This window comes from Pseudomonas caricapapayae, assembly GCF_001400735.1.
Lineage (GTDB): Bacteria > Pseudomonadota > Gammaproteobacteria > Pseudomonadales > Pseudomonadaceae > Aquipseudomonas > Aquipseudomonas caricapapayae.
The window spans coordinates 1-41,417 of the sequence record NZ_LJPW01000014.1; the positions used below are offsets into that span (position 1 = coordinate 1).

At 58.4% G+C, this 41,417-nt stretch carries 30 protein-coding genes, 1 tRNA gene and 3 pseudogenes; 17 read left to right on the top strand and 17 right to left on the bottom strand.

Annotated features, from left to right (window positions below; genetic code table 11):
• On the bottom strand, nucleotides 1-564 hold a 564-nt coding region (locus tag ALO80_RS02760; RefSeq protein ID WP_174518938.1), incomplete at its 3' end, for a Cache 3/Cache 2 fusion domain-containing protein.
• A 184-nt stretch (nucleotides 565-748) separates the two neighbouring features.
• The gene (locus tag ALO80_RS02765; RefSeq protein ID WP_055006053.1) at nucleotides 749-1,669 is read right to left on the bottom strand and encodes a LysR substrate-binding domain-containing protein; all 921 of its coding nucleotides are present in this window, start codon (nucleotides 1,667-1,669) and stop codon (nucleotides 749-751) included.
• 157 nt (nucleotides 1,670-1,826) lie between these two features.
• Here ALO80_RS02765 and ALO80_RS02770 point away from each other — a divergent pair, with 157 nt between their 5' ends.
• A complete protein-coding gene (locus ALO80_RS02770) occupies nucleotides 1,827-3,209 on the top strand; it encodes a NorM family multidrug efflux MATE transporter (RefSeq protein ID WP_055007845.1) in 1,383 nt (460 codons plus the stop codon).
• 12 nt (nucleotides 3,210-3,221) lie between these two features.
• On the opposite strand, the gene ALO80_RS02775 is transcribed toward ALO80_RS02770, so the two are convergent.
• Nucleotides 3,222-4,886, bottom strand: coding sequence for a putative bifunctional diguanylate cyclase/phosphodiesterase (locus ALO80_RS02775; RefSeq protein WP_055007846.1), 1,665 nt, complete (start codon nucleotides 4,884-4,886; stop codon nucleotides 3,222-3,224).
• Nucleotides 4,887-5,091: 205 nt separating this feature from the next.
• Here ALO80_RS02775 and rep point away from each other — a divergent pair, with 205 nt between their 5' ends.
• Together rep and ALO80_RS02785 are read left to right on the top strand one after the other, a co-directional pair.
• Nucleotides 5,092-7,101, top strand: a complete 2,010-nt coding sequence (gene rep, locus ALO80_RS02780; protein ID WP_054985015.1) for a DNA helicase Rep — start codon at nucleotides 5,092-5,094, stop codon at nucleotides 7,099-7,101.
• Between the two features lie 53 nt (nucleotides 7,102-7,154).
• Nucleotides 7,155-7,724, top strand: a complete 570-nt coding sequence (locus ALO80_RS02785; protein WP_054985014.1) for a xanthine phosphoribosyltransferase — start codon at nucleotides 7,155-7,157, stop codon at nucleotides 7,722-7,724.
• Nucleotides 7,725-7,907: 183 nt separating this feature from the next.
• On the opposite strand, the pseudogene ALO80_RS02790 reads toward ALO80_RS02785, so the two are convergent.
• Nucleotides 7,908-9,220 (bottom strand): annotated as a pseudogene (locus ALO80_RS02790) (sigma-54 interaction domain-containing protein).
• Nucleotides 9,221-9,485: 265 nt separating this feature from the next.
• On the opposite strand from ALO80_RS02790, the gene ALO80_RS02795 reads away from it, so the two are divergent.
• Genes ALO80_RS02795 through ALO80_RS02805 form a run of 3 tightly spaced genes read left to right on the top strand, consistent with a single transcriptional unit; the run spans nucleotide 9,486 to nucleotide 12,456 of the window.
• A complete protein-coding gene (locus ALO80_RS02795; RefSeq protein ID WP_055007847.1) occupies nucleotides 9,486-10,370 on the top strand; it encodes an MBL fold metallo-hydrolase in 885 nt (294 codons plus the stop codon).
• A 27-nt stretch (nucleotides 10,371-10,397) separates the two neighbouring features.
• Entirely contained in the window at nucleotides 10,398-11,651 is a 1,254-nt protein-coding gene (locus ALO80_RS02800; protein WP_055007848.1) for an NAD(P)/FAD-dependent oxidoreductase, read from the top strand.
• Complete coding sequence (locus ALO80_RS02805) at nucleotides 11,644-12,456, top strand: sulfite exporter TauE/SafE family protein (protein WP_055007849.1); 813 nt, start codon at nucleotides 11,644-11,646, stop codon at nucleotides 12,454-12,456. Before ALO80_RS02800 ends, ALO80_RS02805 begins: the two co-directional genes overlap by 8 nt.
• Before the next feature lie 194 nt (nucleotides 12,457-12,650).
• Here the strand turns inward: ALO80_RS02805 and ALO80_RS02810 are convergent, their stop codons facing one another.
• The 6 genes from ALO80_RS02810 to dibA all read right to left on the bottom strand — a co-directional run bounded on the left by ALO80_RS02810 (nucleotide 12,651) and on the right by dibA (nucleotide 18,915).
• Nucleotides 12,651-13,631 (bottom strand): sulfate/molybdate ABC transporter ATP-binding protein, encoded by a 981-nt coding sequence (locus ALO80_RS02810; RefSeq protein WP_054986889.1) that lies wholly within the window; start codon nucleotides 13,629-13,631, stop codon nucleotides 12,651-12,653.
• Nucleotides 13,632-13,633: 2 nt separating this feature from the next.
• Nucleotides 13,634-14,506: a sulfate ABC transporter permease subunit CysW gene (gene cysW / locus ALO80_RS02815; RefSeq protein WP_004662918.1), complete on the bottom strand. Its 873-nt coding sequence runs from the start codon at nucleotides 14,504-14,506 to the stop codon at nucleotides 13,634-13,636.
• Nucleotides 14,507-14,519: 13 nt separating this feature from the next.
• Complete coding sequence (cysT, locus tag ALO80_RS02820; RefSeq protein ID WP_054986890.1) at nucleotides 14,520-15,341, bottom strand: sulfate ABC transporter permease subunit CysT; 822 nt, start codon at nucleotides 15,339-15,341, stop codon at nucleotides 14,520-14,522.
• 94 nt (nucleotides 15,342-15,435) lie between these two features.
• The gene (locus ALO80_RS02825) at nucleotides 15,436-16,446 is read right to left on the bottom strand and encodes a sulfate ABC transporter substrate-binding protein (RefSeq protein WP_055007850.1); all 1,011 of its coding nucleotides are present in this window, start codon (nucleotides 16,444-16,446) and stop codon (nucleotides 15,436-15,438) included.
• 149 nt (nucleotides 16,447-16,595) lie between these two features.
• The gene (gene oscA, locus ALO80_RS02830; RefSeq protein WP_002551397.1) at nucleotides 16,596-16,778 is read right to left on the bottom strand and encodes a sulfur starvation response protein OscA; all 183 of its coding nucleotides are present in this window, start codon (nucleotides 16,776-16,778) and stop codon (nucleotides 16,596-16,598) included.
• Nucleotides 16,779-16,974: 196 nt separating this feature from the next.
• Nucleotides 16,975-18,915 carry a phosphodiesterase DibA gene (gene dibA / locus ALO80_RS02835; RefSeq protein WP_055007851.1) on the bottom strand — a complete coding sequence of 647 codons (1,941 nt, stop codon included), beginning with the start codon at nucleotides 18,913-18,915 and terminating at the stop codon, nucleotides 16,975-16,977.
• A gap of 156 nt (nucleotides 18,916-19,071) precedes the next feature.
• On the opposite strand from dibA, the gene desA reads away from it, so the two are divergent.
• Both desA and ALO80_RS02845 read left to right on the top strand, forming a co-directional pair.
• Nucleotides 19,072-20,256, top strand: a complete 1,185-nt coding sequence (gene desA / locus ALO80_RS02840) for a delta-9 fatty acid desaturase DesA (protein WP_055007852.1) — start codon at nucleotides 19,072-19,074, stop codon at nucleotides 20,254-20,256.
• A 130-nt stretch (nucleotides 20,257-20,386) separates the two neighbouring features.
• Entirely contained in the window at nucleotides 20,387-21,385 is a 999-nt protein-coding gene (locus tag ALO80_RS02845) for a GGDEF domain-containing protein (RefSeq protein ID WP_055007853.1), read from the top strand.
• A 28-nt stretch (nucleotides 21,386-21,413) separates the two neighbouring features.
• Here the strand turns inward: ALO80_RS02845 and ALO80_RS02850 are convergent, their stop codons facing one another.
• From ALO80_RS02850 to ALO80_RS02865, 4 genes and pseudogenes are all read right to left on the bottom strand, one after another.
• On the bottom strand, nucleotides 21,414-22,805 hold the full coding sequence (locus ALO80_RS02850; protein WP_055007854.1) for a response regulator: 1,392 nt from the start codon (nucleotides 22,803-22,805) through the stop codon (nucleotides 21,414-21,416).
• Between the two features lie 156 nt (nucleotides 22,806-22,961).
• Nucleotides 22,962-24,242 (bottom strand): 4-aminobutyrate--2-oxoglutarate transaminase, encoded by a 1,281-nt coding sequence (gabT, locus tag ALO80_RS02855; RefSeq protein WP_055007855.1) that lies wholly within the window; start codon nucleotides 24,240-24,242, stop codon nucleotides 22,962-22,964.
• A 181-nt stretch (nucleotides 24,243-24,423) separates the two neighbouring features.
• Nucleotides 24,424-25,866: an NADP-dependent succinate-semialdehyde dehydrogenase gene (gene gabD / locus ALO80_RS02860; RefSeq protein ID WP_054986897.1), complete on the bottom strand. Its 1,443-nt coding sequence runs from the start codon at nucleotides 25,864-25,866 to the stop codon at nucleotides 24,424-24,426.
• A gap of 271 nt (nucleotides 25,867-26,137) precedes the next feature.
• Nucleotides 26,138-27,405: pseudogene (locus ALO80_RS02865) on the bottom strand (FAD-dependent monooxygenase).
• A 156-nt stretch (nucleotides 27,406-27,561) separates the two neighbouring features.
• Here ALO80_RS02865 and ALO80_RS02870 point away from each other — a divergent pair.
• From ALO80_RS02870 to ALO80_RS02910, 9 genes are all read left to right on the top strand, one after another.
• Nucleotides 27,562-27,638 (top strand) — tRNA-Arg (locus ALO80_RS02870).
• Between the two features lie 167 nt (nucleotides 27,639-27,805).
• Nucleotides 27,806-29,041, top strand: a complete 1,236-nt coding sequence (locus ALO80_RS02875; protein ID WP_055007857.1) for a tyrosine-type recombinase/integrase — start codon at nucleotides 27,806-27,808, stop codon at nucleotides 29,039-29,041.
• 271 nt (nucleotides 29,042-29,312) lie between these two features.
• The gene (locus ALO80_RS02880) at nucleotides 29,313-30,158 is read left to right on the top strand and encodes a hypothetical protein (RefSeq protein ID WP_055007865.1); all 846 of its coding nucleotides are present in this window, start codon (nucleotides 29,313-29,315) and stop codon (nucleotides 30,156-30,158) included.
• Between the two features lie 90 nt (nucleotides 30,159-30,248).
• Nucleotides 30,249-30,530, top strand: a complete 282-nt coding sequence (locus ALO80_RS02885) for a helix-turn-helix transcriptional regulator (RefSeq protein ID WP_055007858.1) — start codon at nucleotides 30,249-30,251, stop codon at nucleotides 30,528-30,530.
• The gene (locus ALO80_RS02890; protein ID WP_055007859.1) at nucleotides 30,527-31,135 is read left to right on the top strand and encodes a hypothetical protein; all 609 of its coding nucleotides are present in this window, start codon (nucleotides 30,527-30,529) and stop codon (nucleotides 31,133-31,135) included. The genes ALO80_RS02885 and ALO80_RS02890 overlap by 4 nt, the downstream gene beginning before the upstream one ends.
• 607 nt (nucleotides 31,136-31,742) lie before the next feature.
• Nucleotides 31,743-32,024, top strand: a complete 282-nt coding sequence (locus tag ALO80_RS02895) for a hypothetical protein (protein WP_055007860.1) — start codon at nucleotides 31,743-31,745, stop codon at nucleotides 32,022-32,024.
• Nucleotides 32,021-32,302 carry a DUF3077 domain-containing protein gene (locus ALO80_RS02900; protein ID WP_055007861.1) on the top strand — a complete coding sequence of 94 codons (282 nt, stop codon included), beginning with the start codon at nucleotides 32,021-32,023 and terminating at the stop codon, nucleotides 32,300-32,302. Before ALO80_RS02895 ends, ALO80_RS02900 begins: the two co-directional genes overlap by 4 nt.
• Entirely contained in the window at nucleotides 32,299-35,199 is a 2,901-nt protein-coding gene (locus tag ALO80_RS02905) for a DUF927 domain-containing protein (RefSeq protein WP_055007862.1), read from the top strand. Before ALO80_RS02900 ends, ALO80_RS02905 begins: the two co-directional genes overlap by 4 nt.
• Before the next feature lie 93 nt (nucleotides 35,200-35,292).
• A complete protein-coding gene (locus ALO80_RS02910; RefSeq protein WP_055007863.1) occupies nucleotides 35,293-36,246 on the top strand; it encodes a coiled-coil domain-containing protein in 954 nt (317 codons plus the stop codon).
• Between the two features lie 260 nt (nucleotides 36,247-36,506).
• Here the strand turns inward: ALO80_RS02910 and ALO80_RS02915 are convergent, their stop codons facing one another.
• The 3 genes and pseudogenes from ALO80_RS02915 to ALO80_RS31230 all read right to left on the bottom strand — a co-directional run.
• The gene (locus ALO80_RS02915; RefSeq protein ID WP_055007864.1) at nucleotides 36,507-39,734 is read right to left on the bottom strand and encodes a hypothetical protein; all 3,228 of its coding nucleotides are present in this window, start codon (nucleotides 39,732-39,734) and stop codon (nucleotides 36,507-36,509) included.
• Nucleotides 39,735-39,921: 187 nt separating this feature from the next.
• Nucleotides 39,922-40,622 (bottom strand): annotated as a pseudogene (locus tag ALO80_RS02920) (hypothetical protein).
• Nucleotides 40,623-41,097: 475 nt separating this feature from the next.
• Nucleotides 41,098-41,417 (bottom strand): hypothetical protein (locus ALO80_RS31230; RefSeq protein ID WP_159420654.1); only part of this gene is annotated, 320 nt, incomplete at its 5' end.

The following is a 41,417-nucleotide window of genomic DNA, read 5'->3' on the forward strand; positions in this document are numbered from 1 at the left end:
GTATTGAGTCATGTAGTAGCGATCAAATAATACTGCTTTGCCAACGTAGCTTTGACCGGCTATCAAACGCTCATAGGCTGCGCCCTTGCGATCCAGCACGGTGCCGATGGCGCGCGTGCCATCCTGCTTGCTCAGGGAGGTGCTGATACGGATGAAGTCGTCGCCGCTGCGCACGAAAATCGTTGCCACGCCTGCGGTCAGCGAGCTGAATTCATCGACTTCGGTAAAATCGTTGTTCAGCGCAGTGTCACGCAGAAACAGGCCTGGCGTGGACGTACCCGCGACCGTGACCGGCTTGTCGGGTTGCAGGCTCAGGCCCGCAGCAAAGCGTTTTTCGAACAGCCCACTCAAGCGCTGAGTGCTGTCGCGCAAGGTGCTGTGAAACGTGTTGAGCTGGTCGGCGAGCAATCTGGCTTCGCTCGACATGTGTTCTTCGCGAATCACCAGGTTGGACGCATCCAGAGACCGCAGCGCGAACAGCGTGCTGCCACTGATGACCACGGCCAGGATCACAGCCAGAGCAATACCGAGTTGCGAAGCAATTCGGGTACGGGGCTTGGACATAGAGACTCCGTGCCGAATGATTGGAGTTGCCGGGTCCGTGGCTTACCATTCAGCTGATAAATTAGTGAGTATTTTGTGCCGCCTGAACAGGCGGTAGTTAAGCAATGCTTCGGCCACCAAGGTCGTTACTTGAGTGCGAAGCGGGACATTAACGAATGATGGCAGTTCAATACTAAACTAATTTTTAATGCAGTACTTCAACTAACGGCAACTCCATAGCGTTGACCTCCGCCTGCAGAAAATCGCTGAGACGCCGCAACCGCTCTACGCCGGGCCTTGTACGCGGCCAGACCAGATAGTAGTTCTCACCGCTGAATACTGCCGTTCGCCACGGCAGGCTCAGGCGGGACTGCGCCACGTCCTCGGCAACCATCAGCAGATCGCCCATCGACACCCCGTAACCGCGTGCCGCTGCAATCATTCCCAGTTCAAGCGTATCGAACACTTGCCCGCCCTTGAGCGATACCTTGTCTGCCAGCCCCATTCGGTTCAGCCAGGAGCGCCAGTCACGTCGATCGGGGGTGGGATGCAGTAGTTCAGCTTTCGCCAGCCGTTCGACGTCCCAGGGCGGGTCCTGTAACAGCGTTGGCGCACCTACCGGAATCAACAACTCGGGGAACAGCAAAGTGGCCTCCCAATCCGACGGGAAGTGCCCGTGGCTGAGCAGAATCGCGCAGTCGAAAGGCTCCCGGGTAAAGTCCACCGCATCGATATCCATCCACGCGCTGGTCAGTTGCACTTCGTTGCCCACTTGCAGATGACGGAAGCGACTGAGCCGCGCCAGCAACCAGCGCATGGTCAGTGTCGAGGGGGCTTTCATGCGCAGAATGCCCTCGTCGGTCTGCAAGGTGCTGCAGGCTCGCTCCAGCGCCAGAAACCCATCGCGTACGCCGGGCAGCAGCGCTCGCGCCGATTCGGTCAACTGCAGGTTACGTCCGTTGCGCTGAAACAAACGACAGGCAAAGTGCTCTTCGAGCGTGCGTATGTGACGGCTTACTGCGCTCTGGGTGATCGAAAGTTCTTCGGCCGCCCGCGTGAAAGAGGTATGCCGTGCCGCAGCTTCAAATGCCCTTAGTGCATAGAGAGGAGGGAGACTGCGAGGCATGGGGCGCTTCCTGCGGGCAAAGAGTCGCTACTGTACTGCAAATTGCTTCAGATGAGTTTTAGTCATGCTGAGCATCGCATTTATCGTTTTGTGTTTAGCCGTGGACCTGCCCAGAATACGCTGCTCAATCGTTCCCTCGCCGTAGAGCACCGCCACCATGCAGCAGCCCGCCTTCAAAGAACTCTGGATCATCCTGCGCCTGGCCGGGCCGCTGATTGCGTCGCAAATGGCGCACATGCTGATGGTGTTCACCGACACCGTGATGATGGGCAAGATCGGCCCCGAAGCGTTGGCGGGTGGCGGCTTGGGAGCCGCCACGTACAGTTTCGTCTCGTTCTTTTGCGTGGGTGTGATGGCTGCTGTCGGCACGCTGGTCTCGATCCGCCACGGCGCGGGCGATACCGAAGGCGCGACCCGGCTGACCCAGGCCGGTCTCTGGCTGGCGTGGGGCATGGCGCTGATCGCCGCGCTGTTGCTGTGGAATCTTGAGCCGATCCTGTTGCAGTTCGGCCAGGCTGAAGCCAACGTGCATATGGCTGGTCAATTTCTGATCACCCTGCCCTTTGCCCTCCCCGGCCTGCTCAGCTTCATGGCATTGCGTGGCTTTACCAGTGCACTCGGGCGTGCCGGGCCGGTCATGACCATCAGTCTGGCCGGTGCAGCAGCAAACTTCGTGCTCAATTACGCGATGATCCACCAATGGCTCGGGTTGCCCAATCTGGGGTTGATGGGGATCGGGCTGGTCACCGCCATCGTGACCAACTGCATGGCGTTGGCTCTGGCGCTGTACATCAGACACCATCCGGCCTATGCGGCGTACCCGATCAGCACCGGGCTTTCGAAGCTGTCGCGCAGCCACCTGCAAGAGTTATGGCGTCTGGGACTGCCGATTGGCGGGACCTACGCAGTGGAAGTCGGTCTTTTCACCTTCGCAGCGTTCTGCATGGGCGCGATGGGCAGCACGCAAATGGCAGCGCACCAGATTGCCCTGCAGACCGTGTCAATGGCGTTCATGATTCCAGTGGGCATGTCCTACGCGGTCACCATGCGTATCGGCCAGCATTACGGTGCGGGCAACCTGGTCATGGTGCGCATGGCCGGCCGTCTGGGTATCGGTTTTGGCGGCTGTGTGATGCTGATGTTCGGCATGCTGTTCTGGCTGGCGCCGCATCTGGTCATCGGCCTGTTTCTGGATATCAATGACCCGGCGTTTGCCGAGATTGTCGTGCTGGCGGCAAAACTGCTGGCCATTGCGGCCTTGTTCGAGTTTTTCGACGGTACTCAGACTATCGCGATGGGCGCGATTCGCGGGCTCAAGGACGCACGCACCACGTTCCTGATCGGTCTGGGCTGTTACTGGCTGATCGCCGCGCCTGCCGCGTGGCTGCTCGGCTTCTTTACCGATGCTGGCGCTTCAGGCGTCTGGTGGGGCCTGGCGCTGGGCCTGTTCTGCTCGGCAGTGGCCCTGACGTATGCGTTTGAATGGAAGACGGCTCGCCTGTTGCGTCAGGACGCAGCCGGAGTGGCGGTGCCGGGCTGATCCGGCTCGCCATCATCCAGAGTGTGATACGTGCGCATGGGCGGCTTCCGAGCGCAGGTAACTCACCAGATCCTCCATCGGCAGCGGTCTGCTGATCAGATAGCCCTGCACCTGGTTGCAGCCGAAACCGCGCAGCAGTTCCAGTTGCCCGGTGGTTTCCACACCCTCGGCGACCACTTCCAGGTTCAGGTTGTGAGCCAGATTGATCATGGCGTTGACCAGCTTGCGGTTCTCTTCGCGTAATTCCATCTGTTCGACGAAGCCCATGTCGATCTTGAGCAGCGCGATGGGCAGGCTGTTGAGGTGCATGAACGACGAATAGCCCGTACCGAAATCATCCAGCGAAAAGCGCACACCCAGCTGTCGCAATGCGTCCATGGTCTGTCTGACCTGATCGCTGCGCCGCATCACGGCGGTTTCGGTCAGTTCGAACTCCAGCCAGTGCGCATCGACCTTGTGCTCCTCGATCAGGCGGCTCAGTGTCGGTAGCAACTGGCTGTCCTGAAATTGCCGGAATGACAGGTTGATCGCCATGTGCAGTGGCGCAAAGCCTTGCTCGCGCATGGCCTGCATGTCACGCAGTGCACGGAAGATGACCCAGTAGCCGAGCGGCACGATCAGGCCACTCTGCTCGGCCAGTGGTACGAATTCACCGGGCGGCAGCAGCCCGCGCTCCTGATGGCGCCAGCGCACCAGTGCTTCCAGGCCGACAATGCGACCGGTGTCCAGGCACAGTCGCGGCTGGTAATGCAGCTCCAGCTCATCGCGTCGCAAGGCTCGCCGCAATTCACCTTCCAGATCGGCAAGGCTGCGGGCGTTGCGGTTGATGCGCTCGTCAAACAGATGATAGGTGCAGCCCTGCATGCTCTTGGCCTGACGCATGGCGATGTGGGCGTGCCACATCAGCGGGTCGGCTTCGGGCCGGGCTTGTGAGTGAGCGATGCCCAGGCTGCAGCCCAGCAGCAGGCTTTCGCCATCGACCCAATAGGGTTCGGACAGAACATCGGTAATCCGCTCGGCCAGTTGCAGGGCGCGTGCGGGTGTCGCACGGGTGTCGATCAACAGGGCAAACTCGTCGCCGCCAAGGCGTGCGATCTGATCACCCGCTTCGAGCTGGTTTGTCAGGCGCGCCACCACTTGCAGGATAAGGCGATCACCGGCCTGATGCCCCAGCGAATCGTTGGCGCGGCGGAAGTTGTCCAGGTCCAGATGCCCCAGTGCCAGACTGCCGCCTTCGGCCAGACGCGCCGTCAACAAGGCCTGAAAGCCCTGGCGGTTGGCGATGCCGGTCAACGGGTCCTGGCCTACGAGACGCCGCAGGCTGTCTTCCAGGCGACAGCGCTCGTGGACGTAGCGCAGGCAGCGCCGAAGCGCGTCGCCGGTCAACGCATCACGCACCAGCCAGTCACTGACGCCGGTCGGTCCGACCAGCGGCTCCTTTTCAAGCAGCACCACGGTAGGCAACAGGCAGGTTCCGGTTCTGGGCTGCAAATCCGGCGTCGTCAATAGCACGGTATTGCGCTCGCTACCGTACCTGGCACTGAAAGCGTCCCAGTTTGCGCCATTCACAAGGATCACGTTGCTGCCCGGCGTGGTAAGGCAACCGCACAGCAGCGCATGCCAGAAAGGTTCGTGCGCCAATAACAGCAATCGCAGGGGTTCGACAGGTGTAGGCAATCTAACTTCCTAAGTGCAAAGGAAAAACCGGTGGCCGCACTCCCGCAGGAGCGTGACAAATACACGTATCGTCGCGTCGCGGCGCAAATGTAACAAAAACAGAAGAATTAGATAGCAGTCACTGTCTGACTACGATGACCGCTGCACAAACCCGTGGGCCTGTTAAAATGCCCGACCTTTTTTGCAGACGACTCTTCATACCGCCATGTCCCGACTCAATCCCCGGCAGCAGGAAGCCGTGAACTACGTCGGCGGCCCTCTTTTGGTGCTCGCCGGTGCCGGTTCCGGCAAGACCAGTGTGATCACCCGCAAGATCGCCCACCTGATTCAGAACTGCGGCATCCGCGCCCAGTACATCGTCGCCATGACCTTTACCAACAAGGCCGCGCGCGAGATGAAGGAGCGGGTCGGCACGTTGCTCAGAGGCGGCGAAGGGCGCGGCCTGACGGTCTCGACCTTCCACAACCTGGGGCTGAACATCATCCGCAAGGAGCACACGCGGCTGGGCTACAAACCGGGCTTCTCGATCTTCGACGAGACCGATGTCAAGGCCCTGATGACCGACATCATGCAGAAAGAGTATTCGGGCGACGACGGTGTCGACGAAATCAAGAACATGATCGGGTCGTGGAAAAACGATCTGATCCTGCCCGCCGAGGCGCTGGAAAACGCTCGCAACCCCAAAGAACAGACCGCCGCCATCGTCTACACCCACTATCAGCGCACGCTCAAGGCGTACAACGCGGTGGACTTCGACGATCTGATTCTGCTCCCGGTCAAGTTGTTCCAGGAACATGCCGACATTCTGGAGAAGTGGCAGAACAAGGTGCGTTACCTGCTGGTGGACGAATATCAGGACACCAACGCCAGCCAGTACCTGCTGGTGAAACTGCTGATCGGCTCGCGACACCAGTTCACCGTGGTGGGCGATGACGACCAGTCGATCTACGCCTGGCGCGGTGCGCGTCCGGAAAACCTGATGCTGCTCAAAGACGACTATCCCTCGTTGAAAGTGGTGATGCTGGAGCAGAACTACCGCTCCACCAGCCGCATCCTGCGCTGCGCCAACGTACTGATCTCCAACAACCCGCACGCGTTCGAAAAGCAACTGTGGTCCGAGATGGGTCACGGCGACGAGATCCGCGTGATCCGCTGTCGCAACGAGGATGCCGAGGCCGAGCGGGTGGCCATGGAAATCCTGACCCTGCACCTGCGCACCGATCGGCCCTACAGCGACTTCGCCATCCTGTATCGCGGTAACTATCAGGCCAAACTGATCGAGCTCAAATTGCAGCACCATCAGGTCCCGTATCGCCTGTCGGGCGGCAACAGCTTTTTCGGTCGTCAGGAAGTGAAAGACCTGATGGCCTATTTCCGCCTGCTGGTGAACCCGGACGACGACAACGCTTTCCTGCGGGTCATCAATGTGCCGCGTCGTGAAATCGGCTCGACCACACTGGAAAAACTCGGTAATTACGCCACCGAACGCAAGGTGTCGATGTACGCCGCCACCGATGAAATCGGTCTGGGCGAGCACCTGGACAGCCGCTACACCGACCGTTTGCAACGCTTCAAGCGCTGGATGGACGGCGTGCGTCAGCAATGCGCACAAAACGATCCCATCGCCGCGCTGCGCAGCATGGTGATGGACATCGATTACGAAAACTGGCTGCGCCAGAACAGCTCCAGCGAAAAGGCTGCCGACTACCGGATGAGTAACGTCTGGTTCCTGATCGAGGCATTGAAGAACACGCTGGAAAAGGACGAAGAAGGCGGCATGACCATCGAGGAGGCTATCGGCAAGCTGGTCCTGCGCGACATGCTCGAACGCCAGCAGGAGGAAGAAGACGGTGCCGAAGGCGTGCAGATGATGACCTTGCACGCCTCCAAGGGGCTGGAGTTTCCTTACGTGTTCATCATGGGCATGGAGGAAGAGATCCTGCCGCACCGCTCCAGTATCGAAGCCGACACCATCGAAGAGGAGCGCCGTCTTGCCTATGTCGGCATCACGCGCGCGCGGCAGACTCTGGCTTTCACCTTTGCTGCCAAGCGCAAGCAGTACGGTGAAATCATCGACTGCGCACCAAGCCGCTTTCTGGATGAGTTGCCCCCGGACGATCTGGCCTGGGAAGGCAATGACGACACCCCGACGGAAGTCAAAGCGGTCCGCGGCAACACCGCGCTGGCCGATATTCGCGCCATGCTGAAACGCTAGCCGACACACGAAACTGATCATTTATTGCGCAATGGCGCAGCCAAGGAATTGAAGTGGAAGCACTGCACAAGAAGATTCGCGAAGAAGGCATCGTATTGTCCGACCAGGTGCTGAAAGTCGATGCATTCCTCAATCATCAGATCGATCCGGCATTGATGAAAGAAATCGGTGACGAGTTCGCCCGCCTGTTCGCCGATGCTGGCGTGACCAAGATCGTGACCATTGAAGCGTCCGGTATTGCGCCTGCAGTCATGGCGGGCCTGAACATGGGCGTGCCAGTGATCTTCGCCCGCAAGCATCAGTCCCTGACCCTGACTGAAAACCTGTTGTCGGCGACCGTGTACTCGTTCACCAAACAGGTCGAAAGCACCGTGGCGATCTCGCCGCGTCATTTGAACAGCACCGACAATGTGCTGATCATCGATGACTTCCTGGCCAACGGCAAAGCCTCGCAAGCGCTGATCTCGATCATCAAACAGGCCGGTGCAACCGTGGCCGGGCTGGGGATCGTGATCGAGAAGTCCTTTCAGGGCGGTCGTGCCGAACTGGATGCACAGGGCTATCGCGTTGAATCGCTGGCGCGGGTCGAATCCCTGGCCGGTGGGGTTGTGACGTTCAAGTAAGGCCCCCAGTAATGGGCGCGCCATCGAGCTTCTGCCCGCGGGGCGTGGGAGCGAACCGGGCGACGCTTCGCTTGTGCGAAGACGGTGTTTCAGTCGATGCATTTTCGGCGATAACACAGCCCCTTTCGCGAACAAGTTCGCTCCCACAAAAGCAGGCTTTCGATACTCATCGCGACTTGTGTATCACTTGGCAATACCGAGGGCACGCAAGCGTCGATACAGGGTGCGTTCGCTCAGCCCCAGCTCCTTGGCCAGTTCGCTGCGCGAGCCGTTGAACACGCGGCGATTTTCTCCAGGCCGTCGTCTTGCTGGCGGTAAGTCACGCCACCCGCTTCGTCGCCCTGACCGCGCACTTCAGCGGGCAAATCCTGTACGCGAATGATGCCGTCATCGGTAAATAAACGGGCGCGTTCAAGTATGTTGCGCAGCTCGCGGATGTTGCCGGGGTAGCTGTAAAGGCTCAGCAGTTTCATGGCCTCGGGGTCGATACGCGGCGCAGCCCCGGGCGCGATGCGTTGCAGCAGGCTGTCGATCAGCAACGGCAAATCCTCGCTGCGTTCGCGCAGGGCGGGCAGGCGGATCGGGAAGGCGCTGATGCGGTAGAACAGGTCCTGGCGGAAACTGCCGTCTGCGACCATCTCTTTCAGTGGTTTGTGCGTGGCCACCACCAGACGAAAATCGGAATGCACCGTTCTCAGGCTGCCGACCGGGCGAAAGCTGCCTGATTCGATCAGCCTCAACAGCTTGACCTGCATGGCCAGCGGTACTTCGCCGATTTCATCAAGGAACAACGTGCCGCCATGGGCAGCTTCGGCCAGGCCGGTCTTGCGCTGCAATGCACCGGTGAACGCGCCCTTCTCATAGCCGAACAGTTCGCTCTCCAGCAGGGTTTCCGTAAGCCCGGTGCAATCGACCACTACCAGCGGCCCGGAGGCTCTGGCGCTGCTGGCGTGCAGGGCGCGCGCGAACAATTCCTTGCCGGTGCCCGATTCACCCTGCAGCAGCACCGGAATCTGCGCGGGCGCAGCACGCTGCAAGGCACCCAGAACATCCTTGAACGCCGCCGAACGACCGACCAGCCCATGCTGTTGCGGCTGGACCGACGCTACCGCGACGGAACTCAGCCGCTCGACATAGGCGATGACGTCACCCCGATCATCGAGAATCGGCCGCAGTTCCACATCCACATGCTCAGGGCCGCGTGGCGTATGGTGAATATGCAGCAAACGCTCCGGAAGCTGCGTTTCATGGGCTTTGCGCATCGGGCAATGCTCACCGGCCTGATCGCACGGTACTGCAAACTGGTGCGAGACCCGATAGCACTTCTCGCCCACATGCGGCGTGCCTTCAACGCCGAACTGGCGCTGATAGGCGGTGTTGGCCGCGATGATGTTGTAGTCAGTGTCCAGGACGATGGTCGGCCGCAGGTCATGTTCGAGGTATGACACCAGCGACTGCATGCGACTGCCGGGAAAATCAGTGGCGATGAGGTTCATGCTTGCTCCTGTGGACTGAGCGCAGCTTAACCCATCTCGCTGCCAGCTTATGCCACTGTCTGCCAGATGACTGCCAGAATGTGGCAGTCAGCAGCCTTTCACTGGCCTCCCGATCTTCTGCCAAACCTCCCGACGCCACGTATTGGCTAAGCTCAATGGGCTTTCCGGTCGTTGGCATGGTTATTGAGACGTCATGGCAACGACTGCCAACCGTCCGGCCTGGCCAAGCGGGCCTTGAGGCGATTTACAGCCATGGGAATTGCACATGATCATCGGTGAAAAACTTTATGTCGAAGCCCTCTTCGACAGCCAGACCTGGACCATCAGCTATCTGGTAATGGACCTGGACAGCAAGCAATGCGCGCTGATCGACAGCGTACTCGACTACGACCCCAAGTCCGGCCGCACCCGGACCGAGTCTGCCGAACGAATGATCGGGCGAGTGCAGGCGCTGGGTGCGTCGGTGCAGTGGATTTTCGAAACCCATGTGCACGCAGATCACCTCTCGGCAGCGCCGTACCTGAAACAGGCGCTTGGCGGACACATCGTCATTGGCAGTCACATCACCGCCGTGCAGGAAACCTTTGGCACGTTGTTCAACGCGCCGCCTGACTTCGCCCGCAATGGCAGCCAGTTCGATGTGCTGCTCGAAGACGACGCGTCGTTCGCCCTCGGTACGCTTCAGGTCAGGGCCATGCATACGCCGGGGCACACGCCGGCGTGCATGAGCTATCTGGTGCAGCTCGGTGACAAAACCATCGCGTTTGTGGGCGACACCTTGTTCATGCCCGATTACGGCACCGCCCGTTGCGACTTTCCCGGTGCCGACGCGCGCACGCTGTATCGCTCCATTCACAAGCTGCTGGCGCTGCCGCCCGACACTCTTCTGTTCATGTGCCACGACTACCTGCCCAATGGCCGTGAGCTGCAATACATGACCACCGTCGCTGAACAGCGCGCCAGCAATATCCATGTCCATGACGGGGTCGATGAAGACACGTTTGTCAGCATGCGCGAGGCCCGTGACGTGACGCTGGACATGCCGGTGCTGATGCTGCCCTCGGTGCAGGTCAACATGCGCTGCGGACACTTTCCCGAGCCGGAAGACAACGGCGTCGTCTACCTGAAAATCCCGCTCAATGCCCTTTGACTGCTGCCTGATTTCGGAAACCCTGCGATGAATGCTTCAACAATTGCCTGCCAGATCCTGATCGTCGGTGGCGGTGCTGCCGGTATCGCCACCGCTGCCAGCCTGCTTGCCCGCGACGCTGCCCTGCAGATCACGCTGGTCGACCCTGCCGATACTCACTATTACCAGCCGGGCTGGACCATGGTCGGCGCGGGTATCTTCACGCCGCAGTCGACCGCGCGCAGCATGCTGTCGCTGATGCCCAAGGGCGTGCAGTGGATCAAGGCTGCCGTGGCGACGTTCGAGCCGCACGACAGCACCCTGACGCTTGCCGATGGGCGCGTGCTTGGTTATCAGCAACTGGTGGTCTGCCCTGGCCTGAAGCTGGACTGGGCTGCCATTGAAGGGCTGTCCGAGACGCTCGGTGCCAATGGCGTGACCTCCAACTATCGCTATGACCTGGCACCCTACACCTGGAAGCTGGTGCAGGGCCTGAAACAGGGCCGCGCCCTGTTCACTCAGCCGCCAATGCCGATCAAATGCGCAGGGGCACCACAGAAGGCCATGTACCTGTCCTGTGATCACTGGCGCAAAACCGGCCGTCTGGCGCAGATCAATACGCAGTTCTATAACGCCGGTGGCGTGCTGTTTGGCGTGGCGGACTATGTGCCGGCGCTGATGAAGTACATCGAGCGTTATGCCATCGACCTCAAGTTCAGTCATCGACTGGTGGCTGTCGACGGGCCGGGGAAGCGCGCTAAGTTTGTCCGCACGCATGCCGATGGCAGCAGCGAAACGGTCGAACAAGGCTTCGAAATGTTGCACGTGGTACCGCCGCAGATTGCTCCCGATTTCGTCCGTAACAGCCCGCTGGCCGATGCCGCAGGCTGGCTGGACGTGGACCCTGCCACGCTCCGGCACAGGCACTTCGCCAATATTCATGGCTTGGGCGACGTTACCAATACCAGCAACGCCAAGACCGCCGCAGCCGCCCGCAAGCAGGCACCGGTGGTCGCCAGTAATGTGCTGGCGGCGCTGGGTCGCCTGAATGAATCCGCCGTCTATGACGGTTATGGCTCGTGCCCGCTGACTGTCGAGAGAGGCAGGATCGTGCTGGCTGAATTCACCTACGGTGGCAAGGTTGCGCCAAGCTTTCCGCGTTGGCTGCTCGATGGTCGCCAGCCAACCCGGCTGGCCTGGTGGCTGAAAGAGCGAGTGCTGCCGACGCTGTACTGGCATGGCATGCTCAAGGGCCGTGAGTGGCTGGCCAAGCCGCAGAAGGCTGATGCGAAGCATGGATGAGCATCAACTGTTGGGCGTTGGTCTGGGAGCGATTATCGGGGTGGTTCTGGCGCTGACGGGCGCAGGAGGCGGTATTCTCGCGGTCCCGCTGCTGGTCTTCGGGCTTGGCCTGTCGATTGTCGAAGCCGCACCGGTCGGCCTGCTGGCTGTGGGGCTGGCGGCCGGGATCGGCGCGGTACTGGGACTGCGCCAGGGGATCGTTCGCTATCGCGCTGCCGGGTACATCGCGGCTATCGGCGTGTTGATGGTGCCTCTGGGCCTGTGGCTCGCCCATCGATTGCCCAATACACCGCTGGCATTGGTCTTTTCGATCGTGCTGCTGTACGCCTGCACGCGCATGTTTATCAGGGCCAGCCGCGAGTTACGTCGCGGCCAACCGGCCCCGCGGGCAGAAATGTTGCCCTGCGTGCTCAATCCGTTGCGAGGCCGCCTGCGCTGGACCATGCCGTGCCTGCGCGCATTGACGCTGACGGGGGCAGGCTCGGGTCTGCTGTCCGGCTTATTGGGTGTAGGCGGTGGGTTCGTGATCATTCCGGCGCTGACCCGCTACAGCGATCTGGACATGAAAAGCGTTGTGGCGACGTCACTGGCCGTGATCGCCCTGGTCTCGACAGGCAGTGTCGTCACCGCCTCCTTGAGCGGCGTGATGCACTGGGCCGTGGGTGCGCCTTTTGCGCTGGGCGCAGTCATCGGTTTGTTGGCCGGCAGGCAGGTCGCCCGCTACCTCGCCGGCCCGCGCCTGCAACAGCTGTTTGCCGTGTGCGGCATTGTTGCCGCGTTCATGCTGGCGTTGTCAGTGCGCTAACCGCCCGAGGACGCAGAGCGTCCAGAAAGGCATTCCCACGCGGAGCATGGGAACGATAAAAAATCGTGAGACGACCACCGCGCCAACGCGGAGCATGGGAACGATAAAGGCTTCTGCCATCGTGCCAATGCTCCGCGTTGGCATGCAGTTCGTGACGCTCTGCGTCACATGCCTGCGCCCGGGAGTCGACAGGCTTAAAGCTTTTGCCAGACCTTGGGTTTGAAGAACAGCGTCTCGCCCTTGGCCAGACCCACCAGGCTGTCGTGGTCTTTCACCACTTCGGCCTCGATCAGTTCGCTCTGCCCTTCCACTTTCAGCGTGACCCGCGTCGTCGCACCCAGCGGGCGGATGTCGCGGACTTCGGCGGCGTGGTGGTCTTCGATTTCCTGGCGCGACAACGACACTTCATGCGGACGGAACAACAGGTGGCCTTCCTCGCCCAGGCTCAGGCGGTTGGAGTCGCCCAGAAAGTGGTAGACGAAGTCGTTGGACGGGTTCTCGTAGACCTCCCCCGGCGAGCCGATCTGTTCGATCACGCCTTTGTTCATCACCACGATGCGGTCGGCCACTTCCATGGCTTCTTCCTGATCGTGAGTCACGAATACCGAGGTCAGGTTGATGTCTTCGTGCAGGCGCGCCAGCCAGCGACGCAATTCCTTGCGGACCTTGGCGTCCAGCGCCCCGAACGGCTCGTCGAGCAACAGCACTTTAGGCTCGACCGCCAGCGCACGGGCCAGGGCAATCCGCTGGCGCTGACCACCGGACAATTGCTCCGGATACCGGTCGGCCAGCCAGTCCAGTTGCACCATGTTCAGCAGTTCGTGAACCTTTTCCGCGATGCGCGTTTCGGTCGGGCGCTCGCGCTTGGGCTTCATGCGCAGACCGAACGCAACGTTGTCGAACACGGTCATGTGGCGGAACAGCGCGTAATGCTGGAACACGAACCCGACGTTGCGATCACGCACGTCGTGGCCGGAAACGTCTTCGCCATGAAACACGATACTGCCGTCATCCGGGGTTTCCAGGCCGGCAATGATGCGCAGCAAGGTGGTCTTGCCGCAGCCTGACGGCCCCAGCAAGGCCACCAGCTCGCCACTCTGGATGTCCAGACTGATGTTGTTCAGGGCCTTGAAGGCGTTGAAGTTCTTGCTGACGTTACGGACTTCGATCGACATGATTATTCCTCCGCCGCGTTATGGCGCAGACGGTTAATGCGGGATTCGCTCCACTGCTTGAGCAGCAGGATGAACAGCGCCAGGATCAGCAACAGGCTCGCCACGGCAAAGGCTGCAACGTGGTTGTACTCGTTGTAGAGGATTTCGACGTGCAGTGGCAGGGTGTTGGTGACGCCGCGAATGTGGCCGGAAACCACTGAAACCGCGCCAAACTCACCCATCGCCCGTGCAGTACACAGGACCACGCCGTAGATCAGGCCCCATTTGATGTTCGGCACCGTGACGTGCCAGAACATCTGCCAGCCGTTGGCACCCAGCAGCCGCGCCGCTTCTTCTTCCTGAGTGCCCTGCTCCTGCATCAGCGGGATCAGTTCACGCGCAACAAAGGGCACCGTGACGAAAATGGTCGCCAGCACGATGCCCGGCAAAGCAAAGACGATCTGAATGTCGTGATCCTGCAGCCAGGGCCCGAACAGCCCCTGAGCACCGAACATCAGCACGTAGACCAGACCGGCGATCACCGGCGACACCGAGAACGGCAGGTCGATCAGCGTCACCAGAATGCTCTTGCCGCGGAACGAGTATTTGCTCACGCACCATGCGGCACTGACGCCGAACACCAAGTTGAGCGGCACCGAGATCAGCACGGCGATGACCGTCAACTTCAGCGCTGACAGGGCATCCGGCTCAAGGATTGCGGTAAAGAACGCGCCCAGACCGTTTTTCAGCCCCTGGGACACCACGATGAACAGCGGCAGCCCCAGAAACAGGAAAAACACCAGCCAGCACAGACCGATCAGGATACGTCGCGAAACCGCGCTGCCACGACGTGCGGCGTTGGCAGAGGCGGCGGCTGAAACAGATGAATAAGACATGTTCTGCGCCTCCTCAGGATGGGGTTTCAATGCGCCGCTGCAGCAGGTTGATCAGCAGCAACAGAATGAAGGAAACCACCAGCATCATCACGCCGATGGCGGTCGCGCCGGTGTAGTCGTACTGGTCGAGCTTGACCATGATCAACAGCGGCAGGATCTCGGTTTTCATCGGCATATTGCCGGCGATGAAAATCACCGAACCGTACTCGCCCACGCCTCGCGCAAATGCCAGTGCAAAACCGGTCAGCCAGGCAGGCAGCAGGGCCGGAACGAGGATGTGGCGGAACACCTGCAGCGGACGCGCGCCCAGGCAGGCAGCTGCCTCTTCGACTTCCCGGGGAATGTCGGCCAACACCGGCTGTACGGTGCGCACCACGAACGGCAAGGTGACGAACGTCAGTGCCAAAGTGATACCCAGCGGGGTGTAGGCGATCTTGAAGCCCAGGTCGGTTGCAAACTGCCCGACCCAGCCATTGGGCGCGTACAGCGCTGTCAAAGCGATACCGGCCACAGCGGTCGGCAGGGCAAATGGCAGGTCGATCATCGCATCGATGATCTTGCGGCCGGGGAAGGTGTAACGCACCAGCACCCAGGCAAGCAGTGTGCCGATCACACCGTTGATGAGGGCCGCGTAAAAAGCGGTGCCGAAACTCAGCTTGAGTGCCGCAATCACGCGAGGTGCCGTGATGATGGTCCAGAACTGATCCCAGGTCAGCTGCGCGGCATGTACGAACATGGCGGCCAGCGGTATTAGCACAATCAGACTGAGGTACACCAAGGTGTAACCCAGCGTCAGCCCGAAGCCGGGTATGACGGGGGAGATACGACGCGACATAAAAGTCCCTGGTTTCACTTGCACGAAGCCCGGACGTTAATCCGGGCTGCTTGACCAAACCTGCGATGCCACTCGCGCGGCATCCTCATTCGGTTTATTGCGCTTGGTAAATCTGGTCGAACACGCCGCCGTCATTGAAAAACTTCGGCTGCGCAGTTTTCCAGCCGCCAAAGTCTTTGTCGATAGTCACCAGATCAAGTTTCGGGAATTGCTTCTCATACCTGGCGGCCACTTCGGCATTGCGTGGGCGATAGAAATTTTTTGCAGCAATTTCCTGACCTTCCTTGCTGTACAGGTGCTTCAGGTACTCAGTCGCGATTTCGGTGTTGCCTTTCTTCTCGGCGTTCTTGTCGACCACGGCTACCGGAGGCTCTGCAAGGATCGACAGCGAAGGTACGACGATGTCGAATTTGTCCTTGCCGCCGTCTTCTTTCAATGCCAGGAACGCTTCGTTTTCCCATGCCAGCAGCACGTCACCCTGACCGTTGTTGACGAAGGTGATGGTCGAACCGCGCGCACCGGTGTCCAGAATCGGTACGTGCTTGAACAGGGTCTGTACGTATTCCTTGGCCTTGGCTTCGTCACCGCCGCCAGCTTTCAGGCCGTAGGCCCAGGCAGCCAGGAAGTTCCAGCGGGCACCACCGGAGGTTTTCGGGTTGGGCGTGATCACCGACACGTCTTTCTTGATCAGGTCACCCCAGTCCTTGATGCCTTTGGGGTTGCCTTTGCGCACCAGAAACACGATGGTCGAGGTGTAAGGTGTGCTCGCGTCCGGCAGGCGGGTCTGCCAGTTTTCAGGCAGGGTCTTGCCGAGTTTGGCGATTTCGTCGATGTCACCGGCCAGTGCCAGGGTCACCACGTCAGCACGCAGACCGTCGATCACGCCACGCGCCTGCTTGCCCGAGCCACCGTGAGACTGCTTGATCTCTACCTTGTCGTCCGGATGGTTTTTTTTCCAGAAGTTGATGAATTCTGCGTTGTAATCCTGATACAGCTCGCGTGTCGGATCGTAAGACACGTTGAGTAGTTCGTAATCCTTGGCAATAGCCGAGCCTGCGAAAACAGCACTGGCCAGAGCAGCCAGAGCAAAACGGCGAATGGACATAGATGAAGCTCCTGGAATTCTGTGTGTTGGCTTTTTTTAATTTCTTCTTGGCGCGTCAGAACGGCATCCGCACGGGCGCACTGCTTTTTCAAGGGGGGTATCAGGAGTCAGGATGAAGCCCTCCGGTTGACCAGTCGGGTATTACCGCTTCAGCTCTGCTTGGCGGCGGGGTTCTGCAAACGAAACTTTTCCTTGCGCTCGATCTGCACCACTTGTGCGTTGTGCACCGTGATTTCGACGGCACCAAAACGCAGGTCACGCAACGCACTCTGAATTTCACGCAGAATTGCTGCTTCGTCCTGACCGTCAACACTACGTAGAGATGCGCTCATTGTTTTATTCCTTGAAAGATGAGAAGCCAGCCTTCGCGACCGGGGGCGATGGCGTATGGCGGTGAGGCAATAATAGTGAGGCGCGGATATTCTTAAAAAGACTATTTAAGAATGCAGATATAACCAAAAGAAATTTAGCGGTTTCAGGCTTTGCCAGGGTGCGTTGCACACCCTGGCAAGCCTTGCGCTACGGGCTTTAGCTGGACTGAACAGCGACGTGCTCGAAGACGGGCGCATGGGACCAGTCGATAGCCTGCGCGGCCATTGGTCGGGCGAACCAGTAACCCTGGCCCAATTGACAGCCGTTGCTCAGCAGGAACGCAGCCTGATTGGCGTGTTCGATGCCTTCAGCCAGCACCCGCATGCCCAGGCTGCCAGCCAGCGCGATAACCGCTCTGACAATCGCAATGTCGTCATCGTCGCCCGGCAGGCCGGCCACGAAACCCTGATCGATCTTCAGTTTTTGAACCGGCATGCGTTTGAGTCGCAGCAGTGAAGAGTAGCCCGTACCAAAGTCATCGATGGCCAGGCTCAGACCCAGTTCGCGCAGACGATGCAATTGCTCGATCGCCTGCTCGGGGTCTTCCATGACCGCACTTTCGGTCACTTCCAGTTCCAGATAGGCCGGCTCCAGCCCGGTGTCCTGCAATGCCTGTGCTACCCGACGGTCGAGGTCGCCATGGTTGAACAGGCGGCTCGACACGTTGACCGCGACGAACTCGACCGGCACGTCGTCCGCCAGCCAGGCCTTCATCTGCAGGCAGGCGGTTTTCAGCACCCAGGCATCGATATCGGCGATCAGCCCGCTTTGCTCGGCAATCGGAATGAATTCACCCGGCGAGACCATACCGCGCTCCGGGTGCTGCCAGCGCACCAGCGCCTCGACTCCATGGATACGACGAGTGATCAGGTCGTGAACCGGTTGATAGACGACCCGCAGTTGCTCCAGCTCGACAGCTTGACGCAGTTCGCTGGCCAGTTGCACCCGTTGCTGGGCGTGGGCGGTGAGTTCCTCGGTGTACAGCGCATAACACTCACGACCATCGCTCTTGGCCTTGAACAGCGCCGAATCGGCATTGCGCAACAATTGCTCTGCGGTCAGCGCGTCGCCGGGGAACAGGCTGATGCCGATGCTGGCAGTAACAAACAGCGGATGCGCAGCGACGGCAAACGGCGCTTTGAGTGCATCGATCACCTGTTGCGCCAGCGCGGCGGCCTGAACCATCTGTGAGCAGTTCTTGATCAACAGGGCGAACTCGTCGCCGCCGGGACGCGCCAGGGTCATTTCATTGCCGGATACGCTTTTGAGTCGCTCGGCGACGGCCTTGAGCACATCGTCACCCACATTATGGCCAAGGCTGTCGTTGATGTTCTTGAAGTGGTCCAGGTCGATCAACAACAACGCACAGCCGCGCTTGCTGGCGCGCGCAGAGGTCAACGCCTGACTGATCCGGTCGGTCAGCAGCAGGCGATTGGGCAAATCGGTCAGGCCGTCGAAGTGGATCAGTTGAGCCAGTTCCTGCTCGGAGCGCTTGATGGCAGTGATATCCGAGAACACGGCTACAAAGTGTCTGGGTTGACCATCGTCGCCGATAACGCTGCGAATGGTCTGCCATTGCGGGTAGATTTCGCCGCTTTTACGTCGATTCCAGATTTCACCGCTCCACTGGCCCTCGCTGATGATCGAGTGATACATCTGCCGGTAAAACTCGGCGCCGTGGCGGCCGGACTTGAACTTGCTCGGGTTGTGCCCCAGCACCTCTTCGGCCTGATAACCGGTGATGTCGACGAAGGCCTGGTTGACGTGGACGATGTGCCCCTGCGCGTCGCTGACCAGCACCCCTTCGCGGGTGCTGTCGAACACGGCTTCCGCCAGTCGCAGCCGGTCGTAATCGGCTTGCTGGCGCTGAAACAGCGCGTCGCCGCCAATGATGCTTCTCAATCGGTCGCGTGCGATGAAGATCATCACCGCGCTGAGCAATGCCCAGCTGTAACCGGTCATCAGTTGCCAGAACGCCAATCGAGCGGGTTCTTCGATGAAAAAGGGCAGCAACAGGCCGCATGTCACGAACCACAAAATCGACAGCAGCCCATACAGGACGGCCGTTCGCAGCGCGCCAAGGGAGTAATCTGACATCGGAAACGAAAAACCTTATGTAAAGCCGGAATTATAAAGCAAGAAACATCCTGCGACTCTTATCTGAAAGGGTGACTGGTTTTCTGTGTGATGTCAGTGATAATGCTCGTCGTAACTTTTTTCTTCATGAGTATCCTTACGAGGGCCAAACAGCCTATGTGGTACAACGGTTTGCTCGACCTTTCCGTCTGGCAGGTAATAGCAGTCACGCTGGCGATGACCCATGTGACTATTGTCGGCGTCACGGTCTATCTGCACCGCTACTCAGCCCACCGCTCGCTTGAGCTCAATGCGGGGCTGAAACACTTCTTCCGTTTCTGGCTGTGGCTGACCACTGCCCAGAACACTCGCGAGTGGACGGCCATCCACCGCAAACACCACGCAAAATGCGAAACCGTCGATGACCCGCACAGCCCGGTCGTCAAAGGCCTGTCCACTGTGCTGCGCAAAGGGGCCGAGCTGTACCGTGAAGAAGCACAGAATCAGGACACCCTGCGTATCTACGGCAAAAACTGCCCGGAAGACTGGATCGAGCGCAATCTGTATTCGCGCTACAAACTGCTGGGCATCGCCCTGATGGCGGTTATCGATGTGGCGCTGTTCGGTGCTCTCGGTATCACGGTATGGGCCATCCAGATGATGTGGATTCCCTTCTGGGCTGCCGGCGTGGTCAATGGTCTGGGCCATGCCGTCGGCTATCGCAACTTCGAGTGCCGCGACGCAGCCACCAATCTGGTGCCCTGGGGCATCGTGATCGGCGGCGAAGAACTGCACAACAACCATCACACCTATCCCAACTCGGCCAAACTGTCGGTCAAGCCATGGGAGTTCGACATGGGCTGGGCATGGATCAAGCTGTTCAGCTTCCTGCGTCTGGCCAGGGTCCAGCGCGTTGCGCCTATCGCCCATCGGGTCGAAGGCAAGGGTCATATGGACATGGATACCGCCATGGCGATCCTCAATAACCGTTTTCAGATCATGGCGCAGTACCGCAAGCTGGTGATTGCCCCGCTGGTTGCCCAGGAACTGGCCAAGGCCGACGAATCGGTCCGTCATCAGTTCCGTCGCGCCAAGCGGCTGCTGTCGCGTGAAACCAGCCTGCTCGATGACAGGCACCACCTGCGCATCCAGACCATGCTGGAACACAGCCATGCGTTGAAAGTGATCTATGAAAAACGTCTGGCGTTGCAGCAGATCTGGGTCAAGACCAGCAGCAATGGCCATGACATGCTTTCGGCCATCAAAGAGTGGATTCACGAGGCCGAAGCCAGTGGTATTCACTCGTTGCGCGAGTTCGCCGATCAGCTGAAAACCTACTCCCTGCGCCCTGCCCACGCCTGATACCGTTGATCGGCGCGCCTCCTGCAGGCGCGCCGTTCCCGGAACTTATCTCCTGCGAATCCATCTCATCAACTTTCCCGCCAGTCGGGAGAGGGCGCGGCATTGGCCGTACACGCTTGAGATGGTTCTTATGGAAAAGCAGTCTCCTACCTCCCTACCCGGCACGCCGATCACTGATATGCCCGCAGCCGCAGAAACCCTGTTAGCCCTGATGCACGCCCAGGCAGAAGTTGCACGTCTGAGCGAGCGTGAACAACTGTTCAGCTCATTGCTGGTGAGCGTGAACGCTGTTCTGTGGGCGTTCGACTGGGAAACTCAGCACATGATCTACGTCAGCCCGGCATACGAGCGTATCTTCGGTCGCTCGGCGGGCTTGCTGCTGGCCGACTACAGCGAATGGCGCGACAGCATCTATCCGGATGACCTCAACTACGCCGAGCGCAGCCTCAATGAGGTTATCGAGAAAGGCTCGATCGAGGATCGCGAGTACCGGATTATTCGTGCAGACGGCGAAGTACGCTGGCTCAGCGATAAATGCTTTGTCAGCCACCGTGCCGATGCCAGCCAGCGTCTGATCGTGGTGGGCATCGCTGAAGACATCACCGAGAAGAAGCACCTCGAAGACGAGCTGCAACGCCTGGCCACCACTGACGTGCTGACCCAGAGCAGCAACCGTCGGCACTTTTTCGAATGCGCCCAGCGCGAGTTCGAGCTGGCTCGTCTCAACGGCACGCCGCTGGCTTTTCTGTTGCTGGATATCGATGACTTCAAGCTGGTCAACGACACCTACGGCCATCAGGAAGGCGATACCGTGCTGCAACGCATTGCCGAAAGCGGTCGCTCGGCATTGAGGCGGGGGGATCTGTTCGGGCGCATTGGTGGCGAAGAGTTCGCAGCGGTATTCCCTGGCTGTGCACCGGATATGGCCATGCAGATTGCCGAGCGCTTGCAGCGCGAGATTCAGCGCCAGAACTTCCAGGCAGGTGGCACCACCTTCAGCATCACCGCCAGCCAGGGCCTGACCAATCTGGGCCCGGACGATCCAAGCCTCGAAACCCTCTACGGCCGCGCCGACGCCGCGATGTATCAGGCCAAGCGCCAAGGCAAGAATCAAATCGTGCTGGTTTGACGCGCCTTAACCATTGCCCGCGAAGCTTTCAGTTCTTGGGCACATCCTGAACCGCATCGGCTGGGTCCTCGATCGCCGCAGGTTGCTCGGCAGGTGCTTCAGGTGTCAGGTCCAGCAAATCGGGTTCATCGTCCTCAAGCACATCAGCAGCGGCCTCGGGCTCGGTCGGTAGCGGCCTCAGCAGGCTTGGGTCAGTCACGCCGGTCAGCTTCTTGCGCAGACGCTGCAAGTCGCCGACGCTCAGCTTCAACAGCTTGGCCGACTTGGTCTTGATCAGCGTAGTGACACTCTCTTCCTCGCCCAGACGCGCCATCTGCCCCGCCAGGTTCATTGCCAGGACTTCGCGCGTGTAGATGCCGGTATTGTACTGATACACCGCAGCGATCAGCTCACGCAGTTCCAGCGGCAAGCGCCAGCGAGTACGCAGGGCGGAACCGAATGCGGCGGAATACTGCTCCAGGGACTGCTTGATCACCTGCTCATTCAGCTCGCCACCGGCCAGCAGCCACTCCTGCAGACAACCCAGTACCGCCAGATCGCCCAGCGATTGCAGCAGCCCGGCGCAGAAACAGCGCTCTACATCCAGTTCCAGCATGCCGCCCAGGATGCGCGCGTAGTCAGCCGTGCGCTGCGACATGGTCCAAAGCTCACTGGCCTGGGCCAGCAACGCGTCGCTGGTCAGTACGGCCATACGCTTCTTGGCAAGGCCCGACGCAATGTTTGCGCCCTGCACCGGCCCGAGGATGGCCAGCGCCCCGCCCATGGTCTGCACCGGCTTGCCCAAATGTTGCGCGGCGCTGTTGGCGGCTGCGATCAGCACGGCGGTGATGTGCGGATCGTTACGCAGCTCCTGCTCCAGCAAGGCGGCGTCGATGCCGTTGGGGGTCTGGCTGAGCTTTATGGCCGTCGCGACATCGACGAACAGCGGCGCGCCGTCCGCCACGTCACGGCGTTTGTCGAGAAACTTGGTCAGCGTCAGGCCCGGTGTCAGCGCGGGCACTGCGCCCGCGACCGGCGCACGGCGCTCCAGCAGCAGGCTTTCCAGGCGCTGGCGCAGGCCTTCGGTATTCAGGGGTTTGGTCAGGTAAGCAGTCGGTGCCAGCGGCAAAACTTCGCGCACGCTGGCGCTGTCATTGCGATTGCTGATGAGAATGAAGGGGATTGCAGGCTGACGGCGCAGGTTACGGACGCCACGCAACAGGCTCAGCCCGTCGATCCCCGGCAGCTCGCGCGCGGCGATGATCAGGTCGGGCAGCTGTTTCTTCATCCACTCGACAGCTTGTTTGCCATCGGTGCACATTTCCAGATCGACATCCGCACGCACACCTAACACGAGGTCGCTGAGTGTTTCACGGACCCACGGATCAGACTCAGCAATCAATACGCGAGGTACCGCGGGCAAATCTACAGCAGTCATCATGACTCTCCGACATCGATGCGTTCACCTTAGCCAAAGCCTTCGTCCGGATATAGCAAAAAGAGCGAAATACCGTGCTCCAGACCAAAAAAAACCCGTCGAAACGGGCTTTTTTTGTCTGTTTGGTCATAAATTAATCAATTCACGACCTCACACTTTTTACGCGATTTCAGCGAAGCATTCTTCCAGAATGGCCAGACCACGGGTCAGCAATTCATCTTCGGCGGTGAGCGGGACAAGCACGCGCAACACGTTGCCGTACGTACCGCATGACAGCAGAATCAAGCCCTCGTCACGCGCCTTGGCGACCACCTGCGCCACAGCCGCAGCGTTAGGCTTGTGCGAGTCGCCGTCTTCAAACAGCTCGACAGCAATCATTGCGCCCAACGCACGCACTTCGCCGATGACCGGGTACTTGGCCTGAATCGCCTTGAGGGAGGTCACCAGACGCTCGCCCACTGCCTTGCAACGATCCAGCAGGTGCTCTTCTTCGAAGATGTCCAGCACCGCCAGTGCCGCAGCGCACGCCACCGGGCTACCGGCATAAGTGCCGCCCAGACCGCCCGGCGCGATGGCATCCATGTACTCTGCCTTGCCGCACACGCCCGCCAGCGGGAAACCGCCTGCGATGGATTTGGCAAAGGTGGTCAGGTCAGCGGCAACGCCCATCTGCTCCATCGCGAAGAACGTGCCGGTACGGCCCGCGCCGGTCTGCACTTCGTCAGCGATCAGCAGGATGCCGTGCTTGTCGCACAGCTCGCGCAGACGCAGCATGAACGCCTTCGGCGCCACATAGAAACCACCCTCGCCCTGTACGGGTTCGATGATGATTGCAGCGATGTCCCTGGGCTCGGCGTCGTTTTTGAAGATGCGCTCGATGCTGGCGATGGAATCGTCAACGCTCACGCCGTGCAGCTCGCACGGGTACAACGCGCGGAAGATGCCGCCCGGCATCAGACCCATGCCCGCCGAGTAAGGCACGACTTTGCCGGTCAGGCCCAGGGTCATCATGGTACGGCCGTGGTAAGCGCCGGTGAACGCGATAACGCCCGCACGGCCCGTGGCTGCACGCGCGATCTTCACGGCGTTTTCCACCGCTTCGGAACCGGTGGTCACCAGCAGGGTTTTCTTCTCGAAATCGCCTGGCACCCTGGCGTTGATTTTTTCGCACAGCTCAACGTAAGGCTCGTAGGCCAGTACCTGAAAGCAGGTGTGGCTCAGCTTGGTCAGTTGCTCTTGCACCGCGGCAATGATTTTCGGGTGCAGGTGACCAGTGTTCAGCACGGCAATGCCGCCTGCGAAGTCGATGAATTCACGACCTTCCACGTCGGTAACGGTCGCGTTCTTCGCCGAAGCTGCGAAGATCGGGTGGATCTGACCAACGCCACGCGGGACGGCAGCATGGCGGCGTTGCATCAGGGATTCGTTAGTCTTGCTCATGTATTCCTCATTCGCCGCTCATCGGTCGGCGTGGGTCAAGGATCAAGCGGACCGGATCAACTGCGGCAGCATACGATGATCGACTGCTGCAGCCCTCAGGCCACCGGGAAACTACGGTGCAACAAAAGCCGATGACACGTCGCTCTCGCGCGCCATCGGCTGTAATACCTCGGCGTGGATCTCAGACCGACAGGCAGAGGTATTTGATTTCCAGATAATCTTCGATGCCGTACTTGGAGCCTTCACGGCCCAGCCCGGACGACTTGATACCGCCGAACGGTGCCAGTTCGTTGGAGATCAGGCCGGTGTTGATACCGACCATGCCATATTCCAGCGCTTCAGCGACACGGAATACGCGGCTCATGTTCTGCGCATAGAAGTACGACGCCAGCCCGAACTCGGTATCGTTGGCCATCGCAATTACTTCAGCCTCGTCCTTGAAGCGGAACAACGGTGCCAGCGGACCAAAGGTTTCTTCCCTGGCCACGGCAGCATCTTTGGACACATTGACCAGAATGGTCGGTTCGAAGAACGAGCCTTCCAGGCTGTTGCCACCGGTCAGCACGGTTGCGCCCTTGCTGACGGCGTCGGCGATGTGTTCCTTGACCTTGGCTACGGCCTTGTCGTCGATCAACGGGCCAGTGGTGACGCCGTCTTCCAGGCCGTTACCGATCTTCAGCTTGCCGACCGCAACCTTGAGCTTCTCGGCGAACGCGTCATATACCGCGTCTTGCACATAGATGCGGTTGGCGCAGACGCAGGTCTGGCCATTGTTGCGGTACTTGGAAATCATCGCGCCTTCGACCGCCTTGTCGAGGTCGGCATCGTCGAACACGATGAAGGGCGCGTTGCCACCCAGCTCCAGGGACACCTTCTTGATGTCCTTGGCGCACTCGGCCATCAACTGGCGACCAATGTCGGTCGAGCCGGTGAAGGACAGTTTGCGCACGATCGGGTTACCGGTCAGCTCGCCGCCGATATCGCCAGCGCTGCCGGTCACCACGCTGAACACGCCAGCCGGAATACCCGCACGCTCGGCCAGCTCAGCCAGTGCCAGTGCCGAGAACGGCGTTTGCGAAGCGGGCTTGAGCACCATGGTGCAACCCGCTGCCAGCGCAGGACCGGCCTTACGGGTGATCATCGCTGCCGGGAAGTTCCACGGGGTGATCGCCGCCGTCACACCAATCGGTTGCTTGAGCACGATCAGGCGCTTGTCCGGCTGGTGACCGGGAATTACATCGCCATAGACGCGCTTGGCTTCCTCGGCGAACCACTCGATAAACGACGCGGCATAGGTGATCTCGCCCTTGGCTTCGGCCAGCGGCTTGCCCTGCTCCAGCGTCATCAGCAGGCCCAGGTCGTCCTGGTTCTCGATCATCAGCTCGAACCAGCGGCGCAGCTTGTTGCCGCGCTCCTTGGCGGTCAGCGCACGCCAGGCCGGCAGCGCCTTGTCAGCCGCCTCAATCGCCCGACGCGTCTCGGCTGCGCCCATTTTTGGCACAGTGCCGAGGATTTCGTTGTTGGCAGGGTTGTTGACCTTGATCGACTGACCACCGTCCGCGTCCAGCCACTGGCCGTTGATGTAGGCTTGCTGGCGGAACAGTGTGGAATCTTTGAGCTGCATGTCGGCCTCCTAAACAGCACCGCCCGGTAGGCGGAGCGAACAATTGAATATCGATGCACCCCATTTGGAAGCCATCGTCAGGAAAACATTCCATCGGGTTCCAGCGCTGCGCGACGCATGAAAGCAGGAAGACCGAACAAGAGCGTTTGAAATCTCAAACGAATCCTAGGCATTGCGGGGGCAAAGGACAATAGCCCGTTCGAAAAAAAGAACGGGCGCGGGGAGGTGTGTGGTTTTCTGATCAGTGTCAGTCCCGGAGGGGACTGCACCGCTATCGATAATCCGGAAGCGTAAAAGACTGCACCGCCGGGGTCAGCGACCTTGCAGCACGCTTGCTGATAAAGGGCGTTGCCACCAGCCGCTGCACGGCGCGCAGGATCTTCACCCCGGTCTGACTGCGAGGATGGACCAGGCGCGGAACAAGTTTCGGCACGCTCTGCGACTTTTTCACCACAGGACGCAGGACATATTCGTACGAGGCAAGCGCCTCTGCAATGGTGTCGGTCCTGGTAAGTTCGCCCGCCAGCACATACGCGCCGATCAACGCCAGCGAAGCACCGACCCCACCCAGCGGCGTGACACACCACGCGGCATCGCCCAGCAAGACCACCGGGCCATTCGACCAGCGATCGATCTTCACCTGACGCAGATCATCGAACCAGAAATCCTCCGCAGCCTCCATCCCGTCCAGCAGACGAGGCACCTCCCAGCCCGCGCCTGCAAACGCCGCGCGAAGAAACGCCTTCTGCTCGGCAACACTGTTGCCGACCGTCAGATGGCTTCGGCCATGCACATTAAAGAACGCACGCGTCGTACCGCGATTGTCAGGGCGAACCCCCGCGCTTCGACCACCCACCGCGTTATACCAACGCGCGGTCTGGCTATCGGTTGGTGCACGAGGCAGGGTAAAGAAAGCGCTGGCCAGGTCCATCCTGCGCGGCTGATTCTCGCCGGGGAACACCAGCTCCCGAGTACGCGAGCCGACACCTTCGGCAATGATCAGCAGATCAAAACGCTCCTGGCCACCGCTCTTGAACGTGACAGATACGCCCTCATCATCATGCTCGACCGAGACGATACGATCACCAAAGCGATAGAACGCGTCGGCAGACGACGCCTCATACAGCAGACGGGCGAGATCACCGCGCAACACCTCAAGCTCAGCCGTCGGGCCGTCTCCGTCCAGCCCGGCCAAATCAATACGTGCCGCCGTGCGGTTGTCCTCATCGACCCACGCCAGCCCGGTCTCGCCGGTGTTGAGGTCCTTCACCGCCTGCTCAAGCCCCATCAGCCGCAGAACCTCCCGAGCCGCGCCCCGCACATCCACATTCTGCCCACCATCGCGAAAGGCAGACGCCTGCTCGACAACCGTGACATCGCAATCGCGCTGCGTCAGCCACCAGGCCGCGGCACAACCCGCGATGCTGGCCCCGGTGATAAGAACGCGGCACGGGCTGCGCTCGATGCTTTTGAACTGATTGATAAGAGGCCCTCGGGAGAACGATCTGGCTGGGTGGTAGTGGGTGCATCATGCACCACCAGACAGCCAAGCCGGAAGCGCAGGCCTGTGCGTTTGTGGACGCCAGTGGGTGTGGGCTGATGAAAGGCTGTCGCAGGGCGCGCTGGGTGATTTGTGTCGCATACCGCCCGCAACTGGACGCCCCGTACCCATGTGAGTATCATGGCGCCCGCGTCGCACCAGTAGCTCAGCTGGATAGAGTACTGCCCTCCGAAGGCAGGGGTCGTGGGTTCGAATCCCGCCTGGTGCACCATATAGCAATCTAGACCTGTCTCAGACGGTCTACGAAATCCCCCAAGAAGCCCGCCACGTGCGGGCTTTGTTGTCTCTGGCTATTCATAGCAGTCCACCCCTATACCTTCACGCCGTGTATGCCCACGTGTATGCTTTGCAATTCCTTGAACAGGAGGCATACAAGCCGTGAAACGTACTGACATCAAGCGCCGCCCGCTAGCCGACACCACGCTCTCCGGACTGGAACCAGAGGACGCGACTTATCGGGAGCAAGATGGCAACGGCTTGTATTTTCGGGTCAAAGCAAATGGCCAGAAGTCTTGGGAATTACGTTACAAAAAGCCAGACGGAAAATGGTCTTGGCTAGGGTTAGGCGGCTATCCCGAAGTCAGCGGTTCCCTAGCCAGGCAGAAGGCTGCACAACTGCGTGAAGACTCATCCAACGGGAAAAATCCGTTAGTCAGCAAACAGGCTAGGAGAGCTGCTGACCTGGAGGCAGCCAATAACACGTTCGAAGCGCTTGCACGGGAGTGGTTTGATTCAAGACGGCCGGGCTGGGAAGCTGGGACCGCCCGGCGAATCATTGGAGCTTTGGAGCTGCACGCTTTTCCAGTATTTGGGAAGCGGGTTTATACCGAGATCCTGCCTCTTGAGTGGATGGAGTTCCTGCGCAGCATGGAGCAGAAAGGGATCATTGACCAAATGGGCAGAGTCCGCGCCACGTGCAAAGAAATCTATGACCTGGCACGCGTCACTGGACGCGCCATCCATAACCCTCTCGAAGGCCTCAACAAATTCCTTCAAACGCGTAGCGCTGAAAATTATGCACACGTATCAGTAGAGGAACTGCCTGCCCTACTTCGTGCGATCAACTCTTACCCTCACGCGAAGGACGTTCGTTTGGGGCTCCGCTTGCTTGCGCTGTTGGCTGCACGTCCGAGTGAAGTTCGAGAAGCACGCTGGTCAGAGATTGACCTCAATAAAAAGCTGTGGACGATCCCAGCCGAGCGCATGAAGCGTCGGCGTGAACACGTGATCCCGCTATCCCGTCAAGCCGTCGAAGCAATCACTGAACTGCGCTCGCTTACGGGAGCATACCCGCTGCTGTTTCCTGGCCGGAAAGATCGAACCATCCCCCGCAGCAACACCGTCTTTCTCATGGCGTTACGCAGACTCGGTTATGCCGGACGTCAAACAGGCCATGGCTTTCGTCATATCGCAAGCACGATCCTTAATGAGCAAGGCTTCGATGAAAATCATATTGAGGCGCAACTTTCCCACGTGAAGGAAGGAATTGCAGGGGTATATAACAAGGCAGTTTATCTACCTCAACGCAAAGTCATGATGCAGTGGTATGCCGATCATCTCGATGAGCTCATGGCGGGTAATGTTGTTCAGGGACAATTCGGGAAGGCAGTATGATTGGCCACACCCGCCCCCCTCTCAAAACCGGTGTAACTCGTGTTTCAGGTGTAACGAAAGACCATAACCATCTGAATTTATTGAATTTATTTCGAGTTACACGTATCGCATCAGAGTTACGCCCGGTGTGTAACGTAGCTGAATCGTGTAACACGACCGGGACCCCGTTGCCGCTGGTGGCCTGCCGCTTCCTGAGTCGCACAGAGCGTGCTGCGCGCTGGCTTAACTGCGCAAATAAAGGGCGTGGGATATGGACGTAGGTTCAGGTCTCATGGTGTTAGACCATGTTCAAAAACTAGATGCCCTGCCAAAACCAACGGCGAGTCTGATCAGGTATCTATCTGCTCAGCCACTTTACAGCCTCTGCGATGAGCAGATTATCGACGCCTGCAACTTGATTGATAAATGCTGCTTAAGAATCCAAACAGATGATTTCGATAGCGACCTGGACACCTTGTGTATCCGCACAACCAAGCATGAAGAACAAATTTTCCAGTACGCGTCGACTGATGCGTCCTCCCGTGTAGCCCACTGGGTTCGTCATTTCACTGGGTGCGATTCCGCCACAGATAACCAAGCTCACGCAGCCTATGTAATGGCCTGCGCTGCGAAGGCACTTGAGGCTCTAAGTGAATGGATGCGCTCAGCCGAGCAAGATGCCTTCCCTCCGGCATGCAAGGTGCCGGACTGGCCTTGGGATTTCTACTGCGAGTACGTGTCATCGCAAGCGAGCCCAGACGACCGGATCAACGCCCTTGATCTGTATACGCTATTCCTTGAGCCGATCACCCACCTGGCGAGCTTACGCAACGACGAGCTAACTCTCGCAGTAGCTGAGGCCATCAAGGCGGCGACTCGGAGAAAAGGGGGAGTACTCAGCGGTAAAGATCGGAAAATCGAAATGAGTCAGCGTGATAAAGCTATCGTGAACTACGCGCTTGTATTGCTGAAAAATGGCATGTCACGTCGCTATGTCACGACCACCGTGCACCGTTGGTTTGAGAGAGAAGTTACCAAGCCGGAAAGCGAGCGTCCTGATTGGGCCACTCTCGAAATGTCGAAACCGCTGACACGTAAAAGGATTGAAGAGATTCTCAAGCAACACAACCTGCTGTAGCCAGAATTTCAAATGGAAGTGAACTGCCCGCTAAAATCCCTCGCCTAGATCATTGCTCTCGTCAGTCCAAACCTATCGAGAGCTGTCCCTATGAGTACCTCTGTAACCGAGTTCTCTCGCGAAACACCTGCCAACGCTCCGCTGCTGTTCGACGCTGCCTCAACCTTGATTCGCATGCGCGAAGTTGAGGGAATCGTGGGCATGAAGCGTTCAACCATTTACAAGCTCATGCAGCAGCCCGGCTCCTGCTTTCCGCAGCCCGTCAAGCTCAGCGACAGCACAGCAAGGGGCGCGCCCGTCGCTTGGGTGCTTTCCGAAGTCCAAGCCTGGGCACGCAGCCGCATCGCTGCTCGCGATCAGGTGGCAGCATGAACAACCGCATGTCAAAAGGTGACGGGCCTTTCATCGACTCCTACAGCATCGGGTTCCAGCTCTACAGGCCGGACGAGCTCAACTGGAAAAGTCGCACCATTGCGGGCGTCAGTTGGAATGGCATGGACCAAGAAGCAATCTTTTTCAATGCAGACGGCCTGGCTCTTCCTCTCAGACCCAACCCTTGGAATGTCCCTGAGTGGATTCGCAAGCATGCGATCCGCCGCGAGTTCGCCAGCGTGCATGGGACTGGCCATTTCGCGATGAAGGAAGGTCGCCGTAAGGCATTGCGAACGGTCGGCCTCAATGACTGGGTGACTTACTGGCTGGTCGACCAGTCTGGCGGCTTCGCCAATGAGTCGAAGTTTTGGCAGGACTACGTGGCCACCGATCTCGCCACAGAACAGGCCAACAGCGAAAAGCTACACAGCGAAATGCGTCTGCAAGAAGACCGGGCGACTTACATCGAGCAGAGCATTGCCGAGCGTCGTGACCACCTGACGGTCATGCACCGCCGCCGATGTAACGAAGATCGAAAAATTCTCGCCTGGCTGAAAGGCGAAGTCCCCGCTCCGCTATTTGACACCGAAGTGAAGGCGGCTTGAGCCCTCCCCGCCCCAATCTGCTGGCCCTGATCTGGCACCAGAACGCCGGGCTATCACGTTACAGGTTCGGCGCACGCACAAACGAAAACGCCTCCGGGGGCAACCGGAGGCGTTGAGGTAAATCTACATGCACGTCAAATGTATTTCGCATCGAGCGCGAGTGCAAGTCGCTCAAACAGTTGCACATCCCAAAACCGGGCGCTATTCTCTGGCAGTCGCTGCAAATTCAGCGATCAGGTTTGGCGACCTGAGAAACTTGGCGCACAAGCGCCCCATAAGACAGCAGGCGCTTTTTTTGTGCCCGCTGCGCTACGTTATGGCGGCTGTGTGTGGGATACCTTCGGGTATGCCGGGTTCCAAGTTCCCGGTTCGCCAACCTGCGCACAGCTGCCACCCTAATTCGTTTGGCGACGTTTTGGTGGCAGCTCCAAACCAAACTTGGAGTTACGCACATGCACGCCCTCATTCCCTCCAGAAATCGCGCCGCTGCCCATCGCGCTATGGCTCTCGCCGCTTTACATGCCAATTCCAGCCTCGCTACACGCCTTGCCCGCTACAACGCTCACATGACCAAGGCTCGCGCCCTCGAAACCGCAGGGGGTGCCCAATGAGCAACGCCCTCAGCTTTTCCCTGCCCGAAGACCTACTCTGCGTTAACCCAACAGCCGATGCCGGTATTCCCATCGACGCCATCACCTGCGCCGTCGACCGGGCCAGCTCAGTGCTGTTGCTGCTTGAGGATCAGTTTGAAAATAACGGTCCCAGCCTTGCAAATCACATCATCGCCGCCGCCCTTTGGGACGTGCGCGGTACGTTGGGTTTGATACGAACTCTGGCGCTTCACGCAGACGATCTGGAACGCGGTCCTGCGCAAGGAGGTGGCCTGTGAGCGCGCCCTTCCAAGGCAACACCACCGGGCACACCGCCTTTGCCAAATACAATGCCCGAAACCAACCACTGTTTAGCGTCAATGCGGGTGTTTCCTGCGAAGAGGCCTTAGAACACGCCTCCGTGCTGACGGACTGCATCAACAAACTGACGCTTCAAGCGGGCATGAACGATGACAGCAGCGCGGCATGGGCTGCCCATTACTTGGGCGATATGGTCAAGGCCATCATCGATGACGTGACCACCAGCCTGCAGTTTCCAACGGAGGATCGCCCATGAGCGCCTCCGGTACGAAAAAACGTCCTTCGTTCGCACAAGTGAAATCTGCTGCGCTACGCAACATCGACAAGGTCCTTGCACACTGGCTTCCGAACGGGAAGCGAGTGGACGGCGGCAAAGAGTACACCGCACCCAACCCCACCCGAACGGACAAGCGTGCGGGGTCTCTGAAAATCAGTACCAGCAAAGGCACCTGGTCTGACTTCGCAACCGGCGACAAGGGCGGCGATTTGATTGACCTGGTCCGCTATATCGACGGCGGCACTGACGTCGAGGCCTGCAACAAACTGGCGGATCTGCTTGGCGTAACTGCTGATTCGCCGCCCGCCAACTCCGCACCGGCCAAAAGCAAAGCCCCTGAGTGGATCGCCATTCAGCCGATCCCAACCGAGGCGATGAACAAGTGCCCGGTTAAACACCGGCAGCACGGTACACCGTCCAAAGTTTGGGTCTATCGCGATGATCAGGGTCAACCGCTCATGGCGTTGTACCGGTTCGACCTGGACCCTGATGAAGACGGTAAACCGAAGAAAGTCTTTGCGCCGTTGACCTGGTGCAAACGCCGCGACGGCGAAACGACCCAATGGCGGTGGCAAGGGCTGCCCGAGCCTCGACCGCTTCTGCGCCTGGATGAATTGGCGCTCCGTGCCGATGCGCCGGTGGTCTTGTGCGAGGGCGAAAAGGCCGCTGACGCAGCGGCTGATTTGATGCCGAGCTACGTGGCCACCTGCTGGCCGAACGGTTCGAACTCTTGGCATAAAGCTGACCTGACACCGCTCAAAGGCCGCGACGTGCTGTTGTGGCCAGACAACGACGACAGCGGCGCAGGCTGCATGGACGCGGTCGCCCACAAGCTGCGCGAGATCGGCGCAGGCTCGGTGAGGCTCATCGCGTTGGAAGTGTTTAAGCGCAAACCCACGATGAAAAACGAGCGCGCCGCTTTCGCCAAAGGCGGCCAGTGGGACAACGGCGATGATGCCGCCGACGCTGCTGCCAAAGGCTGGACATCTGCCCATTTCGCGGAGCTGGAGCGCAGTGGCGAGCTGTTTGTTTCGGTAGAAGAACCTTCCGCACCGGAGGAGCCCGAACCCACTCCGAAAGCGAAGACGAAGCCAACGGCCAAGCGCCCTGCGAAACCGAAAAACGACCTGATGCCTGGCGGCTTTCGCCTGACGGCCGAAGGTGTGTTTTACGCAGGCGACGACGGCGAAGCGCGCCCGGTGTGTTCGCCTCTTGAAATCCTCGCCCGGACCCGAGACGACAAAGGCCACAACTGGGGCCTGCTCGTGGAGTTCGACGACCCCGACGGGGCCAAGAAGCGCTGGAACATTCCGGCGCGCACCATGACCGGCGATTTTGGCAAGGACGTACTCGGCCCGTTGGTGGACATGGGCCTGCGTTTGGCTGGCAGTCGATCAGGCCGCAATGCGCGCAACGACCTGCAGAGTTACCTCGGCGGTTTCGACAGCGCGCAGCGGGCTCGATTGGTCACTCGATTGGGCTGGCACGACAGCGCCTTTCTCCTGCCGGAACAACAGGTCGGCGCGCATAGCGAACATCTGCACTTCTACGAGGCCGGATCTCAGCTACCGCCGATCAGCGAAGCGGGCACGCTTGAGCAATGGCAAGAACAGATTGGCGCATTGTGCGTGGGCAACCACCGTCTGGCGTTTGTGGTCGGCGTGGCCCTCGCTGGCCCACTGTTGCACATGCTGGGTCATGAGTCGGGCGGCTTTCACTTGTACGGTGACAGCTCGGGCGGCAAGACCACGCACCTGCAGGTCGCCGCCTCGATCTACGGCGGACCTCGCCTGGTACGTTCGTGGCGCTCCACGGACAACGCACTCGAATCCATCGCCGCTGCGCATTCGGACGGGCTTCTGGTACTGGATGAGATCGGCATGTGCGATCCGCGCATCATCGGCGAGACGGTGTACATGCTCGGCAACGGCACCGGCAAGGCACGGGCTAATGATCGAGGCCAGGCAGGTCGGCAGGTACAAGAGTGGCGTTTGCTGTTCCTTTCCACGGGCGAGAAGACGCTGGCCCAGCACATGGCCGAAGCGAACAAGGAGCTGAAAGCGGGCATGGAAGTACGCATGCTCGCCGTTCCAGCCGATGCCAGCAAAGGCTTGGGCATGTTCGACACCCTCAACGGTTTCGATGATGCAGCGGCGCTGTCCGACGCGCTCAAAGCACGAGTCGCGAAATACTACGGCACTCCACTTACCGCCTTTCTCACAGCGCTGTGCGAGCCCGATAAACGCCACGCTTGGTCCGCCATCCTGCGCCGCACGCTGGAAGGCTTTATCGCCAAATCGTTACCCGCATCGGCCAGCGGACAAGCTCACCGTGCCGCCGCTCGCTTTGGCCTCGCCGCCGCAGCGGGTGAGCTGGCCACAGCAATGGGGATTACAGGCTGGCCCGATGGCACCGCTACCACCGCAGCTCGGGTGTGCCTTAACGCATGGATGAACGAGCGTGGCGGCGTCGGTAACTTCGAGGGTGACGCAATCGTGTCGCGACTGCGCCAGGTCATCGAGCGCTTCGGTGAGAGCCGATTTACCCGCTGGGAATCGGCAGCGGCAAAGATCGACGAACACGGCCCGCGCACCATCGACAGGCTTGGCTTTCGCAAGACGATGGAACACGGTCTGGGCGACTCCCTGCACACCACCAACACCTACTACGTGCTGCCCGAGTCATGGCGCTCGGAGATCTTCCGGGGCATGAACATCAATGCGGTAAACAAGGAGCTGCTGCAGCGCGGAGTCATTGAGCCGGGGAACGACGGCAAGGCATCGAGTCTGGTGCGCTTGCCCGGCCTGGGCACTCAACGCTGCTACATCGTGAAGACGATTCCGGGATTGGCTGAAAGCGAGGCTCGGGCTGCCTGAGTTCATCCCTGCTGATCGAGGTAGCGCCGGCTGATTCCCGGCCTCGCCAGCCACTCAACCAACTCCCCATCGAATTGAACAGAGACCAGACACATGAACGAGATCCAAGAACTGAAAGACCGCCGCGATCAACTGCTGAAAGAGGCTGATCAGCTGCATACCCAGCTGCTGCCGTTTGAAGCCGCGCTGGAAAATGAGCAGTCCATTGGGCCTGCCCAGGAACGCGAACTGCGCGATAAGTACAACGAGCTGAAAACGCGTTTCGATGCGCGCAAACATGAAGCTGACCTGTTGGATCGGAAGATCAATCGCCGCGAGACCCTCATCAACAGCCAGTCCCTGATGGCGGGTTACATCGAGGCCATGAACACCTGGAAAGCCGATGAGCAGGAGCTGAATGAAAAACGTCAGAGCCTCAGCATCCGTCTGGAACAGATCCAACAACAGGCGGTAGAGGACATGGCCAAAGCCCGGCAGGCGGAAACGGATGCGGCTACCTCATATGCACAGGCTGTCGCATGGGGCGACACCGAAGGTGAAAAGACCGCCAATGCCGATGCACAAAAAGCTGCAAAAAACCTGGCAACCGCCGCCGAGCATGATCGTCGGCAGGGGCTGATCATATCCGCGCTCAAGCAGGAGCTGGCCACCGTAGATCAATACATCGTCGAAGCACAGGAAAAGCAAAGAGGCATAGAGCGCGACGCCCTGTGGCTTTCTCAAACAGTGCTGGAAGAGAAATGGAACGAGGCTGCTAAGGCGCTCTTCGATGTGGGCGGAAGGCTGTGGGCAAATTACAACCTGCTCGGCCTTGATCAAGTGAGCCTGTTGAAACTGGCGGTTCCGCAGGAAGGTGAAAAGGTCGGGAACTGGACGTGGCATGAACTATCCGACCGGGCGCGCAGATACAGCGCGCAGGACCTGCTCCAGCTCAACGATATTTCGACACCTCAACAGGCTGCACTCGTGAGCCAACTGGAGGAACGAACAAATGAAATCAGTGAACAACACGGCGCTGATGTCGTGGAGGGATGGCTGAAGAAATAAAGCCGCTTCACCTGAAAAAGGGCTCAGATGGGCCCTTTTTGGTGTAGACGCTTTATTGGAAATACACAGTATTTCTAGCTCATCGCATCAAGATAATGCATCCATAGGATGCGCGGCTCTCTACCTATCTAGTCACAGCCTGCTCTCGGCCATAAGCGGATGCTCGGACCAATCTGGCTTCATCTGAATGCGTCGTTCTTCAAAAAGGCACAAGGCTCCCCGGGGCCGTTGATGGGACGCATGGGGCAGATGACAACCCCTCATCTGCCTTCAAATGATCGAATCTTCGCCAGCGCACGGCTGATTGGAGGGTTTTCCATGCTTACCGGAATAAGGACATCGTCGTCAGGCTGAATAGCCGAAATCTCCTGGTCGTTTTCGTCGATCTCCCAGGCATGCATGACAACAACCCCAGAAGTTATCAAATGGCTAGCGAGCTTCCCCTTGGCATTCACCGTAGCAACATGACACTTCTTATGCACTTCGTAATCCTTCAAAAATCTGTCAATATTTTCAGAAGAACTCGGCGTCATGGTATGTAGCCTAGACAGTGCCGTTTGGACTTTTGAAGCCCCATCACCAGATCGTTCAAGATTACTTGTAACAGCCACGCGATAATGCGCAGGGTTCTGCCTGCTGATGCCCCGTATCAATGCGATGCGCAATGCATTATTGGAATCTTTGTCTCCGATAGTTTTTGCGATGTTCTCAAATATCTTATACCCAATAGTGGCATTCTCGAACACGAATATCATCACTGGAATTTCGCTTTCGCATGTTTGAAAGCCTAACCCACTCCAACCAGCTTGGTTCCACAGGCTTTCCTGAATGAGAGAAACTACTTGAAGCTCTCTATGCTTCATTGTTGAAAACTGAAACGGATGTTTTGGGCGCTCCTCAGAAACATTAGACTTAGAGGGCCAGTCGATAGGTTCTACATTGTGGTGATCAATCCAGGTTACGCGCCGAGTTGGCTTGTAAAATTCAAAGGCAGCATCCTTATGAGAGTCGATGCCTGGGACAGCATTACGCCCCATGAAATAGCTATCCAATCCAATATTACAATTGAAGACAACTGCTCGCTCTAGAGCCTTATCGTCTCGAAGCATCTCTTCGATTTTCGACCAGCTTATCTGAGGGCAAATAATGGACACAAAGTGAAGGCAAAATTCACTGTAAAATTGCCTGATCGTATCTCGTTGTTCATCGGTCAAACTGGTAATGCTGAACGGCGAACAGAGGATCTCAGCAGAGGTTACCTGCGCAGCGGTGTCGAAGCTGTGCTGCAGTATGAAGTCATCCTCATCTTCCAATGAGATATCAATATTCACGGCGGGCACTGTAGCCGTTGCATGATCTGCCATCATAGGTGCGCAGAAGCTCTCCAGCACAGCCAGCAATTGCTGCGCTAACTCAATGCATGGAGATTTTACCGGGAAGGACACAGACACCTTACAACCCAGGATATAGGAGCTTATGGTTGTCCAGCGATCCAGATAGAGGTCGAGCGGGGCCACCGGAGCGCCCATATCGATACTGCGCCACATGTTCATAAGGTGAAGGTCAATTGGCTCACCCTCAGGCCCCGCTTTATCTTCATGGCCTAAGCATAACAATAGCGCATCTGCACTGAGCCCTAGATCCAGCTGATTCAGCTTGTCCGGCAGCCAGGCTATTCTTTCAACGTCTGAAAAATCGGCATTGAGAAATAGCTGACCAATCAGGACCTCATAATTCATTTTCTGATCTTCTGTCCACAGCTTTTCATCCACCGTTTGAGAGACCAGTTGAGCTAAGTGGTACCAAGTCAAAGACTGACTCACACGACCTAGTTGACCTTCGATCCACATGAGTCGTTGGTAAATAGCAGCTTGCTTAGCACTGTTTCGCTGTTCCTTGAGTGCATCAGAGGTGACCACATAAGCTGCCATAAGCGCTGCTCCTCGCGCAGCCCACAACAGGCCCTGCTTATCGTATGCATGGGACAACATATAAAGGGCAGCTAAGACTTCCGCCTTGCTTTCACTGCTATACAGCCCATACAGGGATAACCCGAAGCACTTGATCGCCCTGTAGTAGTCCTTTTTATCGCTACTCAGCGCCCCTCGCCTCAGGTACTTATCTGCCTTAATCCGGCTATTTTCCCGTTCACCGGCATCATCAATGAGCTTATCCATGAGGTCTTCATAGGCCTTGATATCTCCAAAGGCTACGTCGAGTGCTTCGAGCAAATTGACAAGACGAGCCATAGGGTAGCCAATCAGCTTGTGAGCACTATCGGCGATTTCGCTCAAAGACCGGAATGTGTTATTGGCTTGTTCCTCATCTTCGGCAACCAGCAGATCTAGAAGCGCCAGAGAGGTCTTGGCTTGTAATGCGCCGCTTATCATTTCCGCGTTGTCAGCTATCGAGTTCAGCTTCTCTCGAATGGTGGCCTCAATTGAGTCCACATCAAGGGTGCACTTACCGTTTCGATTAGTGGTGACCACTAGATTGAACAACGTTACGACTTTTTCCCAAACCTCAACGTTGTCGGTCTCTCGGGCCACGCCGAGCGCTTTCTCAAAGGTTTCCTCAAAGAGCTCGGCATTTTCCAGCCACCAGTACGCGGCCCATGTCAGCTGGTAAAGGGCGTCGAAATGCTGTCGCTGGGTACCAAACTTTTTCGCTGTCCGGACAGCAATATTGAACTGGTGCTCCACAGCAATGGCATCATGTTCCAGCTCTTTGTAAATGATGGCTTGCTTGGTGTAGAGGTCGACCTGGGAGAGCGTCAGACGGCCCGGATCTTCAATCTGTTCGATCTGACGTTCGACCTCTGTGAGCTGAATTTGCTTGTCAGCGTCGAATGGGCCGATCTGAATTTTGCTCTCAATGCTACCTGTAAGACCCAGGTGATCGATGGCAAGTTGCTGATTTTTGGGCTGCAGTGTTTTATCAAGCAGCCAAGTACGATCGAGGATTGTGACCTTGACGCCATACTTTTCGGAAAGTTCGTCTTGAAGCTCTGCTCTGGAGCTGTTCTTGATGAAACGGCTGGTGACACAGAAGATTTGAACGTAGCCACGCTCTGTCGACATGATGCTCTCGACGTCCTTTCTGCATTTTGCTCTCCAATCTTTCTGGGTGCTGACACCGAATGCCCATCGCTCGGACTCCGGGGTCTCATTTAATCCCCAGAAAAAGGCGATTTGGTTGGCTACAGGATACGTCTCGGTATCGGTTTTACCGTCCCCACCCGCAGTCGGGCCGGTCTGGGCAACCAGGTTAGGGCAGATTTCTCGCTCACAAAGCTTCCGTACGAATATCTCAAACTCAAGCTCTTGGCTTCGATTGTTCAGGGTCTCGAAGTGGTACTCCAGCATGGAGCGATCGATAGTCGACTCCTGTAGCTTTACAGAGTCCGAGAACTGCTCTGGACGTCTCGCTCGCAGAAAGTCTTGCGGCTTGGGGTCAGTTATCTTGGTAGCTGATTGTTCCTTATCCATCATCCACTCCTGAAATAACCACTGGCACTGCCCGGCTATGATCAACTCTCTGGTCCTGGGTCAACGCAGGGCTCGGCGTCATCGTGATGGTGGGCTGTACACGATGCCTAGTAACATCCGTGCATACTGGATGAGCAGACGGTCGTTTGCACCAGCCCTAGTTACCGAGGCTGATGCTTGCTCGAATTTATGGCGATGGCCTCTCCGGCTGCCAAAAATTGCAGCTGAAGTTATTCAAGCCCCCACCGTAGGGACTAGGCCTCACCGTAAACACCTCAGGCACAGCATCACCGTCGCCGCCATCGCGGAAGAACTCGCTCATAGAGAAGAGCGCTTGATCTTTCAAGCGTTCCCACTCTCCGAACAGACGATCTTCGAGATCCCTCGCGACCTGAGCGGCGCTGGGTTTACGCTTGGGCGTCTGGTTGTAGCTGGGCTGGGGGGAGAATTCGTAGACGAAAGTCAGTTGCCCGTGCTTCCAGTCCGCAGACGGCGACGCTCGCCAACGGAACGGCACTCGCACTGATAGCCGTTTGCTGAGATGGAAAGGCGGCCTGATTTGATCGTCAATGAAGAACAGTTCCCCCTCTTGGAGTTCAGTTTCGAGCCGCCCTTTCATGTGCTGCACGGCGTGAATGAGGTCACTGCCGGCATGCAGCGCATCCTGCCGAGTGCGTTCGCGCTTAGCATGGGCCTTGGCCTTGATGTACTCAGCGATCGCTTGTTGGAACCTATGGAGCTTGGTAGCCACGTAGGGCCCACAGTCACTGAGACCAAGGCCATGACGCGCTCTTCATCTAAGCACTCGCGTACTGCTGCCCGAAGCACCGTCTCGTCGACGGCGCTGATTGCGGCTTGCTGATCACTGGGCAAGTTAATGTACGACATAACCACGACTATCCTTGTGTGATGGTAGCTTGGCTATAGCCTTGTCTCAGCCCCTGGCAACCGGCAAGTCTTCGCCCGCACCTATGAGAGATTGATTGTCCCATGACGATCCCAGGAAGCTCTTGATGTCAATCGGGCGATACTGTCACAAATGCTCAGATAGGCACAATGCCTGCAGTACCGGTCTCTGGAAGTAGACCGATCACATGCTGCAAAACGTTAAGCTTGGATCACCCTGCTTTTGTAAACGCCTTCAAGCTTCAAGGAAGGGCTGCTAACCCTGTTTAATTGTCCGCTTTTGGCCGATCGCTGCATTTCATGAAGGGCTGCAATCGGCCAAAGGCAGTCACTTGCTGCTGGCAGAGTAAGCCCTAGGACTCCTCGCCAGCATCAATATCATGCCTTCACCCGGTTAGTTAATTTGTTGAAATGGGCAATAATTTTCCCTAACGATTCAGTTGCATGCCGTCCTTAGTTACTCGCTAGTAGGTATTGAGAAAGTTTTGGGCTTGTGATCTTCGGATTGAAGCCAGCGGCGTCTTTCTGGATCAAAAAAATACTTTGCTACAGTTACTACCGTCAGGTTATTGTCAGGCTGCTGCCTGATACTTAAGCGATTGTATTGAAGAGGCTGTGAGGCTCGCTCGCTGTTTACCACACCTGTGCTTCCACAACCGACTATGAGCAATTTATTACCGCCATCACCATTTTGATCAATCAGTTCTTCGTGGGCGAAGTGCCTATGCCCATGCAGGGCAATGCTGAACCCATTTTCAATTAGCGAGTGCTTTATAT

Bases quoted from the DNA above. Each gene is read 5' to 3' on its own strand.
- ALO80_RS02765 (WP_055006053.1), bottom strand. From the start codon at position 1,669: ATGCCTCGCAGTCTCCCTCCTCTCTATGCACTAAGGGCATTTGAAGCT.
- ALO80_RS02770 (WP_055007845.1), top strand. From the start codon at position 1,827: ATGCAGCAGCCCGCCTTCAAAGAACTCTGGATCATCCTGCGCCTGGCC.
- rep (WP_054985015.1), top strand. From the start codon at position 5,092: ATGTCCCGACTCAATCCCCGGCAGCAGGAAGCCGTGAACTACGTCGGC.
- ALO80_RS02795 (WP_055007847.1), top strand. From the start codon at position 9,486: ATGATCATCGGTGAAAAACTTTATGTCGAAGCCCTCTTCGACAGCCAG.
- ALO80_RS02800 (WP_055007848.1), top strand. From the start codon at position 10,398: ATGAATGCTTCAACAATTGCCTGCCAGATCCTGATCGTCGGTGGCGGT.
- ALO80_RS02805 (WP_055007849.1), top strand. From the start codon at position 11,644: ATGGATGAGCATCAACTGTTGGGCGTTGGTCTGGGAGCGATTATCGGG.
- ALO80_RS02810 (WP_054986889.1), bottom strand. From the start codon at position 13,631: ATGTCGATCGAAGTCCGTAACGTCAGCAAGAACTTCAACGCCTTCAAG.
- cysW (WP_004662918.1), bottom strand. From the start codon at position 14,506: ATGTCTTATTCATCTGTTTCAGCCGCCGCCTCTGCCAACGCCGCACGT.
- cysT (WP_054986890.1), bottom strand. From the start codon at position 15,341: ATGTCGCGTCGTATCTCCCCCGTCATACCCGGCTTCGGGCTGACGCTG.
- ALO80_RS02825 (WP_055007850.1), bottom strand. From the start codon at position 16,446: ATGTCCATTCGCCGTTTTGCTCTGGCTGCTCTGGCCAGTGCTGTTTTC.
- oscA (WP_002551397.1), bottom strand. From the start codon at position 16,778: ATGAGCGCATCTCTACGTAGTGTTGACGGTCAGGACGAAGCAGCAATT.
- dibA (WP_055007851.1), bottom strand. From the start codon at position 18,915: ATGTCAGATTACTCCCTTGGCGCGCTGCGAACGGCCGTCCTGTATGGG.
- desA (WP_055007852.1), top strand. From the start codon at position 19,072: ATGTGGTACAACGGTTTGCTCGACCTTTCCGTCTGGCAGGTAATAGCA.
- ALO80_RS02845 (WP_055007853.1), top strand. From the start codon at position 20,387: ATGGAAAAGCAGTCTCCTACCTCCCTACCCGGCACGCCGATCACTGAT.
- ALO80_RS02850 (WP_055007854.1), bottom strand. From the start codon at position 22,805: ATGATGACTGCTGTAGATTTGCCCGCGGTACCTCGCGTATTGATTGCT.
- gabT (WP_055007855.1), bottom strand. From the start codon at position 24,242: ATGAGCAAGACTAACGAATCCCTGATGCAACGCCGCCATGCTGCCGTC.
- gabD (WP_054986897.1), bottom strand. From the start codon at position 25,866: ATGCAGCTCAAAGATTCCACACTGTTCCGCCAGCAAGCCTACATCAAC.
- ALO80_RS02880 (WP_055007865.1), top strand. From the start codon at position 29,313: ATGGTGTTAGACCATGTTCAAAAACTAGATGCCCTGCCAAAACCAACG.
- ALO80_RS02885 (WP_055007858.1), top strand. From the start codon at position 30,249: ATGAGTACCTCTGTAACCGAGTTCTCTCGCGAAACACCTGCCAACGCT.
- ALO80_RS02890 (WP_055007859.1), top strand. From the start codon at position 30,527: ATGAACAACCGCATGTCAAAAGGTGACGGGCCTTTCATCGACTCCTAC.
- ALO80_RS02895 (WP_055007860.1), top strand. From the start codon at position 31,743: ATGAGCAACGCCCTCAGCTTTTCCCTGCCCGAAGACCTACTCTGCGTT.
- ALO80_RS02905 (WP_055007862.1), top strand. From the start codon at position 32,299: ATGAGCGCCTCCGGTACGAAAAAACGTCCTTCGTTCGCACAAGTGAAA.
- ALO80_RS02910 (WP_055007863.1), top strand. From the start codon at position 35,293: ATGAACGAGATCCAAGAACTGAAAGACCGCCGCGATCAACTGCTGAAA.
- ALO80_RS02915 (WP_055007864.1), bottom strand. From the start codon at position 39,734: ATGGATAAGGAACAATCAGCTACCAAGATAACTGACCCCAAGCCGCAA.